We start from the raw sequence: 42,980 nt of genomic DNA on the forward strand, positions 1-42,980 counted from the left end.
CCCTTCTCTGAGCCAATTTGACGCCAGCGAGCTTAACCGGCTGCGCCAGACGCTGCTGGCGTCAGAGCCGGAAATTTACCACGATGTGACCGAATGGCGCCGCCGCGCGCTGGAGCTGGGGATGATCAACGCCGGGCTTTCAGCGACGCTGGCGAAAACGGGGGCCGATGAAGCGATGGCGAATTTCGCTCATTGGCGCAGCCTGATTGACGTTCCGCAGGAGACGCACGATACGCTGGCGCAGCTGGCGGAAAAGTGGCCGCTGGTGGCCATTACCAACGGCAACGCCCAGCCGGAACTCTTTGGCCTGAGCGACTACTTCCGCTTCGTGCTGCGCGCGGGCCCTGACGGGCGCTCTAAGCCCTTTGCCGATATGTATCATCTCGCAGCGGAGCGGCTGGAGCTTCCTCTGGGGCAGATTCTGCACGTCGGGGACGATCTGACGACCGATGTCGCAGGCGCTATTCGCTGCGGCATGCAGGCCTGTTGGATCAAACCGCAGGGCGCAGACCTGATGCGTGCCGCCGATGGCCGCCTGCTGCCGCACATCGAAATTTCACGGTTGGCATCTCTGACCTCGCTGATATAATCGTCAGTAGTTCTGTATAAATTAACAGTAGCCCGGCGAGCCAAACGTTGCCGGGCGCCTCATTTCCGGCGGTGCCAATGGACGTTTCTTACCTGCTCGACAGCCTCAATGATAAACAGCGTGAAGCCGTTGCGGCATCACGTACTAACATGCTGGTTCTGGCAGGAGCGGGCAGCGGTAAGACGCGCGTGCTGGTACACCGCATCGCCTGGCTGCTGAGCGTTGAGAACTGTTCCCCTTACTCCATCATGGCGGTGACCTTTACCAACAAAGCGGCAGCGGAAATGCGTCATCGTATTGGTCAACTGATGGGCACCACTCAGGGCGGTATGTGGGTCGGCACTTTCCACGGTCTGGCGCACCGTCTGCTGCGCGCTCATCACCTTGACGCCGGGCTGCCGCAGGACTTCCAGATCCTCGACAGCGAAGATCAGCTGCGCCTGCTTAAGCGCCTGATTAAGGCGATGAATCTCGATGAGAAGCAGTGGCCGCCGCGGCAGGCGATGTGGTACATCAACGGCCAAAAAGATGAAGGGCTGCGCCCGCATCATATTCAGAGCTACGGTAATCCGGTTGAGCAGACCTGGCAGAAGGTTTACCAGGCCTATCAGGAAGCCTGCGATCGCGCGGGGCTGGTGGACTTCGCCGAGCTGCTGCTGCGCGCCCACGAGCTGTGGCTTAACAAGCCGCATATCCTTCAGCACTACCGCGAGCGCTTTACCAATATCCTGGTGGATGAATTCCAGGATACCAACAATATTCAATACGCGTGGATCCGACTGCTGGCGGGCGATACCGGTAAGGTAATGATCGTTGGCGATGACGATCAGTCGATTTACGGCTGGCGCGGCGCGCAGGTAGAAAACATCCAGCGCTTCCTCAATGACTTCCCCGGCGCGGAAACTATCCGTCTGGAGCAGAACTATCGCTCGACCAGCAATATTCTCAGCGCGGCGAACGCCCTGATTGAGAACAACAGCGGACGGCTGGGGAAAAAGCTGTGGACCGACGGCGCCGACGGCGAGCCGATTTCGCTCTACTGCGCGTTTAACGATCTTGATGAGGCGCGTTTTGTCGTCAATCGTATCAAAACCTGGCAGGAAAACGGCGGGGCGCTGGAGCAGTGCGCGATCTTGTATCGCAGCAACGCCCAATCGCGCGTGCTGGAAGAGGCGCTGCTGCAGGCCAGCATGCCTTATCGTATTTATGGCGGCATGCGCTTCTTCGAACGTCAGGAGATCAAAGATGCGCTCTCCTATCTGCGCCTGATTGCCAACCGTAACGACGATGCGGCATTTGAGCGCGTGGTCAATACCCCGACGCGCGGCATTGGCGATCGCACGCTGGACGTGGTGCGTCAGACCTCGCGCGACCGGCAGCTGACGCTGTGGCAGGCCTGTCGCGAGCTGTTAAAAGAGAAAGTTCTCGCCGGGCGCGCTGCCAGCGCTCTGCAGCGTTTTATGGAACTTATTGACGCCATGGCGCAGGAGACAGCCGACATGCCGCTGCACGTGCAGACCGACCGGGTCATTAAAGATTCCGGCCTGCGCATGATGTACGAGCAGGAGAAAGGCGAGAAGGGCCAGACGCGTATCGAAAACTTAGAGGAGCTGGTGACGGCGACGCGCCAGTTTAGCTACAACGAAGAAGATGAAGATTTAATGCCGCTGCAGGCGTTCCTCTCGCATGCGGCGCTGGAAGCGGGAGAAGGGCAGGCGGACACCTGGCAGGATGCGGTACAGCTGATGACCCTGCACTCGGCGAAAGGGCTGGAGTTTCCGCAGGTATTTATCGTTGGCGTGGAAGAAGGGATGTTCCCGAGCCAGATGGCGCTTGATGAGGGCGGCCGCCTGGAAGAAGAACGCCGCCTGGCCTACGTCGGCGTGACTCGTGCCATGCAAAAACTAACGCTGACCTACGCGGAAACCCGTCGCCTGTACGGCAAAGAGGTTTATCATCGCCCCTCGCGCTTTATCGGCGAGCTGCCGGAGTCGTGCGTGGAAGAGGTGCGGCTGCGCGCCACGGTGAGCCGGCCGGTCAGCCATCAGCGCATGGGGACGCCGATGGCGGAAAACGACACCGGCTATAAGCTGGGCCAGCGCGTCCGCCACGCCAAATTCGGTGAAGGCACCATTGTGAACCTCGAAGGCAGCGGCGAACACAGTCGCCTGCAGGTTGCCTTTCAGGGGCAGGGGATCAAATGGCTGGTCGCGGCGTATGCCCGGCTGGAAACAGTGTAACACTAAGAAAAATATCATTATTTTGTAATATTCTGCTACCTTTATACGTTAAGGAGCTTGATTTGCTCTTTAGCGTTCCGTTGCGTGTTGACGCCGTTTTTGCGCTGGCGTAACATGCGCGCACGATTACGCTAAGAGGACATTCGCCTTGGACACACCCAGTAGATGCTGGCTCAATTTCCTGCCCATCAGGAACAACTCCTAAGGCTATCCTCTTATGCTGATAGCCTTAGCGGTTGTCGGCGACCCGTTCTATTCCCGTCGCTCTGAGTCAGGCTTAATGGTCTGAAACCCAAATTGTTTCTGTGTGCCCACCGAACTGTCCGATAATTTTTTGCATTGGGAGTCCCGGTCATGCTGAGCGCATTTCAACTGGAAAACAATCGTTTAACGCGTCTGGAAGCCGACGAGATCAAGCACCTCGCCAGTTCGGTGTGGGTCGATCTGGTCGAGCCTGACGACGATGAACGAAGCCGTGTGCAAACGGAATTGGGCCAGAACCTGGCGACGCGCCCGGAGCTGGAAGACATCGAAGCGTCAGCGCGTTTCTTTGAGGATGAAGACGGTCTGCATATCCACTCATTTTTCTTTTTTGAAGATGCTGAGGATCACGCCGGTAACTCTACCGTGGCGTTTACTATCCGCGAAGGCCGTCTGTTCACCCTGCGCGAGCGGGAGCTGCCCGCTTTCCGCCTGTATCGCATGCGCGCCCGCAACCAGTCGATGGTGGACGGCAACGCCTACGAGCTGCTGCTGGATCTGTTCGAAACCAAAATCGAGCAGCTGGCGGATGAAATCGAAAACATCTACAGCGATCTGGAAAAGCTTAGCCGGGTGATTATGGAAGGTCGTCAGGGCGATGATTACGACGAGGCGCTCTCTACGCTGGCGGAACAGGAAGATATCGGCTGGAAAGTCCGCCTGTGTCTGATGGATACCCAGCGCGCGCTGAACTTCCTCGTACGCAAGGCCCGTCTGCCGGCAGGGCAGCTGGAGCAGGCGCGCGAAATCCTGCGAGATATCGAATCCCTGCTGCCGCACAATGAATCGCTGTTCCAGAAGGTCAACTTCCTGATGCAGGCGGCGATGGGCTTTATCAACATTGAGCAGAACCGCATCATCAAGATCTTCTCGGTCGTCTCCGTCGTGTTCCTGCCGCCGACCCTGGTGGCTTCCAGCTATGGCATGAACTTTGAGTTTATGCCTGAGCTGCACTGGAGCTTTGGCTATCCCGGCGCGATTGTCTTTATGATGCTCGCTGGCCTGGCGCCCTATCTGTACTTTAAGCGCAAGAACTGGCTGTAAAAAAAGGAGCTTCGGCTCCTTTTTTGCGTACCGGTCTGGCTTTATGCCCTACGCGTACGACGTATTGTGTAAACCGCATCCATTACGAAAATCGCCAGCGCCACCCAGATAAAAGCAAAGGTCACCATCTTATCCGCGCCCGGCACCTCGCCGTAGAAGGTCACCGCCAGCAGGAACATCAGCGTTGGGCCGATATACTGGAAGAAGCCCAGCGTAGAAAGGCGCAGACGGGTCGCCGCGCCGGTAAAGCACAGCAGCGGAATAGTGGTGACCACGCCCGCCGCCATCAGCAGCAGGTTCAGCGACCACGGGTTCTGACCCATATGGCTGGTCGGGCTATCGGCTATACCAAACAGATAAATCGCGGCGACCGGCAGCAGCCAGAGCGTTTCAAACAGCATGCCGGTTTGTGCATCCACGGCGATCTTTTTACGTAGCAGACCATAAAAAGCGAAGCTGAACGCCAGGCCCAGCGCGATAATCGGCAACGAGCCAAAAGTCCAGAGCTGCACCAGAACGCCACAGGCGGCCAGCAGCACTGCCAGCCACTGCATCCGACGAAAACGCTCCCCGAGGAAGATCATCCCCAGCAGAATATTCACCAGCGGGTTGATAAAGTAGCCCAGGCTGGCTTCCAGCATATGATGGTTATTGACCGCCCAGATAAATAGCAGCCAGTTACCGCCCACCAGCACGGCAGACAGCGCCAGCAGAAACACCTTTTTCGGCGTTTTCAGTAGCCTTTTGACCTGTGGCCACTGACGACTGATGCTGATTAGCGCGACCATAAAGAAGAAGGACCAGATCACGCGGTGAGTCAGAATTTCATCGGCGGGAACATAGTAGATAAGCTTGAAGTACGCTGGCGCGATACCCCAGATAAAATAGGCGGCCAGGGCCAGGAGAACCCCCACCCGCGTTTGTTTAGCGTCCATCGGTACAAATCCATTGCCAAAGAGAATGATGTTACTCGATTTAAGCCGATCAACCCACCATATACGTCGCCGTAGCGCTGGCGATATACACCTGCTCTTCGTTATGCAGTTCGACGCGGGCCACCGCCACCTTGTTACCGGCGCGCAGCAGGCTGCTGGTGGCGGTAAAGCGCTCCCCACGACCCGGACGCAGGTAGTCGACGCGCAGATCGATGGTGCCCATCCGCGACAGGCGCTGGCGCAGCTCTTCTTCATTGATGGTGTCGTGGCGAGTCAGGGTGCTGCCGACGCATACCAGCCCCGCCGCGACGTCCAGCGCTGAGGCAATCACTCCGCCATGTAAAATACTCTGCGCCCAGTTGCCGACCATCATTGGTTGGTTGTTGAAACTCAGCTGGGCGAACTCTTTTTCATAGCGCTCCAGTTCCAGCCCTAAGGCGCGATTAAAGGGCATGTGGTAGACGAAGATTTCTCCCACCAGCTTCAGGGCGGCGGCGGCGGTCAGTTCAGACATAACAACATTTCCATAGGTTAATGAAATGTTGATTTTATGCTTCTAAAATATTGATTTCTACTTTAAGAACGGATAACAGGTCAGAAGACGTATAAATAGGTAGAATGCTGCCTGGGTTAAACAGAAATAATAAATATCCATCCAGGAGAACAGCAATGCGTATCTCTTTGGCCTGCCTGCTGGCGCTTGTTGCGCTTCCGGCCGGCGTTCTGGCGCAGGACGCGCCGGTGAATAAACAGGTCCACGACACTCCGGCCGTTCGCGGGAGTATTATCGCCAACCTGTTACAGGACCATGATAATCCCTTCCTGCTCTATCCCTACGAGAGCAACTATCTGCTCTATACGTGGACCAGCGATCTCAATAAAGAAGCGATTCGCAGCTACGACTGGGCTGAAAACGCGCGTAAAGACGAAGTGAAGTTCCAGCTTAGCCTGGCGTTTCCATTATGGCGCGGGATTTTGGGCGAGAATTCGCTGCTGGGCGCTTCTTATACGCAAAAATCCTGGTGGCAGCTCTCCAACAGCAAAGAGTCCGCGCCGTTTCGCGAAACCAACTACGAGCCGCAGCTGTTCCTCGGGTTTGCGACCGATTACTCATTTGCCGGCTGGACGCTGCGCGACGTTGAAATGGGTTATAACCACGACTCTAACGGCCGTTCCGATCCCACTTCCCGCAGCTGGAATCGCCTCTATACCCGACTGATGGCGCAAAATGGCAACTGGCTGGTCGAGGTGAAGCCCTGGTACGTTATTGGCAGCACCGACGATAACCCGGATATCACCAAATATATGGGTTATTACCGGCTGAAAGTGGGCTACCAGCTGGGCGACGCTATTCTCAGCGCTCAGGGGCAATATAACTGGAATACCGGCTACGGCGGCGCCGAGCTTGGGGTAAGCTATCCGATCACCAAACACGTGCGCGTCTATACTCAGGTCTATAGCGGTTATGGCGAGTCGCTTATCGATTATAACTTTAATCAAACCCGCGTCGGCGTCGGGCTGATGCTCAACGATCTGTTTTAATCGTTGCACTCTGGCTCTCAGGCGCTGAAAATAGCGCCTGTTTTCTTTTCAGGCATATGGGGTCAACGTGGCGCAGGCGGAAGTATTGAATCAGGAATCGCTGGCTAAGCAGGTTTTACAAGAGACCTTCGGCTACCAGCAGTTTCGCCCGGGCCAGGAAACCATTATCGATACGGCACTGGCCGGGCGCGATTGCCTGGTGGTGATGCCGACCGGCGGCGGCAAGTCGCTGTGTTATCAGGTGCCGGCGCTGGTGCTGGGCGGTCTGACTGTCGTGGTCTCGCCGCTCATCTCCTTGATGAAGGATCAGGTCGATCAGCTGCTGGCTAACGGCGTGGCGGCGGCGTGCCTGAATTCAACCCAGAGCCGGGAGCAGCAGCAGGAGGTGATGGCCGGCTGCCGCAGCGGGCAGATTCGCCTGCTGTATATCGCCCCGGAGCGCCTGATGCTGGATAACTTCCTCGAGCATCTTACGCACTGGAATCTGTCGATGGTGGCGGTGGATGAGGCGCACTGTATTTCCCAGTGGGGCCATGATTTTCGTCCGGAATACGCTGCGTTAGGGCAGCTGCGCCAGCGGATACCGCAAATCCCGTTTATGGCGCTGACCGCCACCGCCGATGACACCACGCGTCGCGACATTGTTCGCCTGCTGGGCCTGAGCGACCCGCTTATCCAGGTCAGCAGCTTCGACCGACCCAATATCCGCTACATGCTGATGGAGAAGTTTAAGCCGCTGGATCAGCTGATGCGCTACGTACAGGATCAGCGCGGCAAATCAGGCATTATCTACTGCAATAGCCGGTCGAAAGTGGAGGATACCGCCGCACGCCTGCAAAGTCGCGGCATCAGCGCGGCGGCCTATCACGCCGGCCTGGAAAATCATATCCGCGCCGACGTACAGGAGAAATTCCAGCGCGACGACCTGCAAATCGTGGTGGCCACGGTGGCCTTCGGGATGGGGATCAACAAACCGAACGTCCGTTTTGTGGTGCATTTCGATATCCCCCGCAATATTGAATCCTATTACCAGGAGACCGGCCGCGCCGGGCGCGATGGGCTGCCTGCCGAGGCGATGCTGTTTTACGATCCGGCGGATATGGCGTGGCTCAGGCGCTGCCTTGAGGAGAAACCCGCCGGGCCGCTGCAGGACATTGAACGCCATAAGCTCAACGCGATGGGGGCTTTTGCCGAAGCGCAAACCTGCCGCCGCCTGGTGTTGCTCAACTACTTTGGCGAGGGGCGCCAGGAGCCGTGCGGCAACTGTGATATCTGCCTCGACCCGCCGAAACAGTACGACGGTTTAATGGACGCGCGGAAGGCGCTGTCGACGATTTACCGCGTCAACCAGCGCTTTGGTATGGGCTACGTGGTGGAAGTGCTGCGCGGCGCCAATAACCAGCGTATTCGCGATATGGGGCATGATAAGCTGCCGGTATACGGCATTGGGCGCGAGCAGAGCCATGAGCATTGGGTTAGCGTGATCCGCCAGCTGATCCATTTAGGCCTGGTCACGCAGAATATTGCCCAGCACTCTGCGCTACAGCTTACCGAGGCCGCGCGTCCGGTTCTGCGCGGCGACGTGACGCTACAGCTTGCCGTGCCGCGTATTGTGGCGCTGAAGCCAAAAGCGATGCAGAAATCCTTTGGCGGCAATTACGATCGTAAGCTTTTTGCCAAGCTGCGCAAACTGCGTAAGGCGATTGCCGACGAAGAGAATATCCCACCCTACGTCGTGTTTAACGATGCAACACTGATTGAAATGGCTGAGCAAACGCCGCTGACGGCCGGCGAGATGCTTAGCGTCAACGGCGTCGGCACGCGTAAGCTCGAGCGTTTTGGTAAAGAGTTTATGGCCCTGATCCGCGCGCACGTGGATGGCGATGATGAGTAGTCAGCCGGACGAAAAAGTGCAAATATAGTTTTCGTCCTGACTATTTTCCTGCGAGTTAATTATGTTGACGCTTTTCTTCACCGTCGCGCTGGTGCATATCATTGCGCTGATGAGTCCTGGCCCGGACTTTTTCTTTGTTTCGCAAACCGCCGTTAGCCGCTCTCGTAAGGAGGCGATGATGGGCGTGCTGGGTATCACCTGCGGGGTAATGGTATGGGCGGGCGTAGCGCTGCTCGGCCTGAACCTGATTATCGAGAAGATGGCCTGGCTGCATACCATTATTATGGTCGGCGGCGGCCTGTATCTGTGCTGGATGGGCTTCCAGATGCTGCGTGGCGCGCTGAAAAAAGGCGAAGCGGCGGCAGCGGTAGAGCCTCAGGTTGAGCTGGCGCGCAGCGGCCGGAGCTTTCTGAAAGGGCTGCTGACTAATCTGGCGAACCCAAAAGCGATTATCTATTTCGGCTCCGTGTTCTCGCTGTTCGTCGGCGATAGCGTCAGTTCTGGCGCGCGCTGGGGGATTTTTCTGCTGATCGTACTGGAGACGCTGGCCTGGTTCACGGTGGTTGCCAGCCTGTTCGCCCTGCCAGGCATGCGCCGTGGCTATCAGCGGATGGCGAAGTGGATCGACGGCATCGCCGGTACGCTATTCGCCGGCTTCGGTATTCATCTGATTATTTCACGCTAACCCTTCTGCGTCCCGCCCAGGAGGTTATGGGCGGGCCGGGTATTAATGATGGAGCTGCTGCAAATCGTCGGACGTGAGACCGGTCATTTCCATCACCGCAGTAGTATCAATGCCCCGCTCGAGCATGGCCTTTGCGACGTTAAGTAGCGCAGCGCGTTTGCCCTCTTTTATGCCTTCCTTAATGCCCTTTTGCATACCTTCCTCAAGCCACTTTTCTGCCAGAGTCATCAGTACACCTCCATGTTGCGGCACCCGCTGTGCCAGCTCATATAATAGCGGCCGAACATCCTGCTCTTCTCCCGCCTGGGCCATATATTTTATCAGTACGGTAATTTTTTGTTTATCTATACATCACGCGTGGCGGGCGGAGGCCAGCAGGGCGCCGACCAGCATAAACAGCGAACCAAAGACCTTATTCAGCGCCTTCATCTGTTTTGGCCCCTTGATCCATGCAGCGATACGCTGGGCCAGCGTGGCGTAGCCAATCATGACGATAATATCGACCACAATAGTGGTAACGCCAAGTACCAGATACTGCATTACCTGAGGCTGGTGCGGCACGATAAACTGCGGGAAGAGCGCGGCGAGAAATACGATGCTTTTCGGATTGGTCAGATTCACGAATACCGCGCGCTTAAAGAGTTTGCCGCGGGTCTGCGCTTTCGCAAGGGTATTCAGATCGAGAGAGCCTGCGGCTCGCCACTGCTGAATGCCGAGCCAGATAAGATAAGCGGCGCCCGCCCATTTCAGGATTTCAAAAGCTAACAGCGATCGAGAGAAGAGCGTCCCCAGGCCGACGCCGACCAGCACGATGTGAATGCCGAGCCCGGTCTGTAGCCCGGCAATAGAGGCCGCCGCGCCGCGATAGCCGTGGTTAATAGAGGTGGTCATGGTATTTATTGCCCCGGAGCCCGGCGACAGGCTGAGAATAATAGATGTTAGCAGATAGGCAAACCACCACTCGAACGTCATGAGAAACTCCCTGATTGTCTGTTTTTATGCCACAATACGCTATTGTGTAAGCATTGTGTGATGCACGACAAAAAAACGATTTTCAGCGGTTATTAGGGGTGTAAGCCCGATGTTTTTGCAGCAAAAGGACTGGGAAACACGAGAAAACGCGTTTGCGGCTTTTACCATGGGGCCACTAACCGATTTCTGGCGTCAGCGGGAAGAGGCTGAATTTACGGGCGTGGATGACGTTCCGGTGCGCTTTGTGCGCTTCTGCGCCAAAAGTCACGACCGGGTCGTGGTGATCTGTCCGGGTCGTATTGAAAGCTACGTTAAGTACGCCGAACTGGCTTACGATCTTTTCCGCAGCGGCTTTGATGTGATGATTATCGATCATCGCGGCCAGGGGCGTTCCGGGCGCATGCTTTCCGATACCCACCGCGGGCACGTCGTAAATTTCAGCGATTACGTTGACGATCTCGCCGCTTTCTGGCAACAACATGTCGTGCCGGGGCACTGGCGGAAACGGTTTATTCTTGCCCATTCCATGGGTGGCGCTATTGCGACGCTATTTTTGCAGCGCCACCACCAGCATTGCGACGCGATGGCGCTCTGCGCGCCGATGTTCGGCATTGTTATGCGCCTGCCTGACTGGATGGTGCGCCACATTCTCGATTGGGCTGAGGGCCATCAGCGCATTCGTGAAGAGTATGCCCTCGGTACCGGCCGCTGGCGGGCGCTGCCCTTTGCGGTCAACGTACTGACGCACAGCCGTCAACGCTATCGTCGCAACCTGCGTTTTTACGCCGATGAGCCGCAGCTGCGGGTCGGCGGGCCAACGTTCCATTGGGTGCGCGAGGGGATCCTTGCGGGCGAAGAGGTGCTGGCCGGCGCGGAAAAAGACGTTACGCCAACATTATTGCTCCAGGCGGAAGAAGAGCGTGTAGTCGATAACCGTATGCACGATCGCTACTGTGAACTTCGCGCCGCAGGCGGCCATCCCTGCGAAGGGAATAAGCCGTTTGTCATAGAAGGGGCATACCATGAGATCCTTTTTGAAAAGGACGCCATGCGCTCGGTCGCGCTAAACGCTATCGTCGATTTTTTTGCTCGACATACTTAATCCGGCGAAACGCTCGTCGCCCTGTTTAGAGGTTAAAATTTTTATGTACCAGGTTGTTGCGTCTGACTTAGATGGCACGCTGCTTTCTCCCGATCACTGCTTAACCCCCTACGCCAAAGAGACGCTGAAACTGCTTACCGCACGCGGTATCAATTTCGTGTTCGCGACCGGCCGCCACTACATCGATGTTGGGCAAATTCGCGATAATCTCGGCATTAAATCCTATATGATCACCTCTAACGGCGCCCGCGTACATGATAGCGACGGGAAGCAGATCTTCGCTCATAACCTTGATCGCGATATCGCCTCTGACCTGTTTGAGATGATGCGAAACGATCCGGCGATCGTAACCAACGTTTATCGTGAAGATGAGTGGTATATGAACCGCCACCGTCCGGAAGAGATGCGCTTCTTCAAAGAGGCAGTGTTTAACTACAAGCTGTACGAGCCGGGCGAGCTGGACCCGGAAGGGATCAGCAAAGTCTTTTTCACCTGCGATAAGCATGAGCATCTGCTGCCGCTGGAGCAGGCGATCAACGCCCGCTGGGGCGATCGGGTGAACGTGAGCTTCTCTACCGTCACCTGCCTCGAAGTGATGGCGGGCGGCGTGTCGAAAGGCCATGCGCTGGAGGCCGTGGCGAAAATGCTCGGCTATAGCCTGAAAGAGTGTATCGCCTTCGGCGACGGTATGAACGATGCGGAAATGCTGTCGATGGCGGGCAAGGGCTGCATTATGGCCAACGCGCACCAGCGGCTGAAAGACCTGCATCCTGAGCTGGAAGTGATTGGCAGCAACGTCGACGACGCCGTTCCCCACTACCTGCGTAAACTCTATCTTGACTAAAAAAGATTGACGATTGTTTAATTAATGAGCAGTCGTCAACCTGTCACTTCGCTACAATGCGTGTTCTTTACTCTATGAGACATTCATTGTGGCGCTACTGATTATCACCACCATTCTGTGGGCCTTCTCTTTTAGCCTCTATGGCGAATACCTTGCAGGTCACGTCGACAGTTATTTCGCGGTGCTGGCGCGCGTTGGTCTGGCGGCGCTGGTCTTTTTACCTTTCCTGCGCACCCGCGGGCAAAGCCTGTCAACCATCGGCCTGTATATGCTGGTGGGGGCGATGCAGCTCGGCATTATGTATATGCTGAGTTTCCAGGCCTATCTGTACCTGACGGTATCTGAACTCCTGCTGTTTACCGTCCTGACGCCGCTCTATATCACGCTGATTTATGATGTAATGAGCCGCCGCCGCCTGCGCTGGGGCTACGCCTGCAGCGCGCTGCTGGCGGTGATCGGCGCGGGTATTATTCGCTACGACCAGGTGACAAATCATTTCTGGACCGGTTTGATCCTGGTGCAGCTCTCCAATATCAGCTTCGCGATTGGCATGGTGGGCTACAAGCGCCTGATGGAAACGCGTCCGATGCCGCAGCATAATGCCTTCGCCTGGTTCTATGTCGGGGCGTTTCTGGTGGCGGCGGTTGCCTGGTCGATACTGGGCAATGCGCAGAAAATGCCGGAAACTTCTCTACAGTGGGGCATTCTGGTGTTCCTTGGCGTGGCGGCATCGGGGATCGGCTACTTCATGTGGAACTACGGCGCCACCCAGGTGGATGCCGGTACGCTCGGCATCATGAACAATATGCATGTACCTGCCGGGCTGCTGGTGAATCTTGCTATCTGGCAGGAGCAGCCCCGTTGGCCAAGTTTTATTACGGGAGCTCTGGTGATCCTGGCCTCGCTGTGGGTCCATCGACGCTGGGTCGCTCCGCACTCCGCACAAACGGTAAATGGTCGCAAGCGTGGTTCCGCGCTGAGCGAATAAACGCCTCGGTCACCGGCTGGCGCTGTTCGCCGTCGCGTACCGCGGCGTATAGCCGGCTCCACAGTCCCTCGCCCAGGGTTTTGGTCACCACCAGACCCTGGCGCTCAAAGCTTTCCACAACCCAGTGCGGCAGGGCGGCGATGCCCATCCGCGCCGCCACCATCTGAATTAACAGCAGCGTATTGTCGACGCTCTTCAGCTGCGGGCTGATCCCCGCAGGCTGCAGGAAGTGACGCCAGATATCCAGACGAGCGCGCTGGACCGGGTAAATCAGCAGCATCTCGGTTGCTAAATCCTCAGGCGCAATGCGCGTCTTTGTCGCCAGCGGATGATCCGGTGCCATCACCAGACGCACTTCGAAATCAAACATTGGCGAATAGTGCAGACCGCTGCGCGGCAGGATATCGGAGGTCATGACCAGATCCAGCTCGCCCTGCTGCAGGCCCGGCTGCGGGTCGAAGATCACGCCGGACTGAAAGTCCACTTCCACATGCGGCCAGCGGGCGCGGAAGCTCTCCAGCGCCGGCGTGAGCCATTGAATACAGCTATGGCATTCGATGGCGATACGCAGACGAGTTTGCTGCGGCTCATTGCAATCCTGCAGGGCGCGGCTGATTTGCGGCAGCACCTGGTTGGCCAACTGGAGCAGGATTTCACCCTGCGGCGTAAAGCGCAGCGGCTGACTTTTACGCACAAACAGACGGAAGCCAAGGCGCTGTTCCAGATCGCTGAACTGGTGGGACAAGGCGGATTGAGTCTGGTGCAGGGCCGCTGCCGCGCCTGCCAGCGAACCGCTGTTCCGCAACGCCTGGAGCGTTTTCAGGTGTTTAATTTCGATCATGAAAGTCCTTCACTTCGCCATGAATAATTTGCGCTTGAGGAATATACAGTAACTGCCAATTATGGATGTGTAAACATCTGGACGGCTAAATCCTTTATCTTTCGAATTTATGGTGCGTTGGCTGCACTTCCTCACCCCAGTCACTTACTTCAGTAAGCTCCTGGGGATGAGCAAGTTTGCCGCCTTCCCTAAATCCGAAATCTTTCGGATTGCAATTATGAGGCTCAAAAAATGACAATTATTAACCACACCCTCGGTTTCCCTCGCGTTGGCCTGCGTCGCGAGCTGAAGAAAGCGCAAGAAAGCTATTGGGCGGGCAATATCAGCCGCGAAGAACTGCTGGCCGTTGGCCGGGAACTGCGCGCTCGCCACTGGGAACAGCAAAAGCAGGCGGGCGTTGATCTGCTGCCGGTTGGCGATTTCGCCTGGTACGACCATGTTCTGACCACCAGCCTGTGGCTTGGCAACGTGCCGGCTCGTCATCAGAACAAAGACGGCTCCGTTGATATCGATACTCTGTTTCGCATGGGTCGCGGCCGCGCGCCGACCGGCGAACCGGCCGCGGCGGCGGAAATGACCAAATGGTTTAACACCAACTACCACTACATGGTGCCGGAATTCGTGAAGGGCCAGCAGTTCAAACTGAGCTGGAACCAGCTGTTGGATGAGGTGGACGAAGCGCTGGCGCTGGGCCACAAAGTGAAGCCCGTCCTGCTTGGGCCAGTCACCTATCTGTGGCTTGGGAAGGTGAAAGGCGAGTCGTTCGATCGTCTGAACCTGCTGCACGATATTCTGCCGGTTTACCAGCAGGTGCTGGCGGAGCTGGCAAAACGCGGCATTGAGTGGGTGCAGATTGATGAACCGGCGCTGGTGCTCGAGCTGCCGCAGACGTGGCTGGACGCTTTCAAACCGGCTTATGAGGCGCTTAATGGCCAGGTTAAGCTACTGTTGACCACCTACTTTGAAGGCATTACCGATAACCTCGACACCATTACCGCGCTGCCGGTGCAGGGTTTGCATGTGGATCTGGTCCATGGCCAGGATGATGTCGCCGAACTGCATAAGCGGCTGCCTGCCGACTGGCTGCTCTCCGCGGGCCTGATCAACGGTCGCAACGTCTGGCGCGCCGATCTGAGCGAAAAATACGCGCAGGTTAAAGGGATTGTCGGCAAACGCGAGCTGTGGGTTGCCTCTTCCTGCTCCCTGCTGCACAGCCCGATCGATTTGAGCGTGGAAACGCGGCTTGATGCCGAAGTGAAGAGCTGGTTTGCCTTCGCCCTGCAAAAATGCCAGGAACTGGCGCTGCTGCGCGATGCGCTGAACAGCGGCGACACCGCTGCGATTGCTGACTGGAGCGCGCCGATCCGGGCCCGTCGCTATTCAACCCGCGTGCATAACGCGGCGGTAGAGAAGCGTCTGGCAGCTATAACCGCTCAGGACAGTCAGCGTCAAAGCGGCTACGAAGTTCGCGCCGAAGCGCAGCGCGCCCGCTTTAAGCTGCCGGCCTGGCCGACCACCACCATCGGTTCTTTCCCGCAGACTCCCGAGATCCGCGGCCTGCGTCTGGACTTCAAAAAAGGCCATCTCGACGCTAACCGCTACCGCACCGGCATCGCTGAACACATCAAGCAGGCGATCGTCGAGCAGGAGCGGCTGGGGCTGGACGTGCTGGTACACGGTGAGGCCGAACGTAACGACATGGTGGAATATTTTGGCGAACATCTGGACGGCTTTATCTTCACCCAGAACGGCTGGGTACAGAGCTACGGTTCCCGCTGCGTTAAGCCGCCGGTGGTGATTGGCGACGTCAGCCGTCCGGAGGCGATCACCGTCGAGTGGGCAAAATACGCACAGTCGCTGACCGACAAACCGGTAAAAGGCATGCTGACCGGTCCTGTGACCATTCTTTGCTGGTCCTTCCCGCGCGAGGACGTCAGCCGTGAAACGATTGCGAAACAGATTGCCCTGGCGCTGCGCGACGAAGTGGCGGATCTGGAAGCCGCCGGTATCGGCATCATCCAGATTGACGAACCGGCGCTGCGCGAAGGGCTACCGCTGAAACGTAGCGACTGGGAGGACTATCTGGCGTGGGGTGTGGAAGCTTTTCGCATCAATGCCGCGGTGGCGAAAGATGACACCCAGATCCATACCCATATGTGCTATTGCGAGTTCAACGACATCATGGACTCTATCGCCGCGCTGGATGCGGACGTGATTACCATCGAAACCTCGCGCTCTGATATGGAGCTGCTGGAGTCGTTTGAAGAGTTCGACTATCCGAATGAGATCGGGCCGGGGGTGTACGATATTCACTCGCCGAACGTCCCAGGCGTGGAGTGGATCGAGGCGCTGCTGAAGAAAGCCGCGCAGCGCATCCCGGCAGAGCGCCTGTGGGTAAACCCGGACTGCGGCCTGAAAACCCGCGGCTGGGCGGAAACCCGTGCTGCGCTGGCCAACATGGTTAAAGCCGCGCAGAACCTGCGTCAGGCATAGTATAACCACGCTTTCCGGTGTCCGGATGACAGCATAATAACCCCTGAGCCACTCAGTGCTCTTTCCCCCGGTGGGGGCTACGGATCGCCGCCGCCTGCGGGCCGGTAGCCCGGGTAAGCACAGCGCAACCCGGCGAATGTGCTTATCCTGACCACTCTCTGCTCAAGGAGGCTTCGGCCTCCTTTTTTGTTCTTCCCTGCCAAAAATCGATCGCTGGTGCGCCTTTATGACGATCCTCACAAACATAATAACATTATATTGTTATAACAATTGCCAGTAAAATAATAAAGGAACCTCTGTATGGACTACAACCAGGTGGCAAACGCGATTGTGGGGCACTGTGGCGGCTTAGCTAATTTTCTGCATGTGACCAACTGTATGACGCGCGTACGAATGACGATAAGCGATCAAACACGAGTCAATATCGCCGCGCTTAAAAGCATTGAAGGCGTACTCGGGGTCGTTGAGGACGATACCCTGCAGGTTATTGTTGGGCCGGGAAAATCGTCGAAGGTCGCAAATGTGATTAACGATCTGCTTAAGGGCCAGCCTGCGGACGCTACTCCGTTAAGCAACGTTGAGCAAAAAGCTCAGCTGGCGCGGGAAAAGGCGAAAAAACAGACCCGCACCAAAGTTATTCTTAAGCATATTGCCAATATTTTTGTGCCGATCCTGCCATCGTTGATTGCCGCCGGTATTCTGATGGGAATTAATAACGTGCTGGTGAACTCGGCCGCTTCCTGGGCGCTGGCGCATCATGTGGCGGCGCCGGGAGACCTGTCGCCTACCCAGGTGGTGCTCGATCAACGGCATATGCTCGGCATCAGCCAGTTCCTTGATATCGTCTCTAAAGCGCTGTTCGGCTTCCTCGCCATTTATACCGGCGTGACGGCGGCGAAGGAGTTTGACGGAAACGCGGTGATGGGCGGCCTGCTGGGGGCGATCACCATCGTGCCGCAGATTACCGCGCTGGGGCTGATCCCGGGGCAGGGCGGGCTGATTGGCGTCATTCTTTGCGCCTGGCTAATGTGCCTGCTGGAAAAACGGGTGCGGCGCTTTGTCCCGGATATTGTTGATGTTGTGGTCACGCCAACTATCGTGTTGGTGGTGATGGCAGCGGCGCTGCTGCTGGTGATTATGCCCGTGGCGGGCGTCATTTCTAACGGTATTCTGCACGGGCTAAACGGCCTGCTCTCTACCGGCGGCATTGCGGCTGGGTTTGTCCTCTCCGCGCTTTTCCCCTTCCTGATTTCGCTTGGTCTGCATCACGGCCTGTTCCCTATTCATCTGGAGATGATTAACGCGACCGGCCACGCGCCGCTTTTTGCCATCCAGATTATGTCCAACGCCGGGATGGTGGGTGCCGCGACGGCGGTGCTGCTGCTGACGCGCGACCCGATGATGAAGAAAATCGCTAAAGGGGCGATCCCGACCTCTATTCTGGCGGTGGGTGAACCGACCATTTTCGGCGTCAATATTCCGGCAGGATTTGCCTTTATAACCGGCTCCATCGGCGCTGGTTTCGGCGGAATGATGGTGGTGCTGCTGGGCGTCTCAACCAACGGTGTTGGCGCCGCCGGGCTGTCCGCGCTGCCGCTCATCGCCGACGGCAAATATTTGCAGTACATCATCTCATGGTTAACCGGCTGCGCTGCAGCCTTCGTGCTGACCTATATCGTCGGCAAAGTACGCGGTTACGATAAAGAAACGGCGTGAAGCAAGAGTGAAGGAGTAAAGCATGAAAGCGATAATGTTGATGTTTGATTCGCTGAATAAGCGCCTGCTGTCGGCCTACGGCAGCGACAGGGCGATCACGCCGAATTTCCAGCGGCTGAGGGAGCGTACGGTTCGTTTTGACAACTGCTATGTCGGCAGCATGCCCTGCATGCCTGCACGCCGGGAGCTGCATACCGGACGCTATAACTTTTTACATCGCGGCTGGTCGCCAATCGAGCCGTTCGATGATTCGGTTCCCGAGCTGCTGAAGAAGAACGGTATTCACACCCACCTGGTGACGGATCACAAACACTACTGGCGCGACGGCGGAGCGACCTATCACTCTCGCTACAGCACCTACGAGTTTGTGCGCGGTCAGGAGGGCGATGCCTGGAAAGGGGTGGTGGATAAGCCGCAATATCGCTACGAATCCGGCGAGCCGGAGGAGATCAAACAGCGGCGGATCGCCAGCCGGATTCAGCATCAGATCAACGTGCAGTTTATGCAGAACGAAGAGGATCATCATCTGGCGAAGACGATCGGCAAAGGGCTGGGGTTTATCGACGCCAACCATGCCAGCGATAACTGGTTTCTGCAGCTGGAGTGTTTCGACCCGCATGAGCCGTTTTTCGTGCCGGAAAAATATCTCAAGATGTACGGCATTGACGATCCTGCGCAGTTCGACGGCTGGCCGCCTTACTACTTCGTCACCGAAAGCGACGAACGCAAGAGTATGATCCAGAAATACTATATGGCGCTGCTGACGATGGTGGATGCGTACGTCGGTAAGGTGCTGGACTATATGGATCGTTACGATCTCTGGCGCGACACGATGCTGATCGTCAACACCGACCACGGTTTTTTGCTCGGCGAGCATGAGTGGTGGGGGAAAAATATTATGCCGCTGTATAACGAAGTGGCAAATATTCCGCTGTTTATCTGGCATCCGCAGTATGGCGGCGCGGGCGAGTCTCGTCAGGCACTGGCGCAGACCATCGATATCGCCGCGACGCTGCTGGATTGTTTTGGCCTGAATAAACCGGCGGATATGCAGGGCGTGTCGCTGCTGCCCGCGCTGCGCGACGATACCCCGGTCCGCGACTATGCTCTGTTTGGCTATCACGGTTGCCATATTAATATTACCGATGGTCGCTACGTCTATATGCGCTCGCCCGTTGAGCAAGGCGTCGATGGCCTGTTCGAATACACCCTGATGCCGACCCGTATCAATCGTCGCTTCACGCCGCAGGAGCTGCGCGAAACGACGCTGCATCCGCCGTTTCGCTTTACCAAGGGCTGTCCGGTAATGAAAATTCCCGCTGAGTCGGTGATGACCCGCGGCGCCGATCGCTTCGGTCATCGACTATATGATTTACACACCGATCCGACGCAGCAAACCCAGTGCCGGGATGAACACGCGGCGCGGCGGCTGCGGGAGCAGATGATCTGCATGATGAAGGAGAACGATGCGCCCGCTGAGCTGTACGCGCGCTATGGCCTGGATGATGCGCAAAGCCCGCTGCTGGGGCTGGATCCGCACCTGCTACCGGAGCTGGCCGCCTTTACGCCGCAGGTGCGCTACGGCCTGTTTGCGCTACTGCAGCATCTGGAGGGCAGCGGGCAGCATGTTCTGGCTGACAAACTGCGGGCCGCCTGTCAGCCGGACTGGGCGCGGCAAAATTTGTGGGCTTTCGTGCAGAACGAGGTTCCGGAGGAGCAGCATCAGAGCGTGTACTATAAGATGGCGTTAGAAATGCGACTTGATTAAGGGGTACCCCCGGCTGCGGCCGGGGAACAGGAGTGCGAAGTTAATGAAAGAAGAACTGGACTATTCTCGCGGCGCGAAACCATTGTACGCCCAGCTTCACGATATCCTGCTGGAAAAGCTGAGAACCGGGGCCTACAAAAAGAATGATGTCCTGCCGACCGAAGCCGAGTTTGAAGAGCTGTTCGGCGTCAGCCGCATCACCGCCCGGCGCGCGCTGGCCGAGCTGGCCGCGAAAGGGCTGGTAAAACGCCAGGCTGGAATCGGTACTATGGTTATCAGCACCTCAGAGAAACAGGGCGTCAAAACCCGTATCCGGCTGGTTGATGGCCAGCAGCAGCACTCTATTTCGCGACATAATCTGACACTCGAGCAGCTGTTGCCGCCGGCGGAAGTGGCGCAGGCCTTCGCTCTCCCGGCGGGGCAGAAAATTCAGCGTCTCACCCGCACGATCTATCGACAAAATGAACTGCCCGCGCAGGTAAACTATATCTGGCTGACGCCGCGTCTGGGCGAGCTGACTTTAGACGCGTTTAAAGAAGGTTTGTATAGTGCGCTGGAACAGCGCGGCGAAAATATTGACAGCTATAAAGACACCATTACCGCCGAGCTGCCGACGGCCCAGGACTGCGACATTCTGCAGGTTGCCGCAGGCGAGCCGCTGCTGGTGAAGACTCGCCAGGGATTTAACGATCGCGGCGAGCTGGTGGAATATACCATCGCCCGCCATATCGCCAGCTGCTATCAGTACATTGTAGAGAACAGTTAATGGCAGCATTTACCGGGCCATCAAATCTGGGGAAATTAGCATGATTCATGGCTGCCACGTGATGGCAAAGCCGAGCGGCTCGGTGTGTAACATCGATTGCACCTACTGCTTTTATCTGGAAAAAGAAGCGCTTTATCCGGAACGGAATAAAAACTGGCGCATGTCCGATGAGACGCTGGAAAACTATATTCGCCAGCATATTGCCGCCCAGTCCGGCGATGCGGTGACCTTTGCCTGGCAGGGCGGCGAGCCGACCATGATGGGGCTGCCGTTTTTTCGCCGGGTCGTTGAGCTGTGCGGCCAGTACGCCAACGGTAAGAAGATAGAACATGCGCTGCAAACTAACGGCGTCCTGGTGGACGAAGAGTGGGCGCGTTTTTTTGCCGAACAGGGTTTTCTGGTGGGTTTGTCGATAGACGGCCCGGCGCATCTGCATAACCAGTACCGCGTTAACCGCGCCGGAAAGGGTACCCACGAAAAGGTTGTTGCGGCGATGGCGCTGCTGAAGGCGCATAACGTCGAGTTCAATACCCTGACCGTCGTCGGCAAGCATAACGTCGATCATGCCCGTGAAGTGTATGATTTCCTGCTGGCGGCCGGTTCGCGCTATATGCAGTTTATCCCGCTGGTCGAACGGATGAGCAGCGACGCCTCGGCGCCGCTCCAGCTGGTGCTCCCGGGTGAGAGCGCGGCGCGGCTGGCGCCCTGGACGGTACCCTCCTGGCAGTTCGGCGAGTTTCTTAACCAAATTTTCGATATCTGGGTTCGTCGCGACGTCGATCGCGTCTACGTGCAGATGTTTGACGTTGCCCTGGCGGCATGGACCGGTCAGCCGCCGGTGCTTTGCGTACATTCGCCAACCTGCGGGCACGCTTTTGCGCTGGAATCGAACGGCGATCTGTATAACTGCGATCACTTTGTTTATCCGGAGCATAAGCTGGGTAATATTCATCAGCAGAGCATCCGCGAGCTGAATAATAGCGAGCAGGCCATCGCTTTTGGTCAGGCAAAACAAGAGACGCTAACGGCGGATTGCCGCAGCTGCGAGTTTCGCTTTGCCTGCCACGGCGGTTGTCCGAAACATCGCTTCGCCGTTTCCCCGAGCGGTCGCCCCGGCCATAGCTACCTGTGCGCAGGCTACCAGCACTTTTTCAAACACGTGACGCCGTATATGAACGTCTGGCGGCAGCTTCTGGAAAACGGTTATCCGCTCCCGGCCATGATGCAGTGGCTGGCGCAAGAAGAGCAGCAGCCGAAAACGGCTTCCCGCAACGACCCTTGCCCCTGCGGCAGCGGGCGTAAATATAAAAAATGCTGCGGCGCGCAGCATTGATATGCTTAAAGTAATACGTCAAAGCCCTGGCGCTGGAGATGGCCAGAGTTAATCATTTACTGAATGGGTCTACTGTCACTCTTCGGAGATGAATGATGATTGAACGCCACGAGCAAAAGAAGTATTTACGTTTTGCCATTAATCTGGGCAACCCGGTTCTTACGATACTGTCGCCAGATGGATCGCCGGGGGGGATAACCGTCGAACTGGCAAAGAAACTGGCGACTGAGAGCCAGCGTGAAGCGCGGTTGGTGACCTGGCCAACGGCCGGGCAGGTCGTGGATGCGGCGCTGATGGATCAATGGGATATCGCTTTTCTGGCTATCGACCCGGCGAGGGAAGATAAGCTTCGCTTTACGCCCTCCTACGTCACGATCGAGAGTTCGCTGATGGTTAAAAAAGAGAGCAAGATTCAATCGGTTCAGGAGATGGACCGCGAAGGTTCAGTAATCAACGTGGGCAAAGGTGCGGCCTACGAGTTGTATCTGATTCGCACGCTAAAACATGCGACGCTGCGCCAATATGCCACTTCGCAGGATGCTATACAGGCGTTCATCAACGGCGAAGGTGATATGGTGGCCGGTATTCGTCAGCCTCTGGAGAAAGCCGCGCGGGATAATCCACAGTTTCGCGTTTTACCCGATAGTTTTAGCCAGATACATCAGGCGATATGCGTGCCGCGCAATGCGACACAGCACTATGAATTTATTTGCCGCTGCCTTTTTTCATGGATAGCGGACGGGACTATTGCCGGGATGGTGAGTCACCATATCGGCAATAGTTGATTTTTACCCCCGCTTACCGCCGTACTGCGCAAACCACGCCAGCATTTGCTGCCAGCCGTCTTTCGCCGACTCTTCATGATAGCTGGCGCGATAGTCGGCATTAAAAGCGTGGCCGGCCTGCGGATAAACCACAATTTCCGCCGTGGCGTTGGCCGCCCGTAGCGCCTGGCGCATGGTTTCTACCGTATCCTGTGGGATGCTGTCATCTTTTGCGCCATACAGCCCTAAAACCGGCGCATTCAGATCGACGGCGACATCGACCGGATGCTTCGGCGAATTAAGCGTTTTTTCGCCGACCAGCTTGCCGTACCAGGCGACGGCGGCTTTTAGCTGCGGGTTATGCGCAGCGTACAGCCAGGTGATGCGCCCGCCCCAGCAGAAACCGGTAATGAGCAGACGGTGGGCGTCGCCGCCGTGGCGGTAGGCCCAGCTAGCCACGTGATCGAGGTCGGCCAGCACCTGAGAATCCGGCACCTTTGTGACCAGCCCCTGGAACAGAGAAGGAATGTCGCTGTAATCGTTAGGATCGCCCTGGCGGAAGTACAGCTCCGGTGCGATAGCCAGATACCCCTCCTTTGCCAGACGGCGGCAGATATCGCGGATATGTTCATGCACGCCGAAAATTTCCTGAACCACGATAACCACCGGCAGCGAACCGTCGACGCTGCGCGGGCGGGCATGGAATGCCGGCATGTTATCTCCCTGCGAAGGGATGGATGTCTCCCCGAAGACGATGTTCTCATCTGATGTGTGAACGGCAGTTGAGGCGTGCGGCGTGGCTGCAGGTGCAAAGCCGGTTGGCTTGATTGTCGTCATGGTATTCTCCGTACCCTCAATTTATTAGCGCATCAATAACTATAGCTGCTCTGGACAGGACGTTAACCAAACACAGTGCCCGAAACCGGCTATCTTTTGTTCAGGGTTCTGAGATTTAGCTTGTTAATGTGATGTTTATCACTATTTTATGGAAAGTTATTGCAATGAATTTCATTCATGGTGATTGGTATCACAAAACTGAACCAGCAGCTTCTGTAAAGTACCGTTTTGCTTCTGCTGATAATTCGACCCACAGAGGAGTTTTTTATGTCCAAGTCTGATGTTTTTCATCTCGGCCTCACCAAAAACGATTTACAAGGGGCTACGCTGGCTATCGTCCCTGGCGATCCGGAGCGTGTGGAAAAGATCGCCGCGCTGATGGATAAGCCGGTTAAGCTGGCATCTCACCGTGAATTCACCACCTGGCGCGCCGAGCTGGATGGTAAAGCAGTGATTGTCTGCTCTACCGGTATCGGCGGCCCATCGACCTCTATCGCCGTGGAAGAACTGGCCCAGCTCGGCATCCGTACCTTCCTGCGTATTGGTACCACCGGCGCCATTCAGCCGCACATTAACGTAGGTGATGTTCTGGTGACCACCGCTTCTGTCCGCCTGGACGGTGCAAGCCTGCACTTTGCGCCGATGGAGTTCCCGGCGGTGGCTGATTTTGAATGTACTACCGCGCTGGTTGAAGCGGCGAAGTCTATTGGCGCGACCACCCATATCGGCGTGACCGCCTCTTCCGATACCTTCTATCCGGGCCAGGAACGTTACGATACCTTCTCCGGCCGCGTCGTTAGCCGCTTTAAAGGCTCGATGGAAGAGTGGCAGGCGATGGGCGTAATGAACTATGAAATGGAATCCGCCACTCTGCTGACCATGTGCGCCAGCCAGGGCCTGCGCGCCGGAATGGTTGCCGGGGTTATCGTCAACCGTACCCAGCAGGAGATTCCGAACGCGGAAACCATGAAGCAAACCGAAAGCCACGCGGTGAAAATTGTCGTGGAAGCGGCGCGCCGCCTGCTGTAATTATTCTCTCTTCGTATAAGGGTCGGATTCTTCGGCCCTTCTTTTTTGCGTAGCGCCTCGCAGGAAAACCCTTTCAAACTGGACGTTTGTACAGCACAATTCTATTTTGTGCCGTAAGTCGTTGCCGCAGGGGGCGTTGTGGATATCTCAATTATTATTAGTGCCGTCGTGGCGCTGGCCGTGGGGCTGATTGTCGGCTGGCTGGCGACCAAAGCGCACGCCGATCAAATTCGCGCCGATCTCATCGAAGAGCGGCGCGAGCTGGATATTGAGCTGAGCGCCACCCGCCAACGGCTGGTACAGGAGTCTCACTGGCGCGAAGAGTGTGAACTGCTGAATAACGAGCTGCGCAGCCTGCGCGAAATCAACGCCTCGCTGGAAGCTGACCTCCGCGAAGTGACCACTCGTCTTGAATCCACTCAGCTGCATGCGGAAGACAAAATCCGCCAGATGGTTAACAGCGAGCAGAGGCTTAGCGAGCAGTTTGAGAATCTGGCGAACCGTATTTTTGAGCACAGTAATCGCCGGGTAGATGAGCAGAACCGCCAGAGCCTGCATGGTCTGCTGACGCCGCTGCGCGAACAGCTGGATGGCTTTCGTCGGCAGGTGCAGGATAGCTTTGGCCAGGAAGCGCGGGAGCGTCACACCCTGGCCCATGAAATCCGCAATCTTCAGCAGCTAAATGCGCAGATGGCCCAGGAAGCGCTAAATCTGACCCGCGCGCTAAAAGGCGATAACAAAACCCAGGGCAACTGGGGCGAGGTGGTGTTGACCCGCGTACTGGAAGCATCGGGGCTGCGGGAAGGCCATGAATATCAAACTCAGGTGAGCATCGAAACGGAAAACCGCGCGCGGATGCAGCCTGATGTGATCGTCCGTTTGCCGCAGGGAAAGGATGTGGTCATCGATGCCAAAATGACCCTGGTGGCCTATGAGCGTTACTTCAACGCTGACGATGATTACACCCGAGAAGCGGCGCTGCAGGAGCATATTGCTTCCGTACGCAACCATATGCGCCTGCTGGGACGCAAAGATTATCAGCAGCTGCCTGGGCTGCGCTCGCTTGACTATGTTCTGATGTTTATCCCGGTGGAACCGGCCTTCCTGCTGGCAATCGATCGCCAGCCGGAACTCATTAGCGAAGCGCTGAAAAACAACATCATGCTGGTGAGCCCGACCACGCTGCTGGTGGCGCTACGGACCATCGCCAATCTCTGGCGCTATGAACATCAGAGCCGTAACGCGCAGAAAATTGCCGAAAGAGCGGGGCGTCTGTATGACAAGATGCGTCTGTTTGTTGACGATATGTCGGCCATTGGCCAGAGCCTGGATAAAGCCCAGGATAACTACCGTCAGGCGATGAAAAAGCTCGCCTCCGGGCGCGGTAACCTGCTGGTGCAGGCGGAGTCATTTCGCGGGCTGGGGGTGGAGGTTAAACGTGGGATTAATCCTGACTTAGTCGAACAGGCAGCCGCGCAGGATGAAGAATACTTCCTTACAGAAGACGGTAACGCGCAGGAAGATAAAGACTTTTCTGCCGATAAGGCCGTTGCCGCTGCGTATGAGAACCGTCCTCAGCCGCGTTGAAGCGTATGGGAAGTGCGCTAAACCTGTTACACTCAACGAACATTTTCTTGATAAGTAAGCAGGCATAGAGATGGTTGAGGATTCACAAGAAACGACGCATTTTGGCTTTCAGACTGTCGCCAAAGAGCAGAAAGCTGACATGGTGGCGCATGTATTTCATTCTGTGGCCGCAAAATATGACGTAATGAACGATCTGATGTCGTTCGGTATTCATCGTTTGTGGAAGCGTTTCACCATCGACTGCAGCGGCGTCCGCCGTGGGCAAACCGTGTTGGATCTGGCCGGAGGAACCGGCGATCTGACGGCGAAATTTTCTCGCCTGGTCGGCGAAACCGGCCGCGTGATGCTGGCGGATATCAACGACTCTATGCTGAAAATGGGCCGTGAAAAGCTGCGCAATATCGGCATTGTCGGCAACGTGGAATACGTCCAGGCGAACGCCGAAGCGCTACCTTTTGCGGACAACACCTTTGACTGCATTACGATTTCTTTCGGTCTGCGTAACGTGACGGATAAAGAAAAAGCGCTGCGCTCTATGTACCGCGTATTAAAGCCGGGTGGCCGTCTGCTGGTGCTGGAATTCTCAAAACCGATTATTGAGCCGCTTAGCAAAGCCTACGACGCCTATTCCTTCCATATCCTGCCGCGCGTAGGCGAGCTGGTTGCGAAAGACGCCGAAAGCTATCGTTATCTTGCTGAATCTATTCGAATGCATCCCGATCAGGACACGCTGAAAGGCATGATGCAGGATGCAGGATTTGAAAACGTCGACTACTACAACCTCACGGCAGGCATCGTTGCGCTACACCGCGGTTATAAGTTCTGACAGGAGGGACGCTATGCCTTTCAAACCACTGGTTACCGCCGGTCTTGAGACGGTTCTGAATACCTTCCTCTGGCGCGATCGGGCGTTGAAACCTGCCCGTCAGCGTCTGCTGGGGAAAGTGCTGCGTGTCGAACTGCAGGAGCTCTCCGAACCCGTGGTGCTGGTTTTTAGCGAGCGCCAGGTCGATGTGCTGGGGGCGTGGGAAGGCGAGGCAGACTGCACCGTGCGTACTCGCCTGAGCGTGCTTCCGCAGCTACGTAATCGCCAGCAGCTTACCGCGCTGATTCGCAGCGGCGATCTTGAAGTGCAGGGCGATCTGCAGGTGGTACAAAATACCGTTACGCTGTGCGATCTCGCGGAGTTCGATCCGGCTGAACTGCTCGCACCGTATACCGGGGATGTGGTTGCGGAAGGCTTTAGTAAAGTATTCCGCGGCGGTGCTCGTTTTCTTCTGCGTGGTGCTCAGCGCCAGCAGCGCTATGTTGCGGAAGCGATTACCGAAGAGTGGCGCCTGGCGCCGGGTCCGCTGGAGCTGGCCTGGTTTGCTGAAGAAACCGCAGCCGTTGAGCGAGCGCTGGCCGCGCTGGAAAAACGGCTGGAAACGCTGGAGGGCAAATGACGCCAGGAGAATTACGGCGCCTGTATTTCATCGTCCACACCTTTTTGAGCTACGGGCTTGATGAGCTCATTCCTAAAATGCGTATCACGCTGCCGCTGCGAATCTGGCGGCGGATGTTGTTCTGGATGCCAAACCGCCATAAAGAACGTCCTCTTGGCGAGCGCCTGCGCCTTGCGCTGCAGGAGCTGGGTCCGGTGTGGATCAAGTTTGGCCAGATGCTCTCGACCCGTCGCGACCTGTTCCCTCCCCACATTGCCGATCAGCTGGCCATGCTGCAGGATCGCGTTGCGCCTTTTGATGGTCTGCAGGCCAAAAAGCAAATTGAGCAAGCCATGGGCGGCTTGCCGGTAGAAGCCTGGTTTGATGATTTCTCTGTTGAACCGCTTGCTTCCGCTTCTATTGCTCAGGTGCATACCGCGCGCTTGAAAGAGAACGGCAAAGAAGTGGTCATTAAAGTGATCCGCCCGGATATCGTGCCGGTTATCAAAGCGGATATGAAGCTCATCTACCGCCTTGCCCGCTGGGTGCCTCGTCTGTTACCGGACGGTCGTCGCCTGCGCCCGCAGGAAGTGGTGCGTGAATACGAAAAAACGCTGCTGGATGAGCTCAACCTGCTGCGTGAATCGGCTAACGCTATTCAGCTGCGGCGCAACTTTGAAGATAGCCCGATGCTTTATGTCCCGGAAGTTTACTCGGACTACTGCAGTGAAGGCATGATGGTGATGGAGCGGATTTACGGGATCCCGGTTTCCGACGTCGCCGCGCTGGAAGCGCAGGGGACCAACATGCAGCTGCTGGCTGAGCGCGGCGTGCAGGTCTTCTTTACTCAGGTTTTCCGCGACAGCTTCTTCCATGCCGACATGCATCCGGGCAACATTTTCGTCAGTCGTAATCACCCGGAAGACCCGCAGTATATTGGTATAGACTGCGGTATCGTCGGCTCGCTGAACAAAGAAGATAAACGCTATCTGGCGGAAAACTTTATTGCCTTCTTCAATCGCGACTACCGTAAGGTTGCGGAACTGCACGTTGATTCCGGCTGGGTTCCGGCAGATACCAACGTCGAAGAGTTCGAATTTGCCATTCGTACCGTCTGCGAGCCTATTTTTGAAAAACCGCTGGCGGAAATCTCGTTTGGCCATGTGTTGTTGAACCTGTTTAACACGGCGCGACGTTTCAATATGGAAGTGCAGCCGCAGCTGGTTCTGCTGCAGAAGACATTACTTTACGTAGAAGGAGTAGGTCGCCAGCTCTATCCTCAGTTAGACTTGTGGAAAACGGCGAAACCGTTCCTTGAGTCGTGGATTAAAGATCAGGTGGGCATTCCGGCTCTGGTGCGGGCTTTTAAAGAGAAGGCGCCGTTCTGGATTGAGAGAATGCCGGAAATACCTGAGCTGGTGTATCAGAGCCTGCAGCAAAGCAAGCAGTTACAGAATAGCGTCGATACCATCGTGCGCGACATCCAGGTGCGGCACGTGCGCCAGGGGCAGTCCCGTTATCTGTTTGGTATAGGCGCGGTTTTATTACTGAGTGGTACGCTGCTGTTCATCCACCGCCCTGAGTGGGGCATGATGCCCGGCTGGCTGATGGCCGCTGGCGTCGTAACCTGGCTTATCGGCTGGCGTAAGACGAACTGACGGCAGTCGCCTTTATCACTGCGCATAACGTGTATAATGCGTCCTATTAATTCATCATCTGTCATAGGGGAATGTGTATGGGTGGTATCAGTATTTGGCAGTTACTCATTGTTGTCGTCATTGTGGTTCTGCTTTTTGGGACAAAAAAGCTGAGCTCGCTCGGTTCCGATTTGGGGGCGTCGATCAAAGGTTTTAAAAAGGCCATGAGCGACGACGATAAACCGGAAAAATCCGCGCCGGATGCAGATTTCGCGGCAAAAACCCTTGCTGATAAGCCGGATGACGCAAAAAAAGACGAGACTAAACGCCACGACAAAGAGCAGGTGTAATTCGTGTTCGATATCGGTTTTAGTGAACTTCTGCTGGTATTCGTGATTGGCCTCATCGTTTTGGGGCCACAGCGACTACCGGTAGCGGTAAAAACGGTAGTCAGCTGGATCCGTACGCTGCGGTCGCTGGCGGCTACCGTACAAAATGAAATAACCCAGGAATTAAAACTGCAGGAGTTTCAGGAAAGCCTTAAGAAGGTGGAAAAGGCCAGTCTGGATAACCTGACGCCTGAGCTAAAAGCATCTATGGATGAGCTGCGAGAAGCGGCTGAATCTATGAAGCGATCCTATTCCGCCCACGATCCTGAAAAAGCCAGCGACGAAGCCAACACGATTCATAACCCGGTTGTAAAAGGGAGTGAAGAGCAGCGCAAGGACGTGACGCCAGCAACGGCTGAACATCAGGCCAGCGCGCCTGAGCACGTACCTGAACCCGTGTCTGAAGAGCCCCCCGTTTCGCAGAGTGAAATCCCGGCAGAGAAAGTAAAAGTTGCCGTGGCGGCTTCCGATTCCTCCTCCCCCGTATCGAGTGATAAACAGTAAAAATGGGCGTAGACGATACTCAACCGCTAATTACGCATCTGATTGAGCTGCGCAAGCGCTTAATCAACAGCATTCTTGCGATTCTGGTCATTTTCCTGGCGTTGGTTTATTTCGCCAATGACATCTATCAGCTGGTTTCTGCGCCGCTTATTCGGCAGATGCCGGTTGGCGCGACTATGATCGCAACGGATGTGGCCTCGCCTTTCTTCACGCCAATCAAACTGACCTTCATGGTATCGATAATTTTGTCGGTGCCGGTCATTTTGTATCAGGTTTGGGCCTTTGTGGCGCCAGCGCTGTATAAGCACGAACGTCGATTGGTTATGCCGCTGCTGGTCTCCAGTACGTTGCTGTTCTATATCGGCATGGCTTTTGCCTACTTTGTTGTTTTCCCGCTGGCGTTTGGTTTTCTGACCCATGCGGCGCCGGAAGGCGTACAGGTCTCGACCGATATTCGCAGCTACCTCGACTTTGTGATGGCGTTGTTTATCGCCTTTGGCGTCTCATTTGAGGTTCCCGTGGCCATCGTCCTGCTGTGCTGGATGGGCGTCACCACGCCGGAAGACCTGCGTAAGAAACGCCCCTATGTTCTGGTTGGCGCATTTGTCGTTGGGATGCTGCTGACGCCGCCGGATGTGTTCTCGCAAACGCTGCTGGCGATTCCTATGTACTGCCTGTTTGAAGTCGGGGTCTTCTTCGCGCGGTTCTATACCGGTAAGCGCCTGACGCGTGACGAGGATGCCGCAGCCGAAGAGGCGCAGGGCAAAGAAGAATAAAGCGCAACCGCCCGTCAGGGCGGTTGCCGTATGGGAGTGATGATGTTTGATATCGGCGTGAATCTGACCAGCTCGCAGTTTTCCCGCGATCGGGACGAGGTTATTGCCCGAGCCCGGGCGGCGGGAGTCACAGGAATGCTGTTGACGGGGACCAACCTTCATGAAAGCGCGCAGGCGCAGCAGCTGGCGCATGGTTATTCCGGATGCTGGTCAACGGCCGGTGTTCATCCCCACGACAGCCGCAGCTGGACGGAATCGGCCGCGGCAGCGGTCTACGAGCTGGCCCGCGAGCCAGAGGTCGTTGCGATTGGCGAATGCGGGCTGGATTTCAACCGCAACTTTTCAACGCCTCAGGAGCAAGAGGCGGCGTTTAGCGCCCAGCTGGCGCTCGCTGCGGAACTGTCGATGCCGGTATTTTTGCACTGCCGCGATGCGCACGACCGTTTCCTGGCCCTGCTAACCCCGTGGCTTGATAAGCTTCCGGGGGCCGTGGTGCATTGCTTTACGGGTAGCCGCGAAGAGATGCGCGAATGCGTGGAGCTGGGATTATTTATTGGCATTACCGGCTGGGTATGCGATGAGCGTCGGGGGCTGGAGCTGCGGGCTCTCCTGGCCGATATCCCGGCCGATCGCCTGCTGATTGAGACCGATGCGCCGTATCTGCTGCCGCGGGATATGCAGCCAAAACCCGCTTCCCGCCGCAATGAGCCTGCATATCTGCCGCATATTCTGTCTCGTATCGCGGAGTGGCGCGGAGAAGAAGCGCCGTGGCTGGAAGAGATTACCGATGCTAACGTCAGAAGGCTCTTTGGCGTGCGTTTTTAGACGCCGTCAGATTTTATAAAAGTCAGTATTTTTGACGCTTTGTAATACCTGCTTGTTAAGCAGATTCAGCAGCAGCATAGAGCGGGCTTCGCCATCCGGTTCGGTAAAGATAGCCTGGAGACCCTCAAAGGCGCCATCGGTGATCAGCACGCTGTCGCCTTCATGCGGCGTTTCCGGGTCGGTAATACCTTCCGGTTTGTAGATGGAGAGCTGATGAATAACCGCAGACGGCACGATCGCGGGCAGCGCGCCGAAACGCACAAAGCTGTTCACGCCGCGCGTTGCGCTGATGGTGGTGGTATGAATCACTTCCGGGTCAAACTCGATAAACAGATAGTTTGGGAACAGGGGTTCGCTGACCGTCGTGCGTTTACCGCGGACGATTTTTTCCAGTTCGATCGTTGGCATCAGGCAATTGACGGCCTGCCGCTCGAGATGTTCCTGGGCGCGCTCAAGCTGCCCACGTTTGCAATAAAGTAAATACCAGGCTTGCATAATAACTCTTTCCACTCTACTAGCAGCAAGCATAACAAAAGGCCGGGGCGATCGCGAAATCATTGCAGTTGAAAGCTAAATTTCAGCGTTCTTTCACGCTAATTTAACAAAAATACAGCATAGCTCCGGCGAACGCCGTATAATCAGCCGCCTGTATAGAGGTCAATAACAACTCCATGAAATACCACGATCTACGCGAATTTCTGACATTACTGGAGCAGCAGGGGGAATTGAAACGGATTTCCCTGCCGGTCGATCCTCATCTGGAAATTACCGAAATTGCCGATCGCACCTTGCGTGCTGGCGGTCCGGCCCTGCTATTTGAAAATCCTAAAGGCTACGCGATGCCGGTGTTGTGTAATCTTTTCGGCACGCCGCGGCGAGTTGCGCTGGGGATGGGGCAGGAGGATGTCAGTTCTCTGCGCGAAGTGGGTAAGCTCCTGGCATTCCTGAAAGAGCCGGAACCACCAAAAGGTTTCCGCGATCTGTTTGATAAGCTGCCGCAGTTCAAGCAGGTGCTGAATATGCCGACTAAGCGTCTGCGCGGGGCGCCATGCCAGCAAAAAATTATTCAGGGCGATGATGTCGATCTGGGCCGCATCCCGATCATGACCTGCTGGCCGGAAGATGCCGCACCGCTGATCACCTGGGGCCTGACGGTGACGCGCGGCCCGCATAAAGAGCGGCAAAATCTGGGCATTTATCGCCAGCAGCTGATTGGCAAGAACAAGCTGATTATGCGCTGGCTATCGCATCGCGGCGGCGCGCTGGATTTCCAGGAGTGGTGCGCAGCGCGCCCTGGCGAGCGTTTCCCGGTCTCCGTTGCGCTGGGTGCCGATCCGGCAACCATTCTCGGGGCGGTGACTCCGGTTCCCGACACCCTCTCCGAGTATGCATTTGCCGGGCTGCTGCGCGGTACGAAAACCGAAGTCGTGAAGTGCATCTCTAACGATCTGGAGGTGCCCGCCAGCGCAGAGATTGTGCTGGAAGGGTATATTGAAGTCGGTGAAATGGCGCCGGAAGGGCCGTATGGCGATCATACGGGCTACTACAATGAAGTGGATAATTTCCCGGTCTTTACCGTTACCCATATTACTCAGCGTGAAGACGCTATCTACCATTCGACCTACACCGGACGTCCGCCGGACGAACCCGCGGTACTGGGCGTTGCGCTGAACGAAGTCTTCGTCCCTATTCTGCAAAAGCAGTTTCCTGAGATTGTGGATTTCTATTTACCACCTGAAGGCTGCTCCTATCGCCTGGCGGTGGTCACGATGAAGAAGCAGTACGCCGGTCACGCGAAACGCGTCATGATGGGAGTCTGGTCCTTCCTCCGTCAGTTCATGTATACCAAGTTTGTTATCGTCTGCGATGATGATGTCAACGCGCGTGACTGGAATGATGTGATTTGGGCGATTACTACCCGTATGGACCCGGCGCGTGATACGGTAATGGTAGAAAATACGCCAATTGATTATCTGGATTTTGCCTCACCGGTTTCCGGTTTGGGTTCAAAAATGGGGCTGGATGCCACAAATAAATGGCCCGGTGAGACCCAGCGCGAGTGGGGTCGTCCGATTAAGAAAGATCCCGAGGTGACGGCGCGCGTTGACGCCATCTGGGATGAACTGGCCATCTTCAAATAACAGTAAGCGGGGCTACGCCGCTGTTTTGCACAATAGACCCGACAGAGGGGACGCATGACAACCTTAAGCTGTAAAGTGACCTCGGTGGAGGCGATTACCGATACTGTGTATCGCGTTCGATTAGTGCCGGAAGCGGCGTTTTCTTTCCGGGCTGGTCAGTATCTGATGGTCGTGATGGACGAACGCGATAAGCGCCCATTCTCCATGGCTTCTACGCCGTCGGAACAGGAGTTTATCGAACTGCATATCGGTGCATCTGAACTTAATCTGTATGCGATGGCAGTGATGGATCGGATCCTGAAAGAGCGTGAAATCGAGGTCGATCTGCCGCATGGCGAAGCCTGGCTGCGTGATGACGAAGAACGCCCGCTGATTTTAATCGCTGGGGGAACGGGCTTCTCTTACGTGCGTTCGATTTTGCTTACCGCGCTGGCGCGCAATCCAAACCGCGATATCGCTATCTATTGGGGCGGACGCGAAGCGAAGCATCTCTATGATCTGGCGGAACTGGAAGCATTAAGCGTTCAGCATCCGGGCTTACGCATCGAGCCCGTGGTTGAGCAGCCTGACGCTGAGTGGCGTGGCCGTACCGGAACCGTACTCACCGCGGTCCTGCAGGATTACGGTACGCTGGGCGATCATGATATCTATATTGCAGGTCGCTTCGAGATGGCTAAAATTGCCCGCGATCTGTTCTGCAACGAGCGCGGCGCCCGCGAAGAGCGTCTGTTTGGCGACGCGTTTGCCTTTATCTGATTGCCGCTGTGAAGGCATCCGGGCGTTGGTCCGGATGCTGTTCTAGCGCGCATCGCTAAAGTAAACGTACAGCGGTCGATCGTTTTCCAGCAAACAGAGCATTTTCCCTACGGGGTTCCCTTCTTTTTCCAGCGTGGCGGCTAACTGCGTCGCGATATGTTGGCTGCCTATCTTCTCATCATAGCGTTCGGTATTAATATTGGTGATGGTCAGGTCCTTGAGCCGCTCGCTTTCCGGATTCTGCGCCATTTTATTGATTCCCCATAAGAGGCATGCCTGAGCGTTATCCTGTTCGCTGGCAAGAGCAGCGCCAGAGAATGCGGTGAGCAGAAGTATGAAAGGGAGTGTTTTCATAAGTCGTTATTATCCTTAGTCAACGTGACGTATCCGGTGATAATAGCTGAATAGCGGAAATAAAAAACCCGCCCCTGACAGGCGGGAAGAACGGCAACTAAACCTTCTCCCCGTTATCATTCACGCTGCCTTTTTGTTGGCTGCGCTCGCTCACCCCGGTCACAGAGTTATCTATGCTCCCGGGGATTTGCTCGGTTGCCGCCGCGATGCCGCGCGAATGATTCAGGGAATTAACTCTTTGCTTAAACCCGCTCGAATACCGTCGCGATCCCCTGACCTAAACCAATACACATCGTTGCCAGGCCGAACTGCGCGTCTTTGCGCTCCATCTGGTTGATGAGCGTGGTGCTGATGCGCGCGCCTGAACAGCCGAGCGGATGGCCCAGGGCGATCGCGCCGCCGTTGAGATTGATCTTCTCGTCGATCTGTTCCATCAGTCCCAGATCTTTAATGCACGGCAGGATCTGCGCGGCAAAAGCTTCGTTCATCTCGAACACATCGATATCGCTGGTGGTGAGCCCGGCTTTTTTCAGCGCCAGCTTTGACGCGGGAACCGGGCCGTAGCCCATTATTGACGGGTCGCAGCCGACGACGGCCATCGAACGCACGCGAGCGCGAGGCTTCAGGCCCAGCTCGCGGGCGCGACTTTCGCTCATTAACAGCATGGCTGCGGCGCCATCGGAGAGGGCAGAAGAGGTACCCGCCGTTACGGTACCGGTGACGGGATCGAACGCGGGCCTCAGCGCAGCCAGCGCTTCTACCGTCGTCTCCGGGCGAATCACTTCATCATAGCTGTATGACTTCAGTACGCCGTCGGCGTCGTGACCGCCGGTCGGAACAATCTCCGTTTTGAATGCGCCAGATTGCGTCGCGGCCCAGGCGCGGGCGTGGGAGCGGGCTGCAAACTGATCCTGCATTTCCCGGCTGATGCCGTGCAGGCGCGCCAGCATTTCTGCGGTCAGCCCCATCATCCCGGCGGCTTTAGCGACGTTCCGGCTCAGGCCCGGGTGAAAATCCACACCATGGCTCATCGGGACGTGGCCCATATGTTCTACGCCGCCAATCAGGCATACGCTGGCATCGCCGGTCATGATCATGCGGGCCGCGTCGTGAAGCGCCTGCATGGAAGAACCGCACAGTCGATTGACCGTGTTGGCGGGCACGGAATGCGGGATTTCCGCCAGCAGCGCCGCGTTGCGGGCAATATTGAAACCCTGTTCAAGGGTCTGCTGAACGCAGCCCCAGTAAATATCATCAATGGCGCTTGCTTCAAGGGATGGATTACGTGAAAGCAGGCTACGCATCAGGTGCGCGGAGAGATCTTCCGCGCGCACATGGCGAAAGGCGCCGCCCTTCGAACGGCCCATCGGGGTACGAACTGCATCGACAATGACAACCTGTTCCATTGTGACTCCTTAAGCCGTTTTCAGCTCGCCTGGCGCACGGGCAGGCTCAACCGGGGGATAGTACGGTTCGTTATGACGCGCTTTGCTGCGCAATCCTTCCGGCACGTCATACAGCGGACCGAGATGCTGATACTGCTGCGCCATATCGAGATATTTTGCGCTACCGAGGGTATCCAGCCAGCGGAACGCGCCGCCGTGGAACGGAGGGAAGCCGAGACCATAGACCAGCGCCATATCGGCTTCCGCCGGGCTGGCGATAATGCCCTCTTCAAGACAACGCACCACTTCGTTGACCATCGGGATCATCATGCGGGCGATAATCTCTTCATCGCTGAAATCACGCTTCGGCTGGCTGACTTCTGCCAGCAGGTTATCGACTGCGGCATCCTCTTCCTTCTTCGGCTTACCTTTGCTGTCTTCTTTGTAGCGCCAGAAGCCGAGGCCATTTTTCTGGCCGAAACGGTTAGCGTCGAACAGCGCATCGATCGCATCGCGATAATCTTTCTGCATCCGCTGCGGGAAGCCCGCCGCCATGACTGCCTGCGCGTGATGCGCGGTATCAATGCCAACGACGTCCAGCAGATAGGCCGGGCCCATCGGCCAGCCAAACTGCTTTTCCATCACTTTGTCGACTTTGCGGAAGTCTGCGCCGTCGCGCAGCAGCTGGCTGAAACCGGCGAAGTAGGGGAACAGCACGCGGTTAACAAAGAAACCGGGGCAGTCGTTGACCACTATTGGCGTTTTACCCATTTTGCTGGCCCAGGCGACCACTTTCGCAATGGTTTCGTCCGAGCTTTTTTCACCGCGAATAATCTCGACCAGCGGCATCCGGTGCACCGGATTAAAGAAGTGCATTCCGCAGAAGTTTTCCGGGCGCTTCAGTACGCTGGCCAACTCGCTGATGGGAATGGTGGAGGTATTCGATGCCAGCACGGTATCCGGACGGACTTTGTCTTCCGTTTCCGCCAGCACCGCTTTTTTCACTTTCGGATTCTCAACAACGGCTTCGACCACGACGTCCACGCGCTCAAAGCCGGCGTAATCCAGGGTTGGCTGAATAGTGGAAATAACGCCAGCCATTTTGAGACCATCGATTTTGCCGCGCTCAAGCTGTTTATTCAGCAATTTGGCCGCTTCGGTCATGCCGAGCGTCAGCGATTTGTCGTTGATATCTTTCATGACTACCGGCACGCCTTTCCATGCCGATTGGTATGCAATGCCGCCGCCCATAATCCCCGCGCCCAGTACGGCCGCGTGTTTTGGCGTGTCGGTATCTTTAGTCAGCTTCTTCGCTTTCGCTTTAACATACTGATCGTTAAGGAAGATACCTACCAGCGCCCGCGCCTCGTGGGTATGCGCCAGCGGGACAAAACTTTTGTTTTCCAGATTCAAGGCTTCTTCGCGGCCAAAGCGGGCGGCGGCTTCAATGGTTTTAACGGCAGTAATGGGCGCAGGGTAGTGTTTCCCGGCGGTTTGCGCCACCATGCCTTTGGCGATGGTAAAACTCATCGCGGCTTCAATTTTACTCAGGTGAAGAGGCTCCAGCTTCGGCTGGCGCTTCGCCTTCCAGTCCAGGTCACCTTTAATGGCCTGACGCAGAATTGCTATCGCGCCATCGAGCAGTTTTTCATGTTTAACCACGCCATCGACGAGGCCGATTTTTAAGGCCTGTTCGGCGCCAACGTCTTTACCTGCGGCAATGATTTCCAGCGCGCTGTCCGCGCCAAGCATCCGCGGCATCCGCACCGAGCCGCCAAAGCCCGGCATGATACCCAGCTTCGTTTCCGGCAGGCCAATGCGCAAATCCGGCGTCGCCAGGCGATAATCGGTCGCCAGCACGCATTCGCAGCCGCCGCCCAGCGCATAGCCGTTGACGGCGGAAATAGTGGGAACCGGTAAATCTTCCAGGCGATTAAATACGCTATTGGCGAAATGCAGCCACTGGCTTAACTGTTCTTGCGGAACCAGGAACAGGGAAAGAAATTCAGTGATATCCGCACCGACGATAAAGGCTGCTTTCTCAGAGCGCAGCAGTAGCCCTTGCAGATCTTTTTGTTTTTCGAGCACGTCCAGCGCTTCACCGAGGCTGGCTACGGTTGCGGTATCAAGCTTATTGACCGAGCCGGGGGCATCGAATACCAGTTCGGCAATGCCGTCTTCCCGCCAGTCGAGGTACAGGGTGTCGCCTTTGTAGAGCATGTCAGTCTCCTGAATCCAGCAATATGATCTGGTCGTACCAGATGCAACGGAGTGTGGAATTTATGTTAAGAAAATGCAAATAAGTCTTTAAATAAATGCTGGTCGGATCACACCCGCTAGAGATCACCCCGTCTGGAGCCAATGTGCTAAGATGCGAAGATTCACGATCCAATAAAATCAAAGGATAAAAGATGGAATCCCTGGCCGGTCTCTATAAAAATCATATCGTTACCTTACAAGAACGCACCCGCGATGTTCTGGCCCGCTTTAAGCTGGATGCTCTGTTGATTCACTCAGGTGAACTGGTCAACGTCTTTCTTGACGATCATCCGTATCCATTTAAGGTCAACCCACAGTTCAAAGCCTGGGTACCGGTTACGCAGGTTCCGAACTGCTGGCTGCTGGTGGACGGCGTCAACAAACCAAAGCTGTGGTTCTATCTGCCGGTTGATTACTGGCATAACGTAGAACCGTTGCCGACGTCATTCTGGACCGAAGAGGTGGAGGTGATCGCCCTGCCGAAAGCGGATGGTATCGGCAGCCAGCTGCCTGCCGCGCGTGGCAATATCGCTTATATCGGACCGGTACCGGAACGTGCGCTGGGGCTGGATATTGCGGCGGATAAAATCAACCCGAAAGGGGCGATCGATTATCTGCACTACTATCGCTCTTATAAAACTGACTATGAGCTGGCCTGTATGCGTGAAGCGCAGAAGTCGGCGGTTAACGGTCATCAGGCTGCTCATGAAGCTTTCCTCTCCGGGATGAGCGAGTTTGATATCAACCAGGCCTATCTGACCGCGACCGGCCATCGCGACACTGATGTGCCGTACAGCAATATTGTGGCGCTGAACGAGCATGCCTCCGTACTGCATTACACAAAGCTTGATCATCGTGCGCCTGCAGAGATGCGTAGCTTCCTGCTGGATGCGGGCGCGGAATACAACGGCTATGCAGCCGACCTGACCCGTACCTGGGCGGCGCATGGCGATAATGACTATGCTCAGTTGATTAAAGACGTTAATGATGAACAGCTGGCGCTGATTAGCACCATGAAGGCGGGCGTGAGCTACGTGGATTATCATGTCCAGTTCCATCAGCGCATCGCCAAACTGCTGCGTAAACATCAGATAGTCAAAGACATGAGCGAAGAAGCGATGGTGGAAAATGACCTGACCGGACCATTTATGCCGCACGGTATTGGCCACCCCTTAGGTCTGCAGGTTCATGACGTTGCTGGTTTTATGCAGGATGATACCGGTACCCACCAGGCCGCGCCGGCAAAATATCCTTACCTGCGCTGCACGCGCGTTCTGCAGCCGCGCATGGTGTTGACGATCGAGCCGGGTATCTACTTTATCGAATCGCTGCTGGCGCCGTGGCGCGAAGGACAGTTCAGCAAACACTTTAACTGGCAGAAAATTGAAGCGCTGAAACCCTTTGGCGGTATCCGTATCGAAGACAACGTCGTGATCCACGAAAACAGCATCGAAAATATGACGCGCGATCTGAAACTGGCGTAATGGAAAGCTGGTTGATACCGGCCGAGCCGGTCACCGTCGTTGAAGAGATCAAAAAGAGCCGCTTTATTACGCTGTTGGCCCATACCGATGGCGTAGCGGCGGCAAAGGCGTTTGTCGAGTCAGTCAGGGCGGATCACCCGGATGCGCGTCATCACTGCGTAGCGTGGGTTGCAGGGCCGCCAAATGATTCTCAGCAGCTGGGTTTTTCCGACGATGGCGAACCGGCGGGAACGGCGGGGAAACCAATGCTGGCGCAGTTGATGGGCAGCGGCGTCGGCGAGATAACCGCTGTCGTCGTGCGCTACTACGGTGGTATTCTGCTGGGCACCGGCGGCCTGGTGAAAGCGTATGGCGGCGGTGTACATCAGGCGCTAGCGCAGCTCACAACACAGCGCAAGACGCCGCTCACCGCATATACTTTGCAGTGTGAATACGGGCAGTTGGCCGGGATTGAAACGCTGTTGGCTCAGTTCTCAGGAAAAATTGTCGAAAGCGAATATCAGGCGTCTGTTCAGCTGCGCGTGGCGCTTCCCCAGGCTGAAGTGGCGCTATTTTCAGCAAAGCTGGCTGATTTTAGTCGCGGTTCGTTGCAATTACTGAAGATTGACGAATAATCCCCACCTGATTTTTTTGCATATCAAAGGAAGCGCCAGAGATGCATTTTCGCGCGATAACCCGAATCGTTGGACTGTTGGTCATTTTGTTTTCGGGGACGATGATCCTTCCGGGATTAATAGCTCTGATATATCGCGATGGTGCGGGGCGAGCGTTTACCCAGACCTTTTTCGTTGCCCTGGCCATCGGTTCGCTGCTGTGGTGGCCTAATCGTCGTGAGAAGGGAGAACTGAAATCCCGGGAAGGATTTCTGATTGTGGTTCTCTTCTGGACCGTGCTGGGTAGCGTGGGGGCATTGCCGTTTATCTTTGCGGAGCAGCCGAACCTGACGGTGACGGATGCATTCTTTGAATCTTTCTCCGGTCTGACAACGACGGGGGCAACCACGCTGGTGGGGCTCGATTCGTTACCCCATGCTATTCTTTTCTACCGGCAGATGCTGCAGTGGTTTGGCGGGATGGGGATCATCGTTCTGGCGGTAGCGATACTGCCGATACTGGGCGTCGGGGGGATGCAGCTGTATCGGGCCGAAATGCCCGGACCGCTGAAAGATAACAAAATGCGGCCGCGGATTGCAGAGACGGCAAAAACGCTGTGGCTTATTTATGTCCTGCTGACGGTGGCCTGCGCGTTGGCGCTGTGGTTTGCCGGGATGCCGGCATTTGACGCCATCGGCCATAGCTTCTCTACTATCGCGATTGGCGGGTTCTCCACCCATGATGCCAGCGTGGGTTACTTTAATAGCCCAACAATTAACTCCATTATTGCGGTTTTCCTGCTGATTTCTGGCTGTAACTACGGCCTGCACTTTTCATTACTGAGCGGGCGCAGCCTGAAAGTGTACTGGCGAGACCCTGAATTCCGTATGTTTATCGGCGTGCAGTTTACGCTGGTGGTGGTATGCACCCTTGTACTGTGGCTGCATGACGTCTATAGCTCGGCGTTAATGACGGTCAACCAGGCGTTTTTCCAGGTGGTGTCGATGGCGACAACGGCGGGCTTCACGACAGACAGTATTGCGCGCTGGCCGCTATTTTTGCCGGTGCTCTTGCTATGTTCGGCTTTCATCGGCGGCTGCGCCGGGTCCACCGGCGGTGGACTAAAGGTTATTCGTATCCTGCTGCTTTTTAAGCAAGGCAACCGCGAGCTTAAACGTCTGGTACACCCTAATGCGGTCTACAGTATTAAACTGGGAAACCGTGCACTGCCGGAGCGTATCCTCGAAGCCGTCTGGGGATTCTTCTCCGCGTATGCGCTGGTGTTTATCATCAGTATGCTGGCGATAATTGCTACCGGCGTGGATGATTTCTCGGCCTTTGCTTCAGTCGTCGCCACGCTGAACAACCTTGGACCGGGACTGGGCGTAGTGGCGGATAACTTTGCCACGATGAACCCTGTCGCGAAATGGATCTTGATTGCTAATATGCTGTTTGGTCGTCTGGAAGTGTTCACCTTACTGGTGCTATTTACTCCGACTTTCTGGCGCGAATAACAGGAGTGCCTGTGAAAACTTTGATTCTCTTTTCCACCCGCGACGGACAGACGCGCGAGATCGCCTCGTTTTTGGCCTCTGAACTAAAAGAGCAGGGGATCGATTCGGACACGGTTGATCTCAACCGCACTAACGAGGTGGAGTGGCCTTTATACGATCGCGTTGTGATAGGCGCATCAATCCGCTACGGTCATTTTCATCCAGCGCTGGAACGGTTTGTAAAAACGCATCTTCAATCGCTACAGGCGCTGCCGGGGGCTTTTTTCTCGGTCAACCTCGTGGCGCGTAAGCCAGAAAAACGAACGCCGCAAACTAATAGCTACACGCGCAAGTTTCTGCTCAACTCGCCCTGGCAGCCCCAGCATTGCGCAGTGTTTGCCGGTGCGCTCCGCTATCCACGCTATCGCTGGTACGATCGCTTTATGATCCGTCTTATTATGAAGATGACCGACGGCGAGACCGATGTCAGTAAAGAAGTGGTCTATACCGACTGGCAGCAGGTAGGCAGATTTGCGCGGGAAATTGCGCAAATGACCAGCAAATAGCGCGTTAAATCACCCCGATGATGGAAAGTTGAGCGAATGAAAAGTTTTTTGAAATTTCCCCTTGTCACTTCGTAATTACTCCCTATAATGCGCTCCCACTGACACGGAACAACGGCTTACAGCCCGCCGGGTCAGCGGGATTCAGCGATGAATACCGGCAGAGA

At 56.1% G+C, this 42,980-nt stretch carries 40 protein-coding genes and 1 pseudogene (1 of these 41 only partly in view); 31 read left to right on the forward strand and 10 right to left on the reverse strand.

The annotated features are described in order from the left end of the window. From yigB to corA, 4 genes are all read left to right on the forward strand, one after another. A protein-coding gene (yigB, locus tag K2184_RS24360; RefSeq protein WP_016808215.1) for a 5-amino-6-(5-phospho-D-ribitylamino)uracil phosphatase YigB crosses the window boundary here: on the forward strand, window positions 1–589 show its 3' portion. Its footprint begins 128 nt before the window's first position; only the last 589 of its 717 coding nucleotides appear in the window; its start codon lies off the left edge, out of view; it ends in the stop codon at window positions 587–589. A 77-nt stretch (window positions 590–666) separates the two neighbouring features. Then, window positions 667–2,829 (forward strand): DNA helicase II, encoded by a 2,163-nt coding sequence (uvrD, locus tag K2184_RS24365; protein ID WP_049127671.1) that lies wholly within the window; start codon window positions 667–669, stop codon window positions 2,827–2,829. Window positions 2,830–2,977: 148 nt separating this feature from the next. Next, window positions 2,978–3,034 carry a YsgD/CorL family protein gene (gene ysgD, locus K2184_RS24370; protein ID WP_349817343.1) on the forward strand — a complete coding sequence of 19 codons (57 nt, stop codon included), beginning with the start codon at window positions 2,978–2,980 and terminating at the stop codon, window positions 3,032–3,034. Window positions 3,035–3,183: 149 nt separating this feature from the next. Next, window positions 3,184–4,134, forward strand: coding sequence for a magnesium/cobalt transporter CorA (gene corA / locus K2184_RS24375; protein WP_004107687.1), 951 nt, complete (start codon window positions 3,184–3,186; stop codon window positions 4,132–4,134). A 41-nt stretch (window positions 4,135–4,175) separates the two neighbouring features. Here the strand turns inward: corA and rarD are convergent, their stop codons facing one another. Further along, window positions 4,176–5,069, reverse strand: coding sequence for an EamA family transporter RarD (gene rarD, locus K2184_RS24380; RefSeq protein WP_004107689.1), 894 nt, complete (start codon window positions 5,067–5,069; stop codon window positions 4,176–4,178). Window positions 5,070–5,118: 49 nt separating this feature from the next. Then, window positions 5,119–5,583 carry an acyl-CoA thioesterase YigI gene (gene yigI / locus K2184_RS24385; RefSeq protein WP_004097567.1) on the reverse strand — a complete coding sequence of 155 codons (465 nt, stop codon included), beginning with the start codon at window positions 5,581–5,583 and terminating at the stop codon, window positions 5,119–5,121. Window positions 5,584–5,738: 155 nt separating this feature from the next. Here yigI and pldA point away from each other — a divergent pair, with 155 nt between their 5' ends. The 3 genes from pldA to rhtC all read left to right on the forward strand — a co-directional run bounded on the left by pldA (window position 5,739) and on the right by rhtC (window position 9,190). Beyond that, the gene (gene pldA, locus K2184_RS24390) at window positions 5,739–6,611 is read left to right on the forward strand and encodes a phospholipase A (RefSeq protein ID WP_023321873.1); all 873 of its coding nucleotides are present in this window, start codon (window positions 5,739–5,741) and stop codon (window positions 6,609–6,611) included. A 67-nt stretch (window positions 6,612–6,678) separates the two neighbouring features. After that, window positions 6,679–8,505 (forward strand): ATP-dependent DNA helicase RecQ, encoded by a 1,827-nt coding sequence (gene recQ / locus K2184_RS24395; RefSeq protein WP_004107693.1) that lies wholly within the window; start codon window positions 6,679–6,681, stop codon window positions 8,503–8,505. Between the two features lie 61 nt (window positions 8,506–8,566). Beyond that, entirely contained in the window at window positions 8,567–9,190 is a 624-nt protein-coding gene (gene rhtC / locus K2184_RS24400; protein WP_004107695.1) for a threonine export protein RhtC, read from the forward strand. 42 nt (window positions 9,191–9,232) lie between these two features. Here rhtC and K2184_RS24405 read toward each other — a convergent pair. Next, a pseudogene (locus K2184_RS24405) lies at window positions 9,233–9,529 on the reverse strand (Rpn family recombination-promoting nuclease/putative transposase); the annotation flags it as partial. A gap of 12 nt (window positions 9,530–9,541) precedes the next feature. Next, window positions 9,542–10,162: a homoserine/homoserine lactone efflux protein gene (gene rhtB, locus K2184_RS24410; protein ID WP_004107699.1), complete on the reverse strand. Its 621-nt coding sequence runs from the start codon at window positions 10,160–10,162 to the stop codon at window positions 9,542–9,544. Between the two features lie 109 nt (window positions 10,163–10,271). Here rhtB and pldB point away from each other — a divergent pair, with 109 nt between their 5' ends. The 3 genes from pldB (at window position 10,272) to K2184_RS24425 (ending at window position 13,096) form a co-directional block, all read left to right on the forward strand. After that, window positions 10,272–11,264 (forward strand): lysophospholipase L2, encoded by a 993-nt coding sequence (pldB, locus tag K2184_RS24415; RefSeq protein WP_004107700.1) that lies wholly within the window; start codon window positions 10,272–10,274, stop codon window positions 11,262–11,264. A 43-nt stretch (window positions 11,265–11,307) separates the two neighbouring features. Further along, window positions 11,308–12,108 carry a sugar/pyridoxal phosphate phosphatase YigL gene (gene yigL, locus K2184_RS24420; protein WP_126489617.1) on the forward strand — a complete coding sequence of 267 codons (801 nt, stop codon included), beginning with the start codon at window positions 11,308–11,310 and terminating at the stop codon, window positions 12,106–12,108. A gap of 88 nt (window positions 12,109–12,196) precedes the next feature. Continuing rightward, the gene (locus tag K2184_RS24425) at window positions 12,197–13,096 is read left to right on the forward strand and encodes a carboxylate/amino acid/amine transporter (RefSeq protein ID WP_004107702.1); all 900 of its coding nucleotides are present in this window, start codon (window positions 12,197–12,199) and stop codon (window positions 13,094–13,096) included. Here K2184_RS24425 and metR read toward each other — a convergent pair. Continuing rightward, a complete protein-coding gene (gene metR / locus K2184_RS24430) occupies window positions 12,984–13,937 on the reverse strand; it encodes an HTH-type transcriptional regulator MetR (RefSeq protein ID WP_004107703.1) in 954 nt (317 codons plus the stop codon). The two genes, K2184_RS24425 and metR, sit on opposite strands and share 113 nt — an antisense overlap. Before the next feature lie 231 nt (window positions 13,938–14,168). Between metR and metE the strand changes: the two genes are divergently transcribed. The 6 genes from metE (at window position 14,169) to K2184_RS24460 (ending at window position 22,798) form a co-directional block, all read left to right on the forward strand. Further along, on the forward strand, window positions 14,169–16,430 hold the full coding sequence (metE, locus tag K2184_RS24435; RefSeq protein ID WP_105889467.1) for a 5-methyltetrahydropteroyltriglutamate--homocysteine S-methyltransferase: 2,262 nt from the start codon (window positions 14,169–14,171) through the stop codon (window positions 16,428–16,430). Between the two features lie 300 nt (window positions 16,431–16,730). Continuing rightward, on the forward strand, window positions 16,731–18,146 hold the full coding sequence (locus tag K2184_RS24440; protein WP_032729265.1) for a PTS transporter subunit EIIC: 1,416 nt from the start codon (window positions 16,731–16,733) through the stop codon (window positions 18,144–18,146). A gap of 22 nt (window positions 18,147–18,168) precedes the next feature. Then, a complete protein-coding gene (locus tag K2184_RS24445; protein ID WP_004107708.1) occupies window positions 18,169–19,914 on the forward strand; it encodes a sulfatase in 1,746 nt (581 codons plus the stop codon). Window positions 19,915–19,957: 43 nt separating this feature from the next. Next, window positions 19,958–20,680: a GntR family transcriptional regulator gene (locus K2184_RS24450; RefSeq protein ID WP_004107711.1), complete on the forward strand. Its 723-nt coding sequence runs from the start codon at window positions 19,958–19,960 to the stop codon at window positions 20,678–20,680. A 40-nt stretch (window positions 20,681–20,720) separates the two neighbouring features. Further along, window positions 20,721–22,013 carry an anaerobic sulfatase maturase gene (locus tag K2184_RS24455; RefSeq protein WP_023321880.1) on the forward strand — a complete coding sequence of 431 codons (1,293 nt, stop codon included), beginning with the start codon at window positions 20,721–20,723 and terminating at the stop codon, window positions 22,011–22,013. A gap of 95 nt (window positions 22,014–22,108) precedes the next feature. Continuing rightward, the gene (locus tag K2184_RS24460; RefSeq protein WP_123830353.1) at window positions 22,109–22,798 is read left to right on the forward strand and encodes a transporter substrate-binding domain-containing protein; all 690 of its coding nucleotides are present in this window, start codon (window positions 22,109–22,111) and stop codon (window positions 22,796–22,798) included. A gap of 3 nt (window positions 22,799–22,801) precedes the next feature. Here K2184_RS24460 and K2184_RS24465 read toward each other — a convergent pair whose 3' ends face one another. After that, on the reverse strand, window positions 22,802–23,614 hold the full coding sequence (locus K2184_RS24465; protein ID WP_163525606.1) for a dienelactone hydrolase family protein: 813 nt from the start codon (window positions 23,612–23,614) through the stop codon (window positions 22,802–22,804). A 267-nt stretch (window positions 23,615–23,881) separates the two neighbouring features. Between K2184_RS24465 and udp the strand changes: the two genes are divergently transcribed. The 9 genes from udp (at window position 23,882) to tatD (ending at window position 31,785) form a co-directional block, all read left to right on the forward strand. Continuing rightward, window positions 23,882–24,643 (forward strand): uridine phosphorylase, encoded by a 762-nt coding sequence (gene udp / locus K2184_RS24470; protein ID WP_004097583.1) that lies wholly within the window; start codon window positions 23,882–23,884, stop codon window positions 24,641–24,643. Between the two features lie 138 nt (window positions 24,644–24,781). Beyond that, window positions 24,782–26,230 carry a DNA recombination protein RmuC gene (gene rmuC, locus K2184_RS24475; protein ID WP_016808228.1) on the forward strand — a complete coding sequence of 483 codons (1,449 nt, stop codon included), beginning with the start codon at window positions 24,782–24,784 and terminating at the stop codon, window positions 26,228–26,230. 70 nt (window positions 26,231–26,300) lie between these two features. After that, window positions 26,301–27,056 carry a bifunctional demethylmenaquinone methyltransferase/2-methoxy-6-polyprenyl-1,4-benzoquinol methylase UbiE gene (gene ubiE, locus K2184_RS24480; protein ID WP_004107776.1) on the forward strand — a complete coding sequence of 252 codons (756 nt, stop codon included), beginning with the start codon at window positions 26,301–26,303 and terminating at the stop codon, window positions 27,054–27,056. Window positions 27,057–27,069: 13 nt separating this feature from the next. Beyond that, the gene (gene ubiJ, locus K2184_RS24485) at window positions 27,070–27,675 is read left to right on the forward strand and encodes a ubiquinone biosynthesis protein UbiJ (protein ID WP_016808229.1); all 606 of its coding nucleotides are present in this window, start codon (window positions 27,070–27,072) and stop codon (window positions 27,673–27,675) included. Further along, entirely contained in the window at window positions 27,672–29,312 is a 1,641-nt protein-coding gene (gene ubiB, locus K2184_RS24490) for a ubiquinone biosynthesis regulatory protein kinase UbiB (protein WP_004107780.1), read from the forward strand. The genes ubiJ and ubiB overlap by 4 nt, the downstream gene beginning before the upstream one ends. 77 nt (window positions 29,313–29,389) lie before the next feature. Then, the gene (gene tatA / locus K2184_RS24495) at window positions 29,390–29,641 is read left to right on the forward strand and encodes a Sec-independent protein translocase subunit TatA (RefSeq protein ID WP_004107782.1); all 252 of its coding nucleotides are present in this window, start codon (window positions 29,390–29,392) and stop codon (window positions 29,639–29,641) included. 3 nt (window positions 29,642–29,644) lie between these two features. Then, entirely contained in the window at window positions 29,645–30,184 is a 540-nt protein-coding gene (gene tatB / locus K2184_RS24500) for a Sec-independent protein translocase protein TatB (RefSeq protein ID WP_016808230.1), read from the forward strand. Window positions 30,185–30,186: 2 nt separating this feature from the next. Next, on the forward strand, window positions 30,187–30,960 hold the full coding sequence (gene tatC, locus K2184_RS24505) for a Sec-independent protein translocase subunit TatC (protein WP_004107787.1): 774 nt from the start codon (window positions 30,187–30,189) through the stop codon (window positions 30,958–30,960). A 30-nt stretch (window positions 30,961–30,990) separates the two neighbouring features. Beyond that, the gene (gene tatD, locus K2184_RS24510) at window positions 30,991–31,785 is read left to right on the forward strand and encodes a 3'-5' ssDNA/RNA exonuclease TatD (protein WP_160887395.1); all 795 of its coding nucleotides are present in this window, start codon (window positions 30,991–30,993) and stop codon (window positions 31,783–31,785) included. A 6-nt stretch (window positions 31,786–31,791) separates the two neighbouring features. Here the strand turns inward: tatD and rfaH are convergent, their stop codons facing one another. Continuing rightward, complete coding sequence (gene rfaH / locus K2184_RS24515; RefSeq protein WP_004097595.1) at window positions 31,792–32,280, reverse strand: transcription/translation regulatory transformer protein RfaH; 489 nt, start codon at window positions 32,278–32,280, stop codon at window positions 31,792–31,794. Between the two features lie 176 nt (window positions 32,281–32,456). Between rfaH and ubiD the strand changes: the two genes are divergently transcribed. Together ubiD and fre are read left to right on the forward strand one after the other, a co-directional pair. Continuing rightward, complete coding sequence (gene ubiD / locus K2184_RS24520; RefSeq protein WP_004107790.1) at window positions 32,457–33,926, forward strand: 4-hydroxy-3-polyprenylbenzoate decarboxylase; 1,470 nt, start codon at window positions 32,457–32,459, stop codon at window positions 33,924–33,926. 54 nt (window positions 33,927–33,980) lie between these two features. Further along, window positions 33,981–34,682, forward strand: coding sequence for an NAD(P)H-flavin reductase (fre, locus tag K2184_RS24525; RefSeq protein WP_004107791.1), 702 nt, complete (start codon window positions 33,981–33,983; stop codon window positions 34,680–34,682). 42 nt (window positions 34,683–34,724) lie between these two features. Here fre and K2184_RS24530 read toward each other — a convergent pair whose 3' ends face one another. The 3 genes from K2184_RS24530 to fadB all read right to left on the reverse strand — a co-directional run bounded on the left by K2184_RS24530 (window position 34,725) and on the right by fadB (window position 38,641). After that, the gene (locus tag K2184_RS24530; protein ID WP_017145174.1) at window positions 34,725–35,036 is read right to left on the reverse strand and encodes a hypothetical protein; all 312 of its coding nucleotides are present in this window, start codon (window positions 35,034–35,036) and stop codon (window positions 34,725–34,727) included. Between the two features lie 242 nt (window positions 35,037–35,278). Then, window positions 35,279–36,442, reverse strand: a complete 1,164-nt coding sequence (fadA, locus tag K2184_RS24535) for an acetyl-CoA C-acyltransferase FadA (RefSeq protein ID WP_017145173.1) — start codon at window positions 36,440–36,442, stop codon at window positions 35,279–35,281. Between the two features lie 9 nt (window positions 36,443–36,451). Continuing rightward, on the reverse strand, window positions 36,452–38,641 hold the full coding sequence (gene fadB / locus K2184_RS24540) for a fatty acid oxidation complex subunit alpha FadB (protein WP_004107796.1): 2,190 nt from the start codon (window positions 38,639–38,641) through the stop codon (window positions 36,452–36,454). A 191-nt stretch (window positions 38,642–38,832) separates the two neighbouring features. Here fadB and pepQ point away from each other — a divergent pair, with 191 nt between their 5' ends. The 4 genes from pepQ to hemG are packed head-to-tail and all read left to right on the forward strand — an operon-like array spanning window position 38,833 to window position 42,816. Then, window positions 38,833–40,164, forward strand: coding sequence for a Xaa-Pro dipeptidase (gene pepQ / locus K2184_RS24545; protein WP_004107798.1), 1,332 nt, complete (start codon window positions 38,833–38,835; stop codon window positions 40,162–40,164). Next, a complete protein-coding gene (locus K2184_RS24550; protein WP_004107800.1) occupies window positions 40,164–40,778 on the forward strand; it encodes an IMPACT family protein in 615 nt (204 codons plus the stop codon). Before pepQ ends, K2184_RS24550 begins: the two co-directional genes overlap by 1 nt. A gap of 41 nt (window positions 40,779–40,819) precedes the next feature. Beyond that, window positions 40,820–42,271: a Trk system potassium transporter TrkH gene (gene trkH, locus K2184_RS24555; RefSeq protein ID WP_004107802.1), complete on the forward strand. Its 1,452-nt coding sequence runs from the start codon at window positions 40,820–40,822 to the stop codon at window positions 42,269–42,271. Window positions 42,272–42,282: 11 nt separating this feature from the next. Beyond that, window positions 42,283–42,816, forward strand: coding sequence for a menaquinone-dependent protoporphyrinogen IX dehydrogenase (hemG, locus tag K2184_RS24560; RefSeq protein WP_004107806.1), 534 nt, complete (start codon window positions 42,283–42,285; stop codon window positions 42,814–42,816). The last annotated feature ends 164 nt before the right edge of the window (window positions 42,817–42,980 follow it).

The organism is Klebsiella sp. K5-306 (genome assembly GCF_051835185.1).
Lineage (GTDB): Bacteria > Pseudomonadota > Gammaproteobacteria > Enterobacterales > Enterobacteriaceae > Klebsiella > Klebsiella oxytoca.

Bases quoted from the DNA above. Each gene is read 5' to 3' on its own strand.
- pldA (WP_023321873.1), top strand. From the start codon at position 5,739: ATGCGTATCTCTTTGGCCTGCCTGCTGGCGCTTGTTGCGCTTCCGGCC.
- fadA (WP_017145173.1), bottom strand. From the start codon at position 36,442: ATGGAACAGGTTGTCATTGTCGATGCAGTTCGTACCCCGATGGGCCGT.
- rhtC (WP_004107695.1), top strand. From the start codon at position 8,567: ATGTTGACGCTTTTCTTCACCGTCGCGCTGGTGCATATCATTGCGCTG.
- K2184_RS24450 (WP_004107711.1), top strand. From the start codon at position 19,958: ATGAAAGAAGAACTGGACTATTCTCGCGGCGCGAAACCATTGTACGCC.
- yigL (WP_126489617.1), top strand. From the start codon at position 11,308: ATGTACCAGGTTGTTGCGTCTGACTTAGATGGCACGCTGCTTTCTCCC.
- rhtB (WP_004107699.1), bottom strand. From the start codon at position 10,162: ATGACGTTCGAGTGGTGGTTTGCCTATCTGCTAACATCTATTATTCTC.
- rarD (WP_004107689.1), bottom strand. From the start codon at position 5,069: ATGGACGCTAAACAAACGCGGGTGGGGGTTCTCCTGGCCCTGGCCGCC.
- metR (WP_004107703.1), bottom strand. From the start codon at position 13,937: ATGATCGAAATTAAACACCTGAAAACGCTCCAGGCGTTGCGGAACAGC.
- tatD (WP_160887395.1), top strand. From the start codon at position 30,991: ATGGGAGTGATGATGTTTGATATCGGCGTGAATCTGACCAGCTCGCAG.
- tatA (WP_004107782.1), top strand. From the start codon at position 29,390: ATGGGTGGTATCAGTATTTGGCAGTTACTCATTGTTGTCGTCATTGTG.
- pldB (WP_004107700.1), top strand. From the start codon at position 10,272: ATGTTTTTGCAGCAAAAGGACTGGGAAACACGAGAAAACGCGTTTGCG.
- uvrD (WP_049127671.1), top strand. From the start codon at position 667: ATGGACGTTTCTTACCTGCTCGACAGCCTCAATGATAAACAGCGTGAA.
- tatC (WP_004107787.1), top strand. From the start codon at position 30,187: ATGGGCGTAGACGATACTCAACCGCTAATTACGCATCTGATTGAGCTG.
- K2184_RS24530 (WP_017145174.1), bottom strand. From the start codon at position 35,036: ATGAAAACACTCCCTTTCATACTTCTGCTCACCGCATTCTCTGGCGCT.
- K2184_RS24440 (WP_032729265.1), top strand. From the start codon at position 16,731: ATGGACTACAACCAGGTGGCAAACGCGATTGTGGGGCACTGTGGCGGC.
- udp (WP_004097583.1), top strand. From the start codon at position 23,882: ATGTCCAAGTCTGATGTTTTTCATCTCGGCCTCACCAAAAACGATTTA.
- pepQ (WP_004107798.1), top strand. From the start codon at position 38,833: ATGGAATCCCTGGCCGGTCTCTATAAAAATCATATCGTTACCTTACAA.
- ubiB (WP_004107780.1), top strand. From the start codon at position 27,672: ATGACGCCAGGAGAATTACGGCGCCTGTATTTCATCGTCCACACCTTT.
- ubiJ (WP_016808229.1), top strand. From the start codon at position 27,070: ATGCCTTTCAAACCACTGGTTACCGCCGGTCTTGAGACGGTTCTGAAT.
- metE (WP_105889467.1), top strand. From the start codon at position 14,169: ATGACAATTATTAACCACACCCTCGGTTTCCCTCGCGTTGGCCTGCGT.
- trkH (WP_004107802.1), top strand. From the start codon at position 40,820: ATGCATTTTCGCGCGATAACCCGAATCGTTGGACTGTTGGTCATTTTG.
- K2184_RS24460 (WP_123830353.1), top strand. From the start codon at position 22,109: ATGATTGAACGCCACGAGCAAAAGAAGTATTTACGTTTTGCCATTAAT.
- fadB (WP_004107796.1), bottom strand. From the start codon at position 38,641: ATGCTCTACAAAGGCGACACCCTGTACCTCGACTGGCGGGAAGACGGC.
- fre (WP_004107791.1), top strand. From the start codon at position 33,981: ATGACAACCTTAAGCTGTAAAGTGACCTCGGTGGAGGCGATTACCGAT.
- K2184_RS24445 (WP_004107708.1), top strand. From the start codon at position 18,169: ATGAAAGCGATAATGTTGATGTTTGATTCGCTGAATAAGCGCCTGCTG.
- K2184_RS24465 (WP_163525606.1), bottom strand. From the start codon at position 23,614: ATGACGACAATCAAGCCAACCGGCTTTGCACCTGCAGCCACGCCGCAC.
- ubiE (WP_004107776.1), top strand. From the start codon at position 26,301: ATGGTTGAGGATTCACAAGAAACGACGCATTTTGGCTTTCAGACTGTC.
- K2184_RS24455 (WP_023321880.1), top strand. From the start codon at position 20,721: ATGATTCATGGCTGCCACGTGATGGCAAAGCCGAGCGGCTCGGTGTGT.
- rfaH (WP_004097595.1), bottom strand. From the start codon at position 32,280: ATGCAAGCCTGGTATTTACTTTATTGCAAACGTGGGCAGCTTGAGCGC.
- yigI (WP_004097567.1), bottom strand. From the start codon at position 5,583: ATGTCTGAACTGACCGCCGCCGCCGCCCTGAAGCTGGTGGGAGAAATC.
- ubiD (WP_004107790.1), top strand. From the start codon at position 32,457: ATGAAATACCACGATCTACGCGAATTTCTGACATTACTGGAGCAGCAG.
- corA (WP_004107687.1), top strand. From the start codon at position 3,184: ATGCTGAGCGCATTTCAACTGGAAAACAATCGTTTAACGCGTCTGGAA.
- K2184_RS24550 (WP_004107800.1), top strand. From the start codon at position 40,164: ATGGAAAGCTGGTTGATACCGGCCGAGCCGGTCACCGTCGTTGAAGAG.